Origin of the sequence: Lujinxingia vulgaris, from assembly GCF_007997005.1 — a bacterium.
GTDB lineage: Bacteria > Myxococcota_A > Bradymonadia > Bradymonadales > Bradymonadaceae > Lujinxingia.
This window is the reverse complement of sequence record NZ_VOSL01000002.1, coordinates 57,672-115,342: the sequence shown is the minus strand read 5'-3', so window position 1 is coordinate 115,342 and position 57,671 is coordinate 57,672. Positions and strand designations below refer to the sequence as shown.

The window sequence follows — 57,671 nt, the reverse complement described above, 5'->3', positions numbered from 1 at the left end:
CCACCAGCCATCGCTTCATCACACCGCGCATCTTCGCCTCGCTCTTTCGGATCGCGTTTCGGCGCGCCTTTCACCACAGCGCGACCTCCGGCGATCATCTCGGTCCATAAGTAGGGGTCAACGTGGGTGTTGTAGCGCCGAGTTCCCTCCGAGATCAACCCCGGGACGAAGCGCGTGACCCACGGTCGCCTCTTAACCGAAAAAGCCCTGCCGCCGCCATGACCCTGGGTCACCTCTCAGCATGACCCACGGTCGCCTCTCAGCGTGACCCACGGTCATCTCTCAACCGCACCATCACTGGCTTTTCTGCGACCCAGGGTCATCGCTACAGCTGACCCACGGTCACCTTTCAAAACGACCCACGGTCACCGCTCACCGGCATCCCCAGACGCAATGAGGGAGCGAGTCGCCTCGCTCCCTCATGCACCCTCAATGCTGCCGGTCAGGGCACCTCACCGGGGGTGAGGCGCCCGAATCACGCGCTTAGAAACGCTCGCGCAGAAGCACCGAGGCCAGCTCTTCGTCGGTGTTGTAGACGTTGTTGACCTTCATACCCACGTCGCTGAGCGAGTACACAAACTCCTCGCCATTTTCGCTGCTCATGATGATGCTGCGACGCATCTGGGAGTACCAGCCCCAGTAGTCTTCCTGCTGGCAGCCCGGCTCCATGTCGTAGCGCACGCAGTGCGAGTCGGCCACCAGGTCGCCGTGGCTGACGCGACCGATCTCGCTGATGCCGGCGTTCTCCTCGGCGGCTTCGGCGTCGATCTCAAAGAGCATCAGGCCGGTGAACTGCTCGCCACCATCCCAGATGTTCATCGGCACGCTGAGCACGCCCAGGCGAGCCTGGTAGGTGAAGGCGTGGTGGTTCCACATCGCTTCGCTGTCGGAGGACCAGCCACCGGTGGAGATGACGTGGTGATGCTTGAGCTTCGGATCGGTCATGTCGCTCACATCAAAGACCTGCAGGTGCACGCCGCTCATCACGCCGTTCTCATCGCCGTCGCGACCGATCGCCAGGAGGTAATCGTCGCTCAACGGGTGCAGGTAGCTGGAGAAGCCGGTGATCTTCAGCTCACCCAACACTTTAGGATCGTTGGGGTCGGAGAGATCCAGGGTGTAGAGGGGGTCGGTCTCGCGGAAGGTCACGATGTAGCCGCGATCGCCCATCATGCGCGAGCTGTAGATGCGCTCGGTCGGCGCGAGGTTGCGCACCGAGCCGGTCTCCACGAGCTCACCGTTCTCTTCTTTAACGATGATGACGTGGTTACCGCCGGAGTCGGTCTGCTCGCCGGTCTCCTGGTCCCAGTCCCAGCGGTTGTCGGTGGTCGCCACGCGCAGGTGACCTTCGTACTCGCTGAACGAGAACTGGTTGAGCAACCAACCGTCGACCTTGCCGCTGGCGCGGTACTCGGGCTGACCGTCGGGGTGCAGGGCGAACTTGTGGATGTGCGACTCGTTCTGGCGGCCGTTGCCACCCCACCACCACCACCAGCGGCTGCTCATCGCCACGTAGAGGTTGTCCTGGGAGGCGTAGACCTGCCAGCCGTTGGCCATCAGACCGGTGGAGTCGATGGTGGTCTTGGTGTCGAGATCGAAGCTGGAGATCGAGAGCACGCCAAGCTGGTTGGCGTTATCGGTCATGTAGATCTCATTGCACTCGTAGAGCGGCTCTTCGACCAGAACCTCACCGTCGTGGTCGAGGATGCGCTGGCGGGGGAACCAGCTCTGCACATCTTCGTCGGCGAGCACATCGGAGAGGTAAGCGCGCACGATGGGGCGGGCCTCATCGCGCATCACTTCGAGCTCTTCGGGGGTGGTCTCGTGATCGCGCTCGGGCAGCCCGGGGATCTCGTTGTTGTACATGTATTGCCAGACGTTGAGGTTGCGCATCCCACCGTTGCTGACCACGTAGACCTTATCGTCGATCATGCGGCCGTTGGTGTAGCTGCCCTCAATATCGACCTGCTTCTCGATGACCGGGTTGGTGCGGTCACTGACATCCAGGATCGTCAGGCGGGTGCCGTAGAAGGGCTCCACGTACTCGCCAGGCTCGCTCGGCTCGCGATCGCCGTCGGGGGTGACGCCACCCTCATCGTCGGAGCCGACCTCGTCGTAGTAATAATCATTGTGCTGCCAGATCGAGCTGAACACGGCCACGCGATCGCCCTTGAGGAAGAGGCTGTGCGGGTAGGCCTGCTGCGGGAAGTCGAAGCGACCGACGCGGTTGGTGTCCTCCGGCGGCCAGCTCTTGAGGATCTGCAGCGAGCCGTCGGCCACCGTGTAGATGTAGTCGCCGTCGGTCTTGACGATGTCGGGCTCGTCAACGCCTTCTTCCTGCACGTTGGTCTCGGTGAACTCGGTGGGGCTCTCACCGCGATCGCCGCCGGCGTTGTCGTCGCCAGCTTCCGGCGCGCCGGGCTGGGGCTCACCGGCATCAAAATCAACATTGCCCCACCAGTATTCGCTGTAGCGGTTCTGCAGCACCTGCTCGGTGAGCGAGTCGACCACGTCATCGCGCACATCCTCACAGCTCTGGGCGGGCTGAAGTCGGAAGCTCGCGCTGGAGGTTTCGTCGCGGCGTGGCGAGTCCTCGGGCTCACCACAGGCGGCGACCATCGTCACCGCGCCGACCGTCGCGGCAACCCGCGGCAGCCATCGATGCCATCGTTCAGAATTTTGAGACTTTTTCATCGCGGACCTCTCAGATTTTTTGGGGGTTAGCGTCATCGTGTCGTCGTCGAACGTCGTGTTGCGCCTTGCGTCATGCTGGTTTGCGACGATTGAGCATGGTTCGTGTCGAGCATCGTCGCGGTGATGGTCTAAGATTAGAGCAAGCTCGATGCCAGGATCACCTAAACGCTGAAAATAGATCGCTTTTTTCGAATCTTTTCGTTCCAACGACGTCGCCCGCAGCCCGGGTGCCAGGGCACCACACAACGCTTATGCGCGACCCACGGTCATCTCAAACGATGGGCGTCAGGTGACCCACGGTCAGGCTCAACCATGACCGGGGGTCGCATACCACGCAGGTTCTATGCGGGTGTCAGGCGACCCAGGGTCATCTCAAACGATGAACGTCAGGTGACCCACGGTCATCCGGGTCGGGCGATGCGGCCGGTGCCTGTGTGGGGCAGAACCCTCAACGACGGCAGTTCTCGTTGTCGGGCTCTCGGTTGGCGAGCACCCGGGCGAAGGTGGGCGCGGCCTCGGCGCAGGAGATGGTGCCGTCGGCGTTGGCGTCCAGGTCGAGGGCGCCGCCCAGCCCGTCGACGCGCACCATGGTGAAGGTGCTAAAGGCATCGTTGGGCTCCACATCGGGCGCGATGGCGCAGAGGGAGGCCGAGGCGCCGTAGACCTCCATGCGCGTGGTCGTGGCGCTGCCGCCCTCAATGCGGTTGGGAGCGGTGAGCTGGCCTGTGTAACGCACAATCTGGCGCTGAGCCATGTAGCGGCGGCACGAGCTGCCGGCGATCTCCAGCGTGACCCCGGGTTGGCCGTCGGCGTCGGCGTCGACCACCGCCGGGTCGCCGGCCTCGGTGGGGATGGGGGCGCCGGTGGGATCGTCGAGCTCAAGCCCCCACAGCCCCACCTCGGTCGCCGAGGTGTAGGCCCCGCCGGTGGTGGGGCGCGTCACAAAACCCCGGTCGATGGCCGGGGTGACGATGCTCTCGATCACCGCCGGGGGCACCAGGGGGCGAAGCCCCAGCACCGGGCTGAGCTCCAGCGCGCAGAGGGTGCGCTGCTCATCGAGGAGCTCGCCATCTTCGGCGATGGTGACGATATAATAGCCCATCGAGACCTGCTCCTGACCCAGCACACAGCTCGACGCGCGGTGGGCCTGCAACCAGACCCCGCCCAGGGTGCCCGCGCCCTCGCCATCGCCCGGGCCCACATCGGTGGAGGGCCCCACCTCGGCAAGCCCCACGTCCTCCACAATCTGCGCCTCAAAGCGGCTCTCGCCACGCTCCACCTGGCAGCCCACCACACCTGCCAGGAGCCCACACGCCACGCCCCATCGCCCCACTCTCTGTGCTACTTCTCTCATCGTACGGCCTCGACTGCGATGAACACGCGCCCCTAAAACGCCTGATACATCTACAAAATCAATCACTTACACACCTTAACACACGCACACCTCAGGCGTTGCCTCAATAATGAAGCTCAAAGCCCACCGCGCCCAGCCAGCCCCCGGAGCTAAAACCCGGAAAGCCCGGGTTGCCCGTCTGCAGGCCCTGCGCCTCGGCGTAGGGCTGGCCGGTGCGAGGGTCGCGGGTGTCGTCGGGGACCTCGTCGCAGAGACGCGTTTCGCCGGGGGCGCAGTCGGGATAGGAGTTGAGCGCGTCTTTGTCGGTGGTGCGGTAGAGCAGGTGATGAGCCTGCACGTACCAGGCGGCCACGACCTCGCGCTTCCACAGCGCGAAGCGGTGCTCCGCGCCGATCGAGGCCAGGGCGCGGTGGTTATCGACGTAGTTCGTGCGGCCGGTCTGCGCGGGTACCGGCGAGGGCACAAAGCCCAGGCCTGCGCGAAGTCGGGTGTCGGTGGAGCTCTGCCACTCGGCGCCCAGGCGCCCCTCGATCGTGTCGTGGAAGCCGGCGTCGTCGCCCTGGGTGTCGAGGTGCCCCGACCAGAAGGTCAGCCGGGCGTCGGCGGTGAGCACCACGTCGCCAGGCGACCAGGCCAGGCCCAGGCGCAGAGAGGCGGGCGTGGCGGTGGGGATCCACGAAATGGCCTGTCGGGTGTCTTCGCCGGAGCTGGCCCCGCGCACCTGCACCTCGTTGCCGCCCTCAATCGCAAAGGCCACCGGCCCCCGGTACACAAGCCCCAGGCGAAGATCGGCCGGCAGCGCCAAGCTCGCACCGGCCAGAAGCCCCCAGGCGTTGGTGGTCTGAATGTCGGCGTTGAGCCCCACATCCGACTGGTCGGCCGGATCGCGCACGTAGGCCTCGGTGGTGGCGCGCGCGCCCGGCAGGTAGGTGCCGCCCACGCCGAAGCTGAGCCAGTCGGTGAGCTCACGCGCAATTCCCGCCTCGATCACCGGGCGCCGAAGCCGCTCGCCAATCAGCTCAAAATGCAGCTGGTTGCTAAAGGCCCGCTCGCGCTCATCGACAAAATGGGTCTGCATGCTCAAGAGCCCGTTGGTCGGCAGCATCACCACCGCGCCGCCGCGGGTGCGCTCGCTGCCAAAGTCGGTCACCGCGCCGATCACCACCCCGTAGAGCGGCGCAAGCCCGGTGGTGTCGGAGCGCTCCCTGCGCGTCTGGTCGGAGGGCAGCGCCGGGGCGTTTCCGTCGAGGTCGGGCACCTCATAGCCCGCCGGGCGCTCTTTGAGCAGGATCTGCGCCTGCCCCAGCGTGGCAAACGCGCCCAGCCGAATGCCCGGGCGCGCGAGCGCGAGCTCGGCCACATTATCATAAACGGCAGCCGGACCCTCGGCCGAGGCCGCCTGGGCGCCGGCCATCGCTGCGGAGCGCGCGCCTGAGCCGTACACATCAAAGGGGTTGGCCGCGGCCAACGAAGGTGGCATCAGCAGCGCCAGCGCCATCAACGCCAGAGATAACAAGCGCGGTCTGCGAGCGATCTTCGTTTTCAAAGCACCCTCAACCTGGAACCGTAAACCATTGAAACAAAAGAACTTTCACCCACAACAAACCACCTCAACCGGCGCACCAGGCGCAGTGGCTCCCCGCGGCGCGAGCGCGCGTCAGGGTGCTAAGCCTCGCGAATCCACACCCTCGCAGGCTTGACGCACCGAAGGTAACCCACACGCGCGTGCGCCTCCAGCCAGGCTTACAATCCAACTCGGTGTCGCGGGCGTGGCTCACACGAGAGACGTGAGGGTTTATATGTTGTCATCCGTCCGAGAGACAGACCTCAACCGCATGTTAAAAGGGCGATCCCCCTGTCTTAAGACCCGCTCTCCCCCGTCACAGCCGACCCACAGTCAGCTGCATGGCCCCGCTCGCAACAAAAATGCCCCCGCGACTCGGGGTCGCGGGGGCATGATGGGCATGCAGGCTCAGCGCCTGGGCTCAGCGCGAGGAGCCGACCTCACGCTTGAGCACGACCTGATCGCTGGGAGCGAGCACGGTGCTGTGAGACTCGGCGGTGACGATCATCGAGAAGCTGGGGAAGGGGGTGGTGAAGGTGACCGCGCCGGTGCGATCTTCGGCCAGGCGAAGCTGCCCCATGTTGTAGTTGTAGTTGGTGCCCTCGGGCGAGATCCAGACCACGAAGGTGGCCATGGAGTCATCGAGCTGACCGGGGCGAGGAAGGTGGGCGACCGAGAGGGCCACCACGCGGTTGCCGTTCTCATCGGAGCTAACCGACACCATGCCCTCGGCGCCGGCGGTGCGCTCGCCAGATTCCATGCGGTACTCGTTGGCTCCCGAACACGCGCTGAGCACAAGGCCCAGAGCCATCACCACCATCAGCACCACCGACTGCATGTTCTGAATCTTCATTACATCACTCCTTGAAAGTAAGGTTCTCAAGCGCACCAGGGACACGTCCCGTTCGCGCTCGAGTGTGTGCGCCAGCTGACAAAAGTCCAGCGAGGGTGCCCCACTCCGCGCCGAAGCCGGGAGGGCAGGGGTTCAACCAGGTTGCCGGAGACACGCGTTAAGACGCCCATATCGTGCCACAGGAGCGCGGGCAGGTCGACTCGAAGCGAGATGGCGTTGAGGGGAGCGGCGGGCGCCTCGCGGGTTCGCAACCGGCAGTGAGCGTGATAAAGTTTCGCCACCTATGGCCCCTGCCCCTTACCATCATCCCCCGGTCACTCGCCTATGGCACGCCCCCAGCCTGTAACCTCGCCCGAACTCACCCCGCAGATCTGGACCAGCGAGAGCTTCGATCCCGCCCTCTGGGAGGATCTTGCGCCGGGACGCCGCGCGCCGCTCGATGCGGTCGAGCGTGACGAGGGCTACCTCAGCACCCCCGATCATCAGCAGCTCTACTGGCAGACCTGGCGCGCCTCGGAGGTGACGCCGCGCGCGGTGGTGGCGTTGATGCACGGCTACGCCGAGCACAGCGCGCGCTACGATCATGTGGGCATCGCGCTGGCGCGGGCGGGCTATGCGGTGATGGCGATCGACGCCCGTGGCCACGGGCGCAGCACCGGGCGGCGCGGTCATGTCGAGCGTTTTGATGACTACGTCGACGATATGGAGCTCCTGATTCGCCGCGCCACCCAGCGCTGGCCGGACCTTCCCCTCTTTGTGATGGGGCACTCCAACGGCGGGCTCATCGCGCTGCGTCTGGCGCTGCGCAAGCCTCAAAACGTGCGCGCGTTTGTGATCACAAGCCCCCTGCTTGGCGTCGCCCCCGACCTCTCGCCACTTATGCAGAAGGTGGGGCTGGCTGCGGCGCGCATCCTGCCCACGCTGAGCATCGCCTCGGGCATTGACGCCGGCGCGCTCACGCATCTTCAGGAGGTCATCGATCATCACGAGCGCGATCCGCTCAACTTCCCTACGGCCACCGCCGGGTGGTTCTCCGAGGCGGTGGGGGCGATGCGCGATCTTCATAAGCGAGCCGGCGAGCTGGAGCACCCGGCGCTGCTGCTGGTGGCCGGCGACGATCGCATCGTCAATGCGCGAGAGACCGAGCGCTTCTTCCACCAGATGGGCTCCCATGATCGCCAGCTGGAGCTTCTGCCCGGCCTCTACCACGAGGTGCTCAACGAGGAGCCCTGGCGCGATCTTCTGGCACGCGCCCTCTTCTTTATGGAAGATCGTCGCGACCCCGCCAACGACTGAGGCCGCTTTGAACGCTACGTTCACCTGTCATACCCGCATCTTGCGCCCGCTGATCATGATGCTGCTCGCCATCATGATGGCCTGCAGCTCCGATAGCCTGCGCGAGGGAGAGAAGGAGACCATCGACAACATCCTGCGCAGCGGGCTGGAGATGGGCGATGATCCCTTTGTGCGCGCCGAGACCCTGCGCGCGCTGGAGCTCATCAACGATGCGCGTGTGGTGGAGCTTGCCGAGCCCCTGCTCGACGATCCCTCGCCGATGGTGCGGGTGGCGGCGCTTCGGCTGATGATCCTCCACGATCATCCCCGCGCCCGCCAGGAGGCGATGGCCAACTACAACCGCGCCGACGACCCCGAAAAACGCCTGATCGTGGCCACCGCTCTGGAGCTGGGCAGTGATACGCTGCGGCGCACGATGATCAGCCGCGCGCTGCGCGCCGAAGATCCGCGCCAGCGCCGCATGGCCTTTGAGGCCGGGCCTTACGCCACGGTGGAGGCGCTGCAAGAAGCCGGCGATGAGACGACGTTGAGGCGCAGCGCGTTGCCGGAGCTCGGCGGCTTTGTCGAAGATCCCGATCCGGACATCGCCGCGATGGCCCTGGCCCGGCTCACCGAGGCCGGCCAACCCGATCGAGCTCAGGCGTTCATCGAGCGCTTCGCCGACCCCAAACAGCCCCTGGAGGCCCGCCTGGACGCCGGGCGCATTCTGGTGCGCTCCCACTCGGAGCTGGCCCGCGAGACCTTCGCCGACCTGCTGGAGCGCGCCGGCGTCTATGACGCCGAGACGCTGGGGCTGCCGCAGCGCCGCATCGATCCGCAGCTCGTGCGCGTGGCCGCGCTGGGGCTGACCGCGCTGGGCGATGAGACCTACGTGGCCAGCGCCCAGGAGTATCTGCGCGGCGCCGAGGTGGAGCCGACCATCGAGGTGCTCAGCGCCCTGGCCACCAACCCCTCCGACGACGCGGCGGTGAGTTTGCGCATCGCCATGCGCGATGCGCGCGAGCCGGTACGACGCGCGGCGATCAACCTCTACGCCGCCCGCGACGACGCCCAGCCCGACGCGCTGATCAGCGCGATGCGCATTGATGATTTTGAGACGCAGAAGCTCATCGCCGGCCAGCTCGTCGCGCGATTTGCTGAGGACTGGCGCGAGACGCTGAGCGCGCGCCTGCAAAACGAGGAGCAGGCCGCCGAGACGCTGCGCACCCTGCAGATGGTGCTGCGCGACGAGGCGGAGCTTGAGCTCATCGTCGCCCCGCTGAGCCCGCGCCTGGAAGCGCTGGCGGCCTCCGACAACGCCGAGGTCGCCGCCCTGGCCGCCTACCTCTTGCTCCGTGTCGATTCCGATGGGGAGCTGCCCGAGGCCATCCGCGCAAGCACCGACCCGCAGACGCGCCAGGCCTACCTGGAGTACCTGGCCACCAGCGAGACCCCGACTCAGTACCTGGATGAGCTTCGGGCCAACCTCTTTGAAGATCGTTTCGTGCTGCGTCTCTTCGCCGCCGCCGGCATGTGGCGCGCCTTCCCCGAGCAGGTTCGCGCCCCGTCAGCGACCGGCGCCGATACGCCCGCCAATGGCGAGGCGGCAGCGGCGCAGGTCGAGCAGCCCGCCGCCGAATAAGCCCGCGTTCAGCGGGCGTTGATCGCCCAGTCGTACTCCGAGAAGCTCACCTCGGCGCCGGCTTCCAGGGCCTCTCGAAGCTCAGAGTTGCGCACGTAGCGCAAGAGGTAGGCCTGCACCGAGCCGGCCGATTTTACAAAGTCTTCGGCAAACCAGTTAAAGAGCTGGCTCGTCTCCACACCGGACTCGGTGCGGCGCGTGGCGGCCGGAACGAACTCGCGGGTCGCCGCGTCGAGTTGGCGCTCCAGGGTGGCCGCGCGCATCGGCTCCTGACGCAGCCGCGGGCAACTCTTCGCCGCACAGACCAGCACAAAATGAATGCGCGGCTCATCGAACTGCGCGCGGATCACCCGGCTGTGCTCCAGCTCATCAAGGGTGAGCGACTGGCCGGCCACGCGGTGTTTGACCTTGTCGAAGAACCCCTCGACCTTCATCACGCTCTCTACCGGCCAGCGCTCCAGCACGGCGTGGAGCACCAGCGCGTTGTAGGCGTTGATGTAGAAGGCCAGGCGAGCGTCAGCGCTTTTGCCCTCCACGCTGGCCTGGCCGATGGCCTCGACGACCTCATTCAAACGCCGACGGTCTTCCTCGCTGGCATGCCAGCGGGCGTAGTCGACCTGGCCACGGGCGTCGACATAGCGCTCCAGAAGCGCCTCAAAAGGCGCCGGATCGATGACCTCGGCGCCGGTCTCCGAGGCGCCCTTCTGAGACGCTTCAGCCTCGCTGGCGTTCGGTGCGCGCTCCTGGGCAAACGCGGGCGTCAGAGCGAAAAGAAAAGCCGCGGCCGCGGCGCTGATCGTGATCGGGTGCTTCATCGGCGACTCCGGGTTCGGGATGTCGGGAGGGCAACTCGCGCAGCATACGCGCAACGGCCCTCCACGCCCAACATCCTCAGAGACGCCATGCTTCCCGCGGGCATTCAGTCGGATCGTCATTCGAGATCTTCGACCGACCTCGACGAGGTTGGCTTGGCGCGCGGGCTGCGGCGCGCCACGCCGCGTTGGAGATGAGCGCTTCCGGGCAAAAAAAACGCCCTCGCCCCGAGTTTCGGGGCGCGGGCGCTGTCGGTCCTGCGCTGTCAGCAAGCGCCGCCCGAAGGGCGGCGCGGCCTGGTTTAGCGCAGCTCGAACTTGTACTGGGTGGCGCGCGCCAGGTTCTCGGCGACGTTCTCCCAGTTGACCACGTTCCACCACTGGTCGACGTACTGACCACGGGCGTTCTGGTACTTCAGGTAGTAGGCGTGCTCCCACACATCGAGCGCCAGCACGGGGATGGCGGTGAACTGGGTCTGCTTCTGGTGGTTCTCCGCCGCCAGCGTCACCAGCTGCTCACCGGCGGGCTGCCAGCACAGGAGGCCCCAGCCGCTGCCTTCCACAGCTTTGGCCGCCGCGCCAAACTGCGCTTTGAGGCCGTCGAGGCTTCCGAAGTCCTTGTTGATCTGCTTGAGCAGGTCGCCCGAGGGATCTTTGTAGTTATCGGCCGGGGTCATGTTCTGCCAGAAGAGGCAGTGGTTGAAGTGACCCGAACCGTGGAAGGCCGCCAGGCGCTCGAGATCGCGGATCCGACCGAAGTCGCCGCTCTCGCGGGCTTCTTTGAGCGCCTTCTCCGCAGCGTTGAGGCCGTTGACGTAGCCCATATGGTGCTTGCTGTGGTGCAGACGCATCGTCTGCTCGTCGATGAAGGGCTCAAGCGCGTCGTAGGCGTAATTAAGCTCGGGAAGGGTGTGATTTCCAGCCATGAAGAACCTCCTGAAAGTAGGGTCATTGCGGTCAGTAAAAGGTGCATTCTCAGCGCCATAAAGCGCCGGCTGCAGCGTCGCCCGCGCCGCTAAAAAAGCGAGCCCGAGAGCGGCGGATCGCCCCGATCCCTCGGCGCGACGCGCCGGGAGCCGGCGTCAAAGCAAGCGCGAAGATAAACCGCAGGCGAGTGAAGTCAAGCAGCCCCTTTTGAGGAGACCTTCAGGAGGTTAGGAGGGAGCCGAATTAAGGCAGCGCGCAGTAGCGCGTGCTCACCTCAACGATATCCTCCAGGCCCTGGCGTTTGAGCGAGAGCGCGCCATTGTCGCAGCCCTCCACCGGCCCCAGAAACACAAAGCCTGAGCCGAAGCCGATCACCGCTTCCTGGCCATCTTCGGTCAACCCGAGCACCTCCAGGGGCTCATGGGCCATCGGCTCGGAGGCGCATAAGGTCACTGAGCTGGTCAGCGCGAGCCGGTCAGCGATGAGGTCGAGCTGGTCGAAGAAGTCGAGCGTGCAGGCGCTTGTGAAGACGCCACGCGCCCCGAAGGCTTCCACTGTCTGGTAGAGGCGGTTTCCGGGGTAGGCCGCGCCCAGCGTGCTGCGACAGACCGAGCGCACCACCTCGCCATCTTCATAACTCACGCCGGAGGGCGGGCCGCTGATCACGGCAAAGGAGATGCCCTCGGGGCTCTCGCTGCTGGCGAGCAGCTCCTCGACCAGCGGGGCGACCTCGCGCCGATCCTCGGCGCTCCAGGCGCAGACATCGCGGCTGGCACCCTCACCACCGGGGGGGGCGCCGGAGCAATCATCTTCGTTGCTCACCACGAGAATCAGCAGGCGCGCCTCCTCTCGACGAAACGCGCGCAGCGCCGAGGCGTTCCCGAGCACGTTGGTCTCAATGACGTCGAGGGCCTGCTGAAACCCATCGCCATCTTCGCCCTGCTGCACATTGCAGGCGGCAGCGCGCACCCAGCCCTCGGTGCCGGAGTAGGCCACCTGGAGGGTGTTGTCTTCGCAGCCCTCCACGTCGCGTACGATCGGCGCCAGGCCCGCGCCGTCGCGCGCATCGGTCGTCACCACGCCCACCTGCACATCGAGGCCGCCCTCACCCTCCAGGCGCTCCAGAAAGCCCGGCATCGCCTCGGCCATCGCCCGCTGGTAGGCCTGCATCTCGCCGGCGTTGTCCATCACCACGAGCACATCGAGGAGCTCCGGGCGCTCAAAACGATCGAAGAGCTCGCTGCGCTCAATGCCCGCGCGGCACTCCTCGGGAAGGAGCGGATCGCCCTGGTAGGCGGGGTTGGGCTCGGTGCACCCCGGCGCGCTCAGCGCCAGCATGAGGGCGGCGATCAAAGATCGCATCGGAAATCGGCGGCTGACCATCGTTGCTCCTCCAAAACTTCGGCCGAGCCCTTGAAGGCTCAGCGACGGATGCTCTCGGCGACCTGCGCCAGCGTGCGACGCCCTTCGACCACCGCGAGCATCTTTGAGAAGACCCGGGCGTCGTCGCCCTGAAGTCGCATCGCGACGGCTTCCCAGGACTCAAAGTCCCACATCATCGGCACGACCTCCGGAGTGCGCTCCAGCTCCTCCACAAAGGAGGAGGAAAACTCGCCCGTGCGCTCGCCCTCACCGGCGATCGAGGCGCAGACAAAGGCGAGCATCGCGCGCACCGAGGGCCAACGCTCATCGCCGCTGGTGGCGTTTTGCAAAAAAGTCCGGGCCGGGGTGCCGCCTTCGAGCTTCAAGAGCTCTTCGGCAAACGCCCCGAGCCACTCGGCGTCTACACCCAGACGTTGCGCCTCCTCGATATGTTCAAACGCCGAGGCCCGCTGCCCGTCAATGAGCTCGGCGACCGCCAGGGCGCCGACGGCCGAGGCGCTGTCGGGCGGCTCCTGCTCCAGAAGTTGCTCCAGGACCAGGCGCGCCTCTTTGACCCGGCGGCGCTCCAGCAAGAGCACACCCAGGTTGTACTGCGCCTCCATATTCTCCGGGCCGACCTCGATGGCGCGGCGCGCCCAGCGCTCGGCCGCCTCGGTGTCCCCGCTCTGGTAGGCGGCCATCGTGGCGCCGTTGAGCATGGTGACGTCGTCGCCGGCGTGTTTGACGCCCTCCTCAAAGCTGCGCAGCGCCTGCTCATGCTGCCCCAGCAGAAGATGCGACTGGCCGAGTTGCCCCCAGCCCACCGCGCTCTCCGGTTCCAACTCGACATATTCTTCAAAGGCGTCGACGGCGTCTTCAAAGTCCTGGTTCACCTGATGGCAGAGCCCCAGGTAGAGCCAGGCCGAGGTATTCTCGGGATCTTCCTGAAGCACGCGTTTAAAGGCGTAGGCCGCATCCTCAACGCGGCCGGCCTCAAAGTAGGCCGTGGCCGCCATCTCCCAGACCATCGGGTTATCGACAGCCTGGCGCGCGGCGATGCCGAAATAATGTGCGGCCTCATCGAACTCCTCGCGATCAAAGAGCAGGTGCCCCAGCCGGAAGGCCACATCGACGGCCTCCACGCCGCGGTCGACCGCCTGGCGGTAGCAGTCCATCGCCTCGTCTTCGGAGCCCATGTCCAGGTACATATCGCCCATAAAGGCGTGATGGCGCGGCTCCGCCGTACTCACCGAACCCATCGCGTCGAGCAGATCGGTGGCCGCATCAAACTCGCCCATCACAATCAGGGCCTCAACCTGGCTGAGCTGCAGGGAGACATCCTGGGCGTGGTGGGTCAGCGCGCGGCGGATCACCCCGAGCGCCTCATCGCAGAGCTGACGGCCGACCAGCAAAATCGCATAGGTCAGCGCCGCCTCCAGGTCGGTGGCGCCCTGCTCGGCGTAGCGCGCGTTGGCGACCTTGAGCGCCTCCGAATAGTTATCGCGCTCCAGCGCTCGTCGCAGCTCGCGGGTCAGCCCCTCGAGGCCGCGGGGCAAGAGCGCCTCCAGGGTCATCAGCGCCGGGGTGGTCTGGCCGTCTTCTTCCAGGTCGAATTCGTCTCGCATCGTCCACATCGTGGTAGGGCCTGTCTCAAGCGATCTTCAAAGCGTGCGCGGCGTCGGGCACGGGGCCGGTCGGCGCACAGCTGGCAGGCTTACCCTAAGTTTTGCGCAACATAAAGCGCGAGCGGCCCCGGGTGCAGGGCAATCGCAAAGTCCCACAAGGCATTTTATGGAGAACCCACCCAATCCGTAGGGAGGGGTCTTGTGCCCCTCCCGAACTCCCAGGGCGGGGACCCACAAGGGGTCCCCCTACGGTGGCGGGTGGTGGGAACCCACTTTGCGATTGCCCTGGCCCCGGGTGGCAGGCCGCTCGCGCAAACGTCTCGCTATCGCATGTTTGCTCAACGTCTCTCAACGCCCGAGGCTCAGAACCCCGGAGGGCGCTCCACAATAAAGTAGTTGAGGCACATCTCATCGTAGGTACCCTCGCCCCAGCGCACCTCCTGCGGGGCGCGCCCGTCGGGCTGATTGCCCGGGGAGTTGTCGTAGCGGCACTCCAGGCGAGGGGTCACCGGGTAGCGCAGCACCTGCGGCTCCTCAAAGAGGTAGAAGCCCTGCCAGTTGAAGTCCCAGTCGGGGATGTCCATCAAACAGACCTCACCGGTGCCCGTCTGGGCGGTGACTTTGATGCTCTTCCCCAGTAGGTGCATATGCGGGGCGACCCCGTGCAGGGTCAGCGAGATCGGGATCTCGGGGCCCTCCTCCACGGCGACCGCATCGGGGTCGCCGGCTTCGATCTGCAGTCCGAGCTCGGCCAGGGGGATGATCACAAGCTCGGTAACGCGGGAGGTCTCCTCCTGGTCGACAAAATAAAGATCGAAGAGGGAGCGATCGCTGCCCTCGGGGTCATTGACGGTGTTGTAGTGCATCTGCACCACGATCTTCGAGCCAGCCTCAATGCGTACGCCGTGGCCCTCTTCAAACTCCAGGGGCATGGTGCCGGGCACCCAGCCCGAGAGCAGCCAGGGATCGGAGGTGCGGGGCCCGCCAAAGCAGGTGTAGCCGGGGCGCTCATCCTCGGCCTCGAGCTGCTCCAGGCGCGCGGCCTGATCTTCAGAGACCGAGTAGACCAGCGCGTGGTGCACCACCCGGGTGTTTCCGGGGCGAGTGCGCACGGCGTTGAGGAACTGATCCTCGTTGAGCTCGGGGTCGATGACAAAGCAGCGGTAGTCGTCGACCGCCTCGGCCAGCGGCGGCTCGGGCGTATACTCAAAGCCCCAGTCCAGGGTCAGATCGGGCTCGCCACGGTCAAAGACCGGCGCGCTCTCGTCGCGCTCGGGGGGAGGCGCATCGCTCGGCTCACCCTCGGGGTAACCCGCCTCGACCCACTCACGAAAGAGCGCGATCTCCTCCTGGCTGATATGCCGGCGGTTCTTGAGCGGCGGGCCACACTCCTCGGCCGGCGGCCAGGGGGGCATCACGCCGGTCTCCATCGCCCCGAGCGCCAGCCGCCCCATCTCTTTGATGCCCTCGTAGGAGTCCAGCGCCATCGGCGCGATCGCGTCTTCGATGTGGCACTCGTTGCAGCGCGCCGCCATCATCGGGCGGATATGCGAATAATAGGTCGGCCCGCTCAGCCCCGCGTCATCGCCCGCATCCGCGCTCCCCTCGGCGTCTTCGACGCCCTCGCCGCCGGCATCATCACCGAGCAGCACATCGGCGTCTTCGCTCTCATTCGACTCGGTGCCGCAGGCCGCAGCGCTCAGCACCAGGGCCAGCGCACACGCTCGCCAGAGGGGGTTTTGCCGGATCGTCATCGCCGCGCTCCTTAGCTCGGATGGGTCAGGGGAAGTCTCAGTGTGACGCGCCTTTCAAAGCGCAGCAATGCCTATCAAGGGTGATGCCACCACCGCGCTGCGCGCGACCGCCGAACACACATGGAGACCGGGGCGACGCACATCTTCGGCGCCTAAAACCCAAAGATATCCAGGTCGTACTCCACTGGCGCCTCCGCGCTGATGGCCAGGTAATAGGTGCCCGCCTCCGCAGCCTCAAAATCGAAATCCACCGCGCGGGTGCTCACCTCGCCAACGGCCACCCGGCCGCCGCCCTCATTGAAGACATCGAGCAGCACATCCTGCGCGCTGCCCCGGTTGATGACCATCTGCCCCAGCACGCTCTGGCCGGCCTCCACCTCAATGGCGAACCAGTCTTCCAGGTCGCTGCAGAGCTGCAGCGCACGCTCGGAGACGTCCAACTCCAGCGCGGCCGCATCCGGGAGGGCGTGGTTGCCGGCAAAGGCGTCCCTGTCGTTGCAGATGCGCTCAACCGCCAGGTCGTAGGTGTTAGGTCCTTCAACACTCTCCACGCGCAGGTAATAAAAGCCCGAAGTCGTCGCCGTGTAGCTGAGCACCTCATCATCATCGCTGGACCAGGCGCTGGCCACGCCCTCTTCACCCAGGGTAGCTGCCGTGGACTGCTCGGGTGCATAAAGTGTCAGGTCGATGTCGCCTTCGGCGTGAGCGAACGAGGCGAAGACCTCCAGATCGTCGCCGGCGAAGAGCTCCACGGCGTAGAGGTCCACATCCCCCTCTTCGCAGATGGCCAGATCGCTCAACCCCACAAAAGACTCCGTCAGCAACGTGGCCAGCGCCGCGGCGTCGTTGGGCTCGTAGGCCGCATCCCCGCAGGTGGTCTGCTCCAGGCTGTAGGCGCCGATGTGGTAGGCGGCCTCATCGCCGCGGGCGCGCACCACGTAGGTGCCCGGCTCATCGAGCAACGCGATGGCCAGCCCGTCGCAGCCCTCGCGCTCAAAGCTGGCGCTGCCTTCGACAAAGCTCAGCTCCAGATCGGTCCCCGGCGAGTGCGCGACCACCACTTCGAGCGCCTCGCCATCGGCGACCTCCACGCGATGATGTTTCTCCGCGCTCGCACAGAGGCGGTGGTCGCTGTAATCCTCGCGCACCATCGGGGCGGCCTGCGCCGGGGTGCTCAAGTCGATGCCGTCATCGCGGCAACCGCTCGCATCGGGCGAATAGGCCGCAAAACGCCAGTAGGTGTAGGGCGGCGCGCAGACCACCGCCTCGTCCTCGGAGGCCGGCTCGGCCTCCACCGCGCAGATCGTGTACGAGACCACCGGCGACTCCCCGGGTGCGGGGAGCGGGTTGGTGATGGAGGCGCGGGCGACCTTGCCCTCCAGCGTCATCGGGCGGCTCTGGTAGTCGGCGCTCTCACTGAAAGGATCGTCGAGCGTCCAGTAGAGCACCACCTCCGAGAAGCGGGTGGAGCCCCCGGCGATGTCGGCCTCAATGAGATAGTCGCCCACGCCCCGCTGCGTGCTCAGGGCGGTGTGTACAATAGGCCCCTCCACCTCACAGCGATCCTGGGAGGGGGTGGTCGGCGACGACCCGGCGCGCTGCACGATGATGGTGACCACAAAGCTCACCGGCTCATGCACGAAGTCCTCGGCCACAAAGGTCACCGTGTGCGCGCGCTGCTGCAGCTGCGCCGGGGTGGGAAGCCATGAGAAGACGCCCTCAAAGGCCTCCACCTGCTCAAAGCTCGCGCCCTGCGGGGCGCTCGCTGCCGGCATCGAGAGGCTGACCTGGTTGGAGTCGTCATCGCGCACCCGCACCTCCAGCCGTAGAGGCTGGCCACCGCGGGGGTCATAAAGTTCGCTCTGCGAGCTCACAAAACGGGGCTGACCGTTGCCGGAGAGGATGCGCACGTGCACCACCCGCTCGGCGACCTTGCCCACGCTGTTCGTCGCCGAGAAGACCAGGCGACGGGCGCCCTCGCCGGTGGCGTCGCTGGCGATGGGATCCCAGGTGAAGACCGCGGCGTTGCTAAACGTCTGGAAGGTCGCCCGCTCCGGCTTATCGGCCACCGCGAAGCTCAGCGGTAGGCCCCCCGGATCGCTGCCGGTGAGGTTGATCTGAATCACATCCTCACCCACGGTGTACGTTTCCTCCGAGCGCACATCGAGGGTGAGCACCGGCGTGCCGGCCTCCACCAGGGGCTCGGTGCAGCCCCCGAGCAGCGCCGCGGCAGGCAGGGTGGTGGCGAAGATCAAAAAAGAAGCGAATATTTGCCGAAGATTCATCGTCTACCGTCTCGAGAAACAGAGCGCTCTGCGCAGAGGGTTTACGCTAGCAGATGCGCACCGCGCTCAAAAGAGCGCCCCCCCGGGGCGCTTGTTCTTCTCCAGATGGCCCTTACACTGGCGAGCGCTTCAACGGGCATCAGGCGCATCAGCGCCCCCTCCGCCTCGTTCATAACGCTGGCAGAAATGCTCGCCAGCGACCGACCCCACGATGATGGTTGCCCCCAAAAGGATGAGACGCCGTGAAGACCTCCACCCCTCGCTTCCTTCGCCCGCTGCTCCTCTCGGTGCTCCTGATCGCCACGCTCAGCGCCTGCGGAAGCCCGCAGTACGTGCGCGACACCGAAGAGCCTCGCCTCGACGAGTACACGATGAGCCTTCGCTTTGATCGCGAAGACCTCAACCGCCTCTACGCGGAGAACATCGACCAGCTGATGCGCAGCTCGATCGTGCGTCAGTGGGACCGCGGAGACTCGCCAGTGGTGGCGATCTTCCCGATGCGCAATGAGACCAGCGAGCATATCGGCCCGCAGCTCGACACGCTCCTCTCCAAGTTCGAGACCGACCTGGTCAACCAGACCGCCGCGTCGGTGGTGAGCTGGGAGAGCCAGCCCGATCTTCTCAACGAGGTGCGCCGCCAGCAGTCCGACGCTTATGATCCGACGCGCCTTGCCGCCTACGGCCGTCAACTCGGCGCGCAGTACTTTGTGACCGGAAAGGTCTACGACGTGGCCGACCGCGATGAAGATGAGCGACGCGTGCAGTACTTTATGTTCGTGCAGGTCATCAACGTGAGCACCGGACAGATTCATTTTCAGAATGAATCGGCCATCACCAAGGGCCTGATCCGCTGAGCCGTTGCGCCGCGCGTCCGGCCGCCCGCCCTGCCTCCCCGAGCCCCCTCGGTGTGTGTGGCGGGGAGGGGCGGCGTTTGTCCCTCCTCGTCTCGACCTCGCCAGTACTGGCATGCGGCCATTTATGAGCGCCTTCAGCTCCCAAACAGCCCGGCTTCACCGCGCACACCGCGCCAGCTTTGGCCGCTGGTGCCAGGTGGTGGCCTTTGTCTGCGTGGTGCTCGCCAGCGGGTGCGCCTCCTACACCGAGACGCTCCGGCCCACCCGCCAGGCTCTCTCGGTGGGCGATGCCGAGAGCGCCATCGCCGAGCTCAACGCGCGCCTTGAGGTTGAAGACACAAGCGAACTTCCCGAAAACCTCAAAGAGAACCGCGCGCTATTCTTGCTCGAGCGCGCCACGCTCCTGCAGGCCGCCGGCGACTACGAGCAGGCCGCTCGCGACCTGATGCACGTCGACGATCACCTGGAGTGGGTCGACCTCTCCAGCGAGGGTGCAGCGCAGGTGATGCGCTTCATCTACAGCGACGACTCCGGTCAGTACCGGGCCCCGGCGCACGAGCGCCTGCTGCTCAACACCCAGAACATGATCAACTTTCTGGCCGCCGGTCGGCTGGGCTCAGCGCGGGTGGAGGCACGGCGCTTCTATGTGCTGGCGCGCTTCTTCGTCGACGAGGGCACCCGCGAGCTTGTGCCGGGCATCCTGGGGCTGGGCTACTACTTAAGCGGCGTGACCTATGAGGCGTCTGGCGAGTACGAAAACGCCGCGCGTTTCTACGCGCGGGCCTACCTCTCCGGAGTCTGGCCGGAGGCCGGTCCGGAGCGCCTGGAAGATCTGATCGCCCTGACCGGCTACCGCGGACGCGATCTTCAGGACTTCGGCGTCGAAGACGATCATCCCCTCTTTGCCTCGGTGCGCCGCGGTGAGCGCTTGAGCGCAGCGGAGTACCGTGCGCGTCACCAGCAGGGCGATGTGCTGGTGGTGGTGCAGAGCGGGCTCTCGCCATACCGGCAGGCCGAGCGCGTGGGCATGGACTGGGCGCTACGCTACTCCCAGTACTCACCCTACTCCGGGGTGTATTTAAGCAACGACCAGCGCAGCAAAGCGCTGAGTCTGCACGCCAGCGGGGTCTTCAACACGCTGAACTTCCCGGTGCTCACCACCGCCGGGCTGCCCCCGCGGCGCCAGGTTGGCCTGAGCGTGGACGGGCGCATGGCCTCGCATTCGGCGCAGGTCAACATCGCCGATCAGGTGCACGCCAGCTGGACGATGGTCGGGGCCACCGCAGCTGCCGCCGCTATCTCGCGCGCGGTGGTGCGGGCGGTGGCCGGGGAGGCCAGCCGCCAGGCCACCGACGCCGCGCTTCGCCACGGCGGCACCGAAGCGGCCGCCGCAGGTGCTTTAGGCTTTCTGGCCGGTCTGGCCGTCAAAGGCACCTTAAGCGCGCTGGACACGCCCGACACCCGCAGCTGGACCACGCTGGCCGCCGACATCGATTTATTTCGCATAAAATTGCCCGCCGGACGTCATACACTCGCCGTCGATGTTGGCCCCCACGTCGATAAGCGTGTGGTCGATGTCCTCAGTGATGATTTTATCCTGCTTAACTTCTCGGCGCTGCGCTGACCTTCTCGTTGAGTGTCACCTCAACCGCCAGCGCCCCACTTCTTTGCGAGGTCTTGTGATGCGACGCACCCTGCCCCTCTTACTGGCCATGGCGATCTTTCTGGTGAGCGCTCCGGCGATGGCCCTCGACGGCTATAAAGATCGACGCGGCTCCTACTTTGGCCTGGGCCTGGGTGGCGGAGTGGGCTCGGTCTTTGTCGAAGATGAGACCCTCTCCACCGGCCTCGATGAGGGCGGCGACCTGGGCCTGCATCTGCACGCCGCGCTCGGCGGCGGGGTCACCAACAACCTGCTCTTCGGCGCGGAGCTCAACTCCTGGATCCGCACCACCGACGTCTACGGCCAGGAGCTCAACCACCAGCACTGGTCGCTCAACGCCGCGAGCACCCTCTTTATCGTCAGCGGCCTCTTTGCCGAGGCCGGCGTAGGCCTGGCCTACGGCATCAGCGACGCCTCCAACCCCGCCGGCGATCGGCGGCGCTACCAGGAGATGGGTCTGGCCGTGAAAGGTGGCCTGGGCTTTGAGTACTTCGTCAACGGCACCGTAGCTCCGGGATTTCGCGTGGGCTACACCCGCCACTTCTACTCCACCAGCGACTTTGAGACCTTCCACGGCGCCTTCACCCTGCGCTGGTACTGATCGTATTGATCAGAGTGGCGAACTGGGCGCAGCTGGTGCGCGCGCTCGCTGCAGCACATCGCGCAGCATCAGAGAACCTCGCCAGTGGCGAGGTTTTTTTTGTGGGACGCAGCAGCCGAGAGAGGGCAGCGAGTTCCGCTCTCGGGCGATGCCGGAGTCCGCTGAGGTGACCCACGGTCATGGTTCGGGACGACCCACGGTCGTCTTCCAGTGCGGTCCTCGGTCCTCAATGGGTGCGCCCCACGGTCATCTTCCAACACGACCCTCGGTCATCGCTCGACCTGATTCTATGCGCTCGAAACGTGACCCACGGTCACCTTCCGGTACGACCCACGGTCATCATTGGGGACGACCCTGGGTCATCGCTCGACCTGATTCTATGCGCTCGAAACGTGACCCACGGTCACCTTCCGGCACGACCCTCGGTCATCTTCCAACACGACCCTCGGTCATCTACCAACACGACCCTGGGTCATCGCTCGACCTGATTCTATGCGCTCGAAACGTGACCCACGGTCACCTCGCGTCGGCACCGCACACCATCGCGATGCGCCCCACGGTCACCTCTCCGTCCCACTGCACGCGCTTGATCCGCCCCCTACGCAAACATGTTCCCCCGGTGGAGCACGCACTATCCAACCACCGGCGGTCTCATCGGCGACATCACACGCCATCGCCCCCGAAGATCGCCCGCGCTGCACCTCGCGCCTTCCCCGTTGACGTGGCCTGGCTGGCGCCGCTTCCACCCCGCGATCGCAAAACATCGCCACATTGAGGGTCGTGCACGAAGCTCCCCTAACTGCCCATGAACACTGAAAAATCGGCGTCAATGCAGGGGTTCAACGGCCTCCTCCACCCCGATTTCTCTGCAAAGGAAAGTAGACGGCCCCCCGAATTCGACTATATTTAAAGTAGAACCTCGGCAGCGGGTCGGAGCAGCCACACTGTAATTTTCTCCGGCACGTTGAATATGGAACGCTTCCTGCACGTTAAAGACTGTGAAGGGCAGCCCGGCATGTCAGGGCAGTACGCGAGGCCAGTTGTCTGGATAACTCACACTCTTCGAGCGCAGGTGTCCCCAGCCCAAGGATGAAGACCATGCTGCCGGATTACATCATCTACGATCAGCTCAAAAAAGAACGGGCTCGTCAGCAGGAGCAGGCTGACCAGCGCCCCCAGCTTGAGATCCCCCGGCCGCTTCCCTACTGGCCGGAGCAGGAGCGCGAGAGCCCCAAACCCTCCGAAGATCGTGCCGAACGTGGTGTCGAGATCATTCAGATGTAAGGTGTGTGCCACCTCACCTCTCGATGTTCCGCCAGACGGCCGACCTTCCGAGTTCATGATGCATAGAGACGCCCGGGAGCTTTTGCTCCCGGGCGTTTTTTGTTCCAGGTGGACTCGCCGCAACGCGACGCAGGATCACATCTTGAAGTGACCCTGCGTCGCCCTTCATACCCCGCGACATGCGACCCACGGTCACCTCATATACCCCGTCACGCCTGACCCACGGTCACCTCATATACCCCGTCACGTCTGACCGTGGGTTGCATCTCACCCGCATCGTGACTCACCTTTCCCCAACCCCGGGTCGCCCTTCATACCCCGCGACATGCGACCCACGGTCATCTTCTATACCCCGTCACGCCTGACCCACGGTCACCTCCTATACCCCGCCACGCCGTGACCCACGGTCACCTTCTATACCCCGCCACGCCGTGACCCTGGGTCGCGCGACCTACCCCGCGCGCGCCATGCCTCGCCCTCCTCAGAGCGAGCGCAAAAACGCCAGCAGATCGTCGCGCTCCGCCTTTGAGAGATGCCGAAACCCCTCGCGCGACGCTTCGGCCTCCCCGCCGTGCCACAAAATCGCCTCGGCGATCGTGCGGGCGCGCCCGTCATGCAGATACCCGGAGCCGGGCAGCACCGTCTGCGCCAGGCCCAGCCCCCACAGCGGCGCGGTGCGCCACTCGCGCCCCGTGGCCTCAAAGTCCGGGCGGCCATCGGCCAGCTCCTCGCCCATATCGTGCAGGAGCAGGTCGGTGTAGGGCGCAAAACGCTGGTGGGCCAGCGAGGGGTAGTCGGCCGGACCGCTCTCAAGCTCCGAGACATGGCAGCCCACGCAATTCAACTCCTCAAAGAGCACCTCGCCACGGGCGATCGCCTCGCGTCGCTCGGGCTCAGCCGGCACAAAGCGCTCCGGGATCGCCAGCGACTGCGTATAGAAGACCGTCGCCTCAAAAAACGCCGCGTCGATCTCGGCGTGCGCCCCATCACCGTATGGCGTGAGCACGCCCATATCGTTCACGAAGGCATCGGCCGTCTGCTGGGTGAGGTTGGGCTCGTTGGCCTTATGGCCAAAACGCCCCAGCACAGCCCGCTGCGCGCGGGCATCCCAGACGCGGTTGGGCCGCCCGCTGATGCCATCGCCGTCGGCATCGTCGGGGTCGGCCATGGCGAGTATCGTCGCCTCCGGCACCGCCTCCAGAAGTCCCAGCCCCACGATCGGCGGCGACTGCCGGAGCGAGCGCTGCACCTCGTCGGGAAGCTCCGTGCCATCGGCCAGCAGAATCGTCATCTTCGGACGGCGCAGCTCATAGGGCGTGCCATCGGCGTAGCTCCCCGGCACGCGCTCCCACTGAAGGTCGATCGAAACTTCGGGCTCCGCGCCGCCGATGGCGTGATCCTGAAGTTGCACGCCGAGCTCCCCCACCGGCACCGCCCCCCCGGGCACCAGAGGCTCACCCTCGGGAAGGCTCACCCGCACCAGCATCGAGGAGCGCAACGAGGGGTGACCCACCACCGGCATCCCGCGCCCGTTTCGGATATGGCAGGCCGCGCAGGCGTTGTTATTAAACCCCGGCCCCAGCCCGGCGTTTCGCGGCGCCCCCGGGCTGACAAACTGCGCATCAAAGGCCAGGTCCCCCTCCAGATGCAGGTCCAGCTCATCGGCGTTGAGGTTCGGTGCGGGCTTGGTAAACGCATGCGAGGTGCGATCGACGATGCTCAAATCACCGCCGGAGGCCACCGTCAGCACCTCACCGCTGTCCTGTCCACAACCTGCGCCCAGAGCGAGTGAGGCCGCCGCAAACGCGACAGCCCAAAGCGTCCTTCTCGAAGTTGATGGGACCATCTCTTCCTCAACGCCACAGACATCGTCTTAAACGAATGAAACGAATGAAACCTAACCTTTCAAAACTCGGTCCCCGCGCTTCTCTCCCCGGTGAGAGCGGCGCGGGGACCGAAGATAAACGCCCTTACTGGCCGAGGACCAGCGGCTTAACTTCGCCGTCAAGGGTGTTCATCAGCTGCAAAATCGCGGCCTGGGCGTCCTCAATGTTGCCGGCCTGCGCGGAATCGGTGATGGAGTCACGGAAGGGCTCGGCGATCTGGTCGAGGGCGTCGATCGTGGCCTGAATCTCGGTCTTGACCTTGTCATCAAGCTCGGAGTCTTTGGCCGCCACGAACACCGTCAGGCCGTTGCCGCTGGTGCCGGCCGCTTCGACCCGACCCAGGTAGGCGTTCTGCACGCTGCGCATGTTGTCCTTGAAGTCCGCCAGCGAGTTGAAGGCAAACTGGCTCTCCACCAGCAGGGTGTCCTGCTCGGTGTAGGGGTCGCCGATCTTGCCGTTGGCAACTTCGTCGAGGATGCCCACCAGACCCTCCACGATCTCCTGAGCGGCCGCGGCACGCGAGGGGTAGACGGCGTTCTCGGCATCACCCGCGCTCACGAAGACGTCGCGGTAGGCCGGCTGCCCGTCGACACCTTCGGTCCAGGCGTTGGCCAGGTACTCGGTGTTGGCCTGAAGCTCATTGGCGCTGGCGACCAGGTAGTCGAACTCACGCTCGGTGAAGTCCGCGGCGGTCTTGGTGCTGCCCTCCCCAAAGAGGAGGTACTCCACCGCGTGGAAGCCCTTTTTGTTCACGTCGAGCGAGGCCACGTAGGTCTCGGTGAGCTCATCATCGCTCTCGAGCACACCGTCGAGTTCGGCCTTCTCCACCGGCCAGCTGTCGAGCGCCGGGTCGATGCCGGCGGCATCCACCGGACCAAACAAAAAGCCTTCGCTCTGCTCCCAGGGCTCGCGGGTGGCCTTCCAGGCATCCTGAGCCGCCTCCAGGGTGATGTCGGTCGGGGCGAGCACAAAGGCGTCGACGGCCACGACCAGCGCGGAGGCACGGGTGTTGAGAAGTTCGTAGGTGGGCACGATCACCTGGTCGGCGGTGTCGATGAGGATCTGCTCGTTGTCGAAGGCGTCGCCTTCCACCACCGTGTCGCCACCATCTTCGCCGCAGCCGATCATCAGGCCGGCGCTCAGGGTCATCATCGCGATCGAGGACTTCTTCAATGTCATCATGGTCGTACTCCTGTTCGTTTTCTCGGGCTGATCCGGGCCCCTCCGCACATCGAAGGGAGGTTAAAAGACAAATCCCGCCATCAGCTCCAGCGTGTTCTCCGTATGGAGATCGGCGTTTCCAAAAGTGCGATGGCTCAGGTCGAGCTTGAGCACCATCGCGTCGAGCAGGGTGTAGGCCACCCCGCCGGTCCACAGCGTGCGCTCAAATCGCGGGTTGGCCGCAATCTCGGGCGCTGTGCGAAACATCGTGTTGTAATGATCAAGGCGTACAAAGGGCTCCAGGCGGTGCGCGCCGGAGAGCCCCAGCCAGGGCGCCACATCAAGGCCCACCTCACCCCAGGTGGCCAGCGCCTGATCGGCGACCTCGCTGCGCAGGGTGCCCAGGTTGTTGGAGAGGCGCTTGTTCAAGCGCGAAATCTCGGTGGCGTTCTCCAGCTGCCCCCACATCACCATCCCCTGGGCACGCACCGGCCCCAGGTCGAGGTTGAGGTGAGCGTCGACGATCAGAAGCGGCGCTTTGACGTAGCCGCAGGGCGCAACCTGACGCTCGCGCCCCTCACTGCCATCATCGCAGGACGCCGCAAAGTCGGGCTTGGGCCGGTTACGGGTGGTGTTGCCGTAGTAGACCGAGGCCCCCAGCTCCACCCCCTCAAGGATCGTCCAGTCGGCGCGGAAGACGCCGGCAAGATCACTGGCGCGAATCAACTCAAAGCGCCCCTGATGACCCGAGGCCACCCAGCGTTGGGAGCTAAAGCCTGTGGAATCGAGCCCGTTGACCGCCTGGGCGGTCAGCTCCACTGGCCCCAGGTCGAGCTCGGCCGAGATACCCATCTCATCCCAGACCGCCGGCAACACCGTGGTCTCGGCCTCCGAGCGCCGCCCGGCCAGATAGTCGGTGGGGCGGTAATTATTGGAGAGCTGCCCCACGGCCACATAGAAGCGGCCAAGCTTGAGCTTCAGCCGCTCGTTGAAGAAGGTCTTGCTGACGTAGAGCTCCTCAACGAGCACCTCCCCGCCCTTCTCCACCTCGTGCTCGTACTCGCCAAACTCCTCCCACTCCAGCTCCAGCGCGCTGCCGGTGCCCCCGTGCTCAAACTCGATCTCCGCCTCCAGCCCAAAGCCGTAGGGCATCTCGCCCTCGATCTTGGTCACAAAACGCGACTGCTCGAAGACCGCGCGAAGGTCTTGGCGGGAGCCCCCGGGGCGAGTGGGGTCGGGGCCGAAATCATGGCCGGCAAAACGTAGCTCGCCATAACCCGAGAGCTCAAAACGAAAGGGTGAGCCTTCGCTCAGGCGAAAGATCGGCTCCACGCTCTCCCGGGAGGTGGCCGACGTGTCACCGGCCGGAAGCTCGTCTGGCGAGGCCTCCTGCGCCTGCGCGCTCGCTGCGCTCATCGTGAGCGCGGCAACGACTCCCATCACCACGAGTTTACCCTGCGGGCTCCTGTATCTCGGCATCATTTGAATCGGCATCGCGGGTCCTGCACCTGAGCGTGTCCACCAAAAGAAATTGAAAAGCGTTTTCAATTTCAACGCCGAAGTAAGGCAGATCACAGGTGCCGTCAACCCCTGATTTTGTTCAACCTTGCTGTAATTTTCCTAACCAACATTAAAAATCCTTTAAAACCAACACCTTATCAAACACCCCACTCCAGAAAGCTTGCCCTCTTACAAAGAATATATTGAAATTGAAACTGATTTTCATTTACAAAATCATCCTCCGCACGTTAGGAGCTCCCTCGATCTGCCGGGATGCGCCACCACAGCGCCCCCTTGTCCGCTGTCTCCGGCGTCGCCCACGACGCCGCAAATCGATGGAGTATTTTGATGCCGACGTACCTCTTAAAGTCCCTGCCCCTCTGCGGCGCGCTCGTGATGGCGCTGAGCGCCTGCACCTCCGAAGCCCCTTTGAATGACACCGACAGCGATGATCGTCTTCAGCCGCCGGCCGTGACCATCGCCTCACCCGACAACGGTGTGGAGCTCGACGACGCGACCGTCGACGTGACGCTCGCGTTGAGTGGCGATGTCGCTGCGTTGCGCTACGCGCTCAACGACGCCACCCCCGAGGAGATCCTCCTCGACGAGGTCGTCGCCGACTACACCTTTGAGCTCAACGCACACCCCGGAAGCAACGTGCTCTGGGCTGAGGCGATCGCCTCCGACGGTCGCACCGCCCGAGACGAGGTCGCCTTCTGGCTGAGCGCCGACCTCCCGCCCCAGATCTCCTTTGAAAGCGCCTCCCAGACCCCGATCTTCGAAGAATCGTTTACCCTCAGCGCCGCCATCACAAGCCCCGGCGGCGAGCTTGACGCGGTGGAGCTGCGTGTCAATGACGCCAATATCAGCGTGGAGGAAGACGCCCTCACGCTTGTCGACGAGGCCCCCTACACCTACAGCTTCGAGACGGTGCTGACCCTGAGTGAGGGTGAAAACCTCATCGAGCTCCGCGCCACCCACGGCGACGCCAGCGTCACCGAAACGCTCCTTCTGACGCGTGGTCAGGACACCGAGGCCCCGACCCTGGCAGAGATCAACCTGCCGGACGGCTCCAGCGTGGAGAGCCGCCAGCCCTGGCTGAGCGGACGCGTCACCGACAATGTTGAAGTCGCCGAGCTTCGCCTGCTCAAAGAGGGCGCCGATGCGGTGATCATCTCGGTGAACGAGGACGGCACCTTCGGCGCTCCGGTCGATCTTCTTCCCGGCCCCAACGCCTTCACCCTGGAGGCCGAAGACGTTTTTGGTAACACCACCTCGCTGGAGCGTTCGCTCTATTTTGGGGCGCGCACCTCCGCTGGCGGCTCGCACACCGGCGCGATCCTCAACGGGCAGATCTTTGCCTGGGGCCGCAACAACAAGGGCCAGGCAGGTGTGGGCTACACCTCCAACCTCGGCGACACCGACCCGGCCCACCCCGACGCCCCGATGCCCGTGAGCCTGGGTGAAGGCGAAGAAGCCGTCGCGCTGGCCTTCGGCCAGAACAGCTCGCTTGCGCTCAGCGCCTCGGGCCAGGTCTACGCCTGGGGTGACAACGGAGACGGCCAGCTCTGCGTGGGCACCCCCGGCAGCGCCGAGCTCGACGAAGAGGACCGCCTTGAGCCCACGCTCGTCACGCTCAGCGAGCCGGCGATCGCCATCTTCCGTGGCAACAGCCACTCGCTGATCCTGGGCGCCTCGGGCCAGGTCTACGCCTGCGGTGATAACGGAAGCGGCCAGCTCGGCGACGGCACCACCGAGAGCCGCGACCTCCCCACTCCGGTTGAAGGTCTGGAGGATGTCATCGCCATCCGCGCCGGATCGGCCTCCTCGTACGCGCTGACCGCCTCAGGCCAGGTCTACGCCTGGGGCCGCAACAGCTACGGCAACCTTGCGCTCGGCACAGACGACTCCGATGCCCACCCCACCCCCGCGATCATCGACGGCCTCGAAGAGGTTGTGGATCTGGCCAACGGCCGCGATCACGTCGTCGCGCTGACGCGCACCGGCGAGCTCTTTGGCTGGGGTCTCAACGCCTCGAATCAGCTCGGCCAGCAGCCCGACTGGGAAGACGGCGAAGTTCATGAGGTTGCGCCGCTCACCACCATCGACGCCTCGCTCAACCTTGCCCGCGTAGGCGCCGGCGGAAACCAGAGCTTTATCGTCACCGCCGAAGGCCTGGCCTACGGCTGGGGTCAGAACGGCTTTGGCAACCTGGGCACCCCCACCGAAGACGATCTCACCAACGCAGAAGATCCGGTCTTCGGCCTTGTGGGGCTCGACGATCTGGGCGTGGGCGCGCTGCACTCGGTGGCGCTTCGCAACGACGGCCGCATCTTCACCTGGGGCTGGAGCTTCCAGGGCTCGCTGGGCGCTGGCGAGAGCGCGATCAACGCCTGGAGCTACCGCGTGCCGGTGCTTGTGGACGTGGAGGCGCCCTGATGCGTGTTTCGCTCGTTGTTTCCGCGCTGCTGCTGGCCGGGGGGGCCAGCGCGGCGTGTTCTTCGCCCGAGATCGACGATCATCGTCATGACGCCGAAGATCATGATTCTGGACAAGACGTCGACGCACAGGATGTCGCACGTGACGCCGATTCAGACGTCCATGATGCAGACAGCACCGATGCGATGGATGCAGACGATGTTGACCCTGGGGATGAAGCCGACTGGATCGTCGCGCTCTTCGATCGGGGAGCGCCTCTCGGCGGTCCACTGACCAGTGACGCTGGCTCCGGCTGGCAATTTCTGGAGATCGCCGACGCCATCCCCGTCGAGATGACGCAAAACTTCTCGGTGGGTCGCGAGCTCTTTATGGCGGATTGGGACCCGGCGCCGGGCCCTCGGGCGGTGCTCGACGGGCTGGGACCCTATTTTCACGAGACCTCGTGTGTGGGCTGCCACCCCACCTCGGCCGGCCGCCCGCCCACCCTGCTCGATGACGGCGACGTCGCGCCGGGGCTCTTAATTCGACTGCGCCGCCCCGACGATGGCCAGTGGGCCGGCGATCCGCATTATGGCGAGCAGTTCCAGCCCCGCGCCCTCGCCAGTGTCGCCCCGGAAGGAGCTGTTCACTGGCAGCCTCATCCCGACGATCGGGGGCTCATCTCGCCAGAGATCCTCCTCACGACCCCCGAGGATGCCCCCACGCTGCACTCCGAGACCCGCGCCTCCGCACGAAACTCCCCGCAGATCGTGGGCATGGGGCTTCTGGAGGCCATCGCCGACGACGATCTTCGCGCGCTGGCCAACGCGCAGTCCGAAGGCGGTCGGGTGAGCGGTCGCGTGCACGTTCGCCCCGATGGTCGGGTGGGCCGCTTTGGCTGGAAATCCCTGCACACCACCGTGCTCGCCCAGAGCGCCGCAGCGTTTGCCGAAGACATCGGCATCACCTCAGCGCTGCACCCCGAGGAGAGCTGCACCCCCACCCAGCTCGATTGCCTCAATGCCCCCTCCGGCGGCGCGCCCGAGCTCGCCGACTCCGGCCTGGAAGCCGTCGCCGAGTTTCAGCGCTACGTGGGCGTGCCCGCCTTTCGCGCCGCCCCCGACGACGCGCAGGCCCGACAGGGCGCGCGCCACTTTGACGCCATCGGCTGCGCCGACTGCCACACCCCGCGCCAGCACACCTCCCCGGACGCCGGCGAGCTGCTCGCCAGCCAGACCTTCTTCCCCTTCACCGATCTTCTCCTCCACGACATGGGGCCGGAGCTTGCGGACGCGGTAGGCGAAGGCGATGCAGCGCCCTCGGAGTGGCGCACCCCACCTCTGTGGGGGCTGGGCCTTGTCCTGCAACGCTCCGACGACGCGCGCCTTCTGCACGATGGTCGCGCCGCCACCTTTGACGAAGCGATCCGCTGGCACGGCGGCGAAGCTCTCGATGCGCGCCAGCGTTACGAAGCGCTCTCGCCAGCCGCGCAAGAAGCGTTGGTTCACTTTCTGGAGCGGCTTTAAATGGTGACCCACGGTCACCCTACTGCCTCGCCACAGGTGACCGTCGGTCAGCCCGCATACCCCGCAGCAGGCGACCGTGGGTCAGAGCGCATACCCCACTGCACCCGACCCACGGTCACCTCACATACCCCACTGCACCCGACCCACGGTCACCTCATATACCCCGCACACCATGACCGTGGGTCACGCTTCCACCACATAAATCAACTACCACCCCCAACCCACGGTCACCTCATATACCCCACTGCACCCGACCCACGGTCACCTCATATACCCCACTGCACCCAACCCACGGTCACCTCGCATACCCCGCCGCGTAAGACTCGCCACCCGGCCCGCGTCTCCCCACCAGGCCCTCGCCTTCGGCCTGCGGCATCCTGACGCAGCGCATCATTTGAGGATGCACCGCGCGAAAATTGCATCGTATCTTTCCGTTGACACCAGAATTTGCGCTCCTATTATCCCGGCCCTAACGACCGTTAAACTAACGGACGTTAAACAACACCTCCACTTATCCTCCCCTCTCTGTCGTACCGGCGTCTGCCCATGAGTGCCCCCTCCCCTGCCGCCCGGCCCCCCACCCTGATCGAGACCCTCGTGGAGAGCGGTCTTAATGAGAACGCCGCGCGCATTCTCATCGCCGCGGCGAGCCTTTTTAGTCAGAAAGGCTACGCCGCGACCAGCGTGCGCGAGATCGTGCAGGAGGCCGAGGTCACCAACCCCATGCTCTATTACTACTTCGAGAGCAAAGAAGGGGTCTTTCAGCGTCTGCTGACCTTCGTCGTCGACGCGCTTCATCAGGCGATCGAAGACGCCATCGCCAACCACGCCACGACCTATGCCCGCCTCGATGCGATCGCCCACACCTTCTTTGACGGGGTGGAGATCGCTCCGGAGCTTGTGCGTTTTGTCTACGCGGTGCTTTTTGGGCCGGTGCAGAGCCGGCCGGTGGCCGACATCGTCTGCGTGCAGCAAAAGACCCACTCGCTGCTCTGCCAGGTCTTTGACGACGGCGTCGCCCATGGCGAGTTGGTGCTGCACCCGGGTCGAAACACGCACTTCTTAAGCGATCAGTTCATCGGGATGGTCAACAACCAGATGATGATCGCCTTTGGCATCCTCGAATTCTGCGATGACGCCGCCGAGTGTCATCAGCTGCTCGACACCTACATCGGCGCAGGTGCCCGCGCGCGCCTGTTGGATTTCTTTTTTCACGGCGCGGGAACACTCGCCGCACAGGAGACACCATGACCCCGACTTCCTCGACGTCCCCTCTTCGACGCGCGCTGATGGCGCTGGCGCTCGCCATGCTGGTGGGCGCGTGCAACTCCGAGGCTGCCAGCAAGCCGGAGCAGGCCCGGGTGGAGCTTCCGCCGACCCCGGTCAACGCCATTACGCTTGAGGCCACCGCGTTTACCGACACCTTCGATGTGCTGGGCACCGCCGAGCCGGTCGACGCGGTGCGCCTGATGGCAGAAGTTCCCGGCCGCATCCTCAACGCCTATGTGGAGGAGGGCGAGGAGGTCAAACGTGGGCAGAACATCTTCCGCATTGATGTGGAGCTGGACGCGGCGCGCATCGATCTTCTGCAGACCCAGGTCGACGCCGCCGAGCGCGAGCTGCGCCGCCTGCAGCGCCTGCGCTCCGAGGGGCTGGCCACGCCGCAGCAGATCGACCAGGCGACCACCAGCCTGGAGAGCGCCCGCCAGAACCTGCGTCAGGCGCGCATCGGCGTGTCCAAAAACCGCGTCACAAGCCCCCTGGCCGGCTACCTGGTCAACCGCACCGCCGAGCCCGGCGAGTTCGCCAACCCGGGCGTGGCCCTGGCCGAGGTCATTGTTTACGACACCATCGTGGTGCACGCGCAGGTGCCCGAGTCCGAGCTGCGCCACTTGAGCGACAGTGAGACCATCGAGGTGCACTTCCCCGCCCTGCAGAAGTCCTTTGAGGGCACCATCCACCGCGTGGGCCTTCGCCCGCTGGGCGCCACCAGCACCTACCCGGTGGAGATCCGCATCGACAACGAAGATCTCGAGATTCGCCCGGGGATGCGCGCCAGCCTGCGCTTTGAGCGCGAGCATTATGAACAGGTCATCATGGTCCCGCGCGAGGCGGTGCTCGAAGGCTACAACGCCCGCGAGACGATGGTGGTCGCCGAGGACGGTACCGCCGAGCTTCGCCAGGTCGAGGTGGGCGCGGGCAACGCCACCCACATCATGATCACCTCCGGGCTCAACCCCGGCGATCGTCTCATCGTGCGCGGCCACCGCGCGCTGGTCGCCGGCACCCGCGTCGATGTTGTTGACGATCCCCACGCCTCGGCCGCTGCCGCCAAGGAGACGCTGTGAGACTGACGCGCTTTTCCATCGATCACGCCGTCGCCGTTTATGTGTTGATCGCCTGCATCATCATCGGCGGCCTGCTCAGCTACCGCAGCCTCCCCCGGGAGGCTGCCCCCGACATCGCCATCCCCATCGTCATGGTCTCCACCCCCTACTTCGGGGTCTCGCCGGCCGACATTGAGACGCTGGTCACCCAGCCGATGGAGCGCCAGTTTAAAAACCTGCGCGATCTCAAGGAGATGACCTCCACCAGCGCCGAGAGCGCGTCGCTTATCGTGCTGGAGTTCGATCCGGAGGTCGACATCGACGAGGTCCTCCAGCGCATCCGCGTGGAGGTCGATAAGGCCCGGCCCGACATTCCCCCGGACGCCGAAGACACCGAGGTCATGGAGATCAACTCCAGCGACTGGCCGATTCTTGTGGCCAACGTCGCCGGCGACCTCGATCCGGTGCGCCTCAAGGCGCTGGCCGAAGATATGCAGGACGATCTCGAAGCGCTCCCCGGCGTGCTGCGGGTGAGCCTGGCCGGCGGGGTCGAGCGCGAGATCCACGTGCTCTTAAACCCCGAGCGTATGCGCCAGCTGGGCGTCTCGGCCAACGATGTCAGCCAGGCCCTGCAGAGCGAGAACATCAACCTGCCCGGCGGCTCCATCGACATCGGCTCGATGAAGTACACCGTGCGCGTCGCCGGCGAGTTCGACGAGCTCGAGTCGATGCGCCACATCGTGGTCAAGTCGCCCGATGGAAACCCCATCTACCTGCGCGATGTCGCCGAGATTGAAGACGGCTTTGAAGATCCCACGACCTTCAGCCGCCTGACCACCTGGAAAGAGAACGCCGCTGGCGAGCGCATCCCGGTGACCAAGACCAACGTCAGCCTGGCCATCGTCAAGCGCAGCGGTGAGAACATCGTGGCGATTGCCGAAGCCGCCAAGGAGGTCATCGACCGCTACGATCAGCAGGCTGGCGAGAGCGTGCAGATCACCATCGTCAACGACATGTCCAAGAACATCGCGGCGACGGTGCGCGAGCTTGAGAACAACATCATCAGCGGCATGATCCTGGTGTTGCTGGTGCTCTTCTTCTTTATGGGCGGCGCGCGCAACGCGCTCTTTGTGGCGGTGAGCGTGCCGATGAGCATGCTCATCACCTTTTTGGTGCTCTCGATGCTGGGCATCACGCTCAACATGGTCGTGCTCTTCAGCCTGCTGCTCGCGCTGGGGATGCTCGTCGATAACGCGATCGTCATCGTCGAGAACATCTACCGCCACGCCTCCAGCGGCAAAGATCGGGTCACGGCAGCCTACGAGGGCACAAAAGAGGTGGGCTGGGCGGTCATCGCTTCGACCGCCACCACGGTCGCCGCCTTCTTCCCGATGCTCTTCTGGCCGGGGGTGATGGGCGAGTTCATGGGCTTTTTGCCCCTGACGGTCATCATCACGCTTCTGAGCTCGCTCTTTGTAGCGCTGGTCATCAACCCCACCCTCTGCGCCACCCTGCTCAAGGTTCAGGACGGGGTGAGTTTTGATGAAGACTCGGTGCCCGATCTGTGGATCTACCGCGCCTACCGCAACAGCCTGGAGTTCGCGCTCAACCACCGCATCATTGTGGCGTTGATCGCGGTGGGGGTCTTTGTGGGCACCTTTATGATCTTTGGCGCGACCTCGCGCGGGGTGGAGTTCTTCCCGAAGACCACCCCGGAGCAGTTCAGCGTGCAGGTTACGCTTCCCGACGGCACCAACATCGAGGAGACCCGCAACACGCTTGAAAGCCTGCAGGGTCCGCTGGCCACCGCCCCCGATCTGGTGACGGCCTGGATCACCGATACCGGCACTCAGGGTGGCGGTCAGGCTGGAGGCGGCGGTGAAGCGCCGCATTACGGTCAGATCACCGTCGAGCTCAAGTCGATCGAAGATCAGCCCAGCGATCCCAACGTCTTTATTGAGAAGCTACGCCAGACCTTCTCGAAGGTCCCCGGCGCCGAGATCATCATGGCGACCCAGAGCATGGGCCCGCCCACCGGCGATCCGATCTCCATTGAGATCGCAGGCGATGATCTTTCCACCCTGGCCAGCATCTCTCAGCAGGTCTTGCAGGAAGTTCGCACCATCGAAGGCGTCATCGACCTGACCGACAACCTGGAGCTGACTCGCCCCGAGATCCATGTGGAGATCGACCGGGCGCGCGCCGCGGTCCTCGGGCTGAGCACGCAGTCGGTGGCGCAGACGGTGCGCACGGCCATCAACGGCAGCGAGGCTGGCGTCTTCCGCGAGGCCGATGAGGAGTACGATATCCTGGTGCGTCTTCCCGAAGATCGCCGCCGGGCCATCGCTGACATCAGCCAGCTGACCGTCGTCAACAAAGACGGCGTGCACATCCCGCTTGTGGAAGTTGCCGAGGTCGTGGTGCGCGGGGGCAGCGGCTCGATTCGACGTAAAGATCAGGAGCGCGTGGTCACCGTCAGTGGCAACGTCGCCGACGGCTACCTGCCGGCGGTGGCGCTGGCCGAGGCTCAGGAGCGCCTGGCCGACCTCAAACTCCCGGCAGGTTACGAGATCCGCTACACCGGCGAGAGCCAGGATCAGGAAGAAGCCGCGGCATTTCTGGGCAACGCCCTGCTCGCCGCCGTCTTCTTGATCCTGTTGATCCTGGTGACGCAGTTCAACTCCATCGCTCAGCCCTTCATCATCATGTTCACCGTCTTCTTGAGCCTCATCGGCGTGTTGTGGAGCCTGATCGTCACCCAGGCGCCCTTTGGCATCATCATGACCGGCATCGGCATCATCAGCCTGGCCGGGGTCGTGGTGAACAACGCGATCGTGCTCATCGACTACATCAACCAGCTGCGCGCCCGCGGCTGGGACCGCCGCGACGCGCTGATTCAGGCCGGGCTTGTGCGCTTCCGCCCGGTCATGCTCACGGCCATCACCACCATCCTGGGTCTTCTGCCGATCGTGCTCGGCGTGAGCATCGACTTCATCGATCAGTCGGTGACCTTCGGCGGGGCGTCTGTGGAGATGTGGGGTCCGATGGGCGTGGCGGTCACCGGCGGTCTGCTGGTGGCGACGCTGCTCACCCTGATCGTGGTGCCGGTGCTCTACTCGATGTTCGACAGCCTCTCCGACCTCTCGCAGCGCATCTTCAAACGCGTTGCGGCCGCCGGGCTTGTGCTCTCACTTATGATGCTGGTGCTTCCGGCGGTCACCTCCGCCCAGGAGGCGCCGGCTGGCGACGATGTGTCGGAGCAGACCCAGACCGACGATGAGGCGGAGCTCTTCCCCGAGGTTGATGATCCCGGCCAGATCGAGCGCCGCTCGCTCGACGACGCCGAGATCGAGAGCGAGGTCACCATCGATGTTGCCCGCACGCTAACACTCGAAGAGGCGCGCCAGCTTGTGCGCGAGCAGTCCTTCGATGTGCAGCTTGCGCAGAACCAGGTCGACTCGGCCAACACCGTGATTCGACAGGCCTACAGCGCGCTCTTCCCCCGCTTTACGGCCAGCGGCAACTACACCGTCAACCAGGAAGAGGTGGTGCTGGACTTCGGCGACAGCCTCCCACCGGGCATCGAGGTGCCCCCCTCGGTGGTGCAGCCCAAGACCGACTACCGCTGGAACGTAGCGGCGTCGATGCGGGTGAACTTCCGCTCCTGGCCGCTGATTCGCCAGGCCTACGCCCAGCGCGATCTGGCGCAGGCCCAGGTCGAGATGACCCGCGAGGCGCTCGATCAGGCCGCGGTCTCGACCTACTTCAACCTGGTGATGGTGCGACGCATGATCGACATCAGCGTGCAGCAAGCCCGCTCCGCACAGACCGTGCTCGGCTTTACCGAGGCGCAGGTCGCCGCCGGCACCGCCACCGAGTTTGAGCTCACCCGCGCGCAACTTCGCGCGGTGCAAACGCAAAAAGAAGTCGACCGCGCCCGCCAGCAGTACATCCAGGTGCGCAAAGCGTTTGCCGAACTTCTGCAGACCGACGACGACTTCGACGTCGAGGTGCCCGAGCGCCCCGAGGAGGTCCAGGGCGACGACCTGGTGGAGCGCGCCGAAGAAAACCGCGCCGCCTTTGAGGTCAACCGCCTGGCGATGGAGGTCGCCGACCTGGGCATCGAAGATATCTACTACCAGTATCTGCCCTCACTCTCGGCGACGTTTAGCTACGGCGGCGGAAAATCCACCGCGCTTGCGCCCGGTGACCCGCGCTGGGTGCTGACCCTGGGCGCGGAGTGGACGCTGTGGGACGGGGGGCTGCGCGAAGCGCAGCTCAAGCAGGCCCAGGCCCAGCGCGTCGCCGCCGAGCTGCGCCAGGAGCAGACGCGCCACCAGATCGCCTCGGAGATCGACCAGGCCCGCGCCGACGTCGAAGCCGCGCGCATTCAGCTCGACAGCGGCGTCACCGAGCTGGAGCTCGCCCAACGCGGCGTGGAGCAGGCCGAGACGGCGTTTCGCTATGGCGTCGCCACCCAACTCGACGTGATCAATGCCCAGGATCAGCTGCGCCTGGCCCAGCTCGCCAGAGTTCAGGATGAGCTGCAGCTGGAGATGGCCGTCTACAACCTGCAGACTCTGGTCGAGGGCCTCAATCCCTGAGCGTTGCGCCCGCACGGCGAACGTCGCGCGGGCAAAAAGTTCCCCCGAAAGGGGGAGCAATCTTTGACCTGTATCCTACATGTGATTACAGTGTGGGAGACACACCGCCTCTCTCAGCGTCGGACCTTTTGAAGATGGAATGCCTACGGGCAGCCATCGCGTTATCCCGGCGCCTCTGGGGGGCCACCGCGAACCAATCTTAGCAAGGCGTTACTTGAACCTTAGAGCAGGTGATCAGACAAACAAATGCTGATGAAGCCGGGGTTGGGGAAGAGTCGTTATCAGCTCACCCCAAGAACTTCTCGCCACGAAGCGGCAGCCTGCCGCACCGGCGAGGCCCGTCCCCCTATCAAGCCCGAGACGTTCGCGTTTGGGGCCTTCTCGCCATAGATTGTAGATGTACGATTCCTTCCACCTTCGCCAGACTTTGTGCGATCTGGGGTCTTACCACTACTTATCCGCTCCAAGGCGATATCTTCTCCAACCCCGGCTTCATCAGCAGGTCCAAAACGCAGGTTCGCAAGCCGTAGCCCCTTACTTACGCCCTAAGCTATCGGGGTAGTTCGGCCCCTCGTTGGTAACTTGTATTTCATGTATGGAGGATGACATGCGCATCACTGCAGTGCTGAAATCGTCTCTTATGCTCGCCCTGGCCCTTCCCCTCTTTGGTTGCGGAGAGCCCACGCGTGAGGACTACCGCGATGAGGCCGCCGAGACCTACTGCGACCGCGCCGATGAGTGCGGCAACATTGGTGACGGTCAGGATTACGAAACCGTCTCGGACTGCGTCATCGATCAGACCGATCTTTTCAACGAAGCCTGGCCGGCCGATGAGTGCGGCAACGGGCGGATCAATGAGACGCAGTTCGACAGCTGCGTCGATCGCCTGGAGGTTGTTGCCTGTGACGGCAACTTCTTCGACCAGCTCTCGGCGCTGGATGAATGCCGCGCCGGCAACGTCTGCACCAACTAAGCGACATGTCGCGTGGGGGCTTCGGTGTTTACTCCCGAGCCCGCGCGTGAATCGCACATAAATGAAAAAGCCCGCGCCACCTTAAGAGGTGGTGCGGGCTTTTTTGTGCAAAGACGCTCTGAAAAGGCTGTGGAAAACTCAGCCCTCCACCACCCCCGGGCTGTCGTAGAGCGCGCGGCAGAGCGCCAGCGCGCGCGGGGAGCGAATATGCCAGTCCATAAAATTCATCGCATAGCCGATGGCGATCTCTTCGACCGGGTCGGCCCAGCCCAGCGCGCCGCCCATCCCCGGATGCCCGAAGGATTCGGGGTTTGGCGAGAAGAGGTGGCGCTCCTCTTTGCAGAAGCCGTGCGACCAGCCGATGGGCTTTTGCAGCACGAGATCGTTAGGCGACCAGCCCTGGCGAGCATAGACCGACTTGAGCGAGGTGGCCTTGAGGTAGCGCCGGCCCTCAAACTTGCCTTTTGAGGCGAAAGGCAGGTAGGCGCGCGCCACGCCGTGGGCGCTGCCGGTGGCCGAGGCCCAGCCCAGCACCGCGCGGCGCGCCGGCGGCTTATTGTAGACGGTCACATCATCGCCGGGGACCTGTGGGTTCAGAAACGCGCGGCGCATCGGCGAGCCGCGGCGCACGAACTGGCCGAGCACGCGGGCTTCGGTGGATTGAGGCTGGGTCAGGGCGTTGGTGAGCATCTTCGCCACCCGCGCCGGCTTCGCCGGCGGATAGAGGGTCGCGATGTCCTTATCAAACTGCGCCGGCGTCCCCAGGTACACATCGGAGCCCAGCGGCTCAAAGAGCTCGCGACGCAAGAACTCCCCGAGATCTTCGCCCGGGCAGATGCGCTCAAAGAGCTCGCGGGCATACATCCCAAAGGTGATGGCGTGGTAGCCCTGATCGGCGCCGACCTCCCACAGAGGCGACTGCGACTCCAGGGCTTCGAGCAAGACCGCGGCGCGCGACGGGTTGGTGACGTCATCCATTGTCAGCGGGGTGTCCAGGCCCGCCAGGCCACCGCGGTGGCCGAGCAGCGTGGCGACCGTCATGCCTTCTTTGCCGTTGCGGGCAAAACCGGGCCAGTAGGTCTCGACCGGGGCATCCCAATCGAGCTTGCCGCGACTTGCCAGAAGATGCAGCGCCATGGCCACAAAGCCCTTGGTCACCGAGAAGAGCACCACGCGGGTGTCTTCGCGCCAGGGGGCCTGCGATTCCACATCGGCCAGGCCTCCCCAGAGATCGACCACACACTCACCACGCCGATACACCGTAAACCCCGCACCGACCTCCTCGCCACGCTCCAGCTGGCGAGCAAAGGTTCGAGCGACGGGCTCATAGCCATCCGCATAACCACCCCGTGCGGGGTACGGGGCGAGGTTGGGAAGTTTGTCGTACATAGCAGGCCTAATGTGTGTGAGGGTCAGGGGGATATCGTGCGGCGACAGCCTAACCCCGGCCCCTCGTGCAGAAAAGTCACATCCGAGGGTTGCGCCCATGACGACGGCGGGTAGCCTGAAGACGATCACCCTGCGAAGCCTCTCGTGACGCATTGCCCCGGTGCCGGGATGCCTTAATAACGGGACGTCCCGGACCCGCGTTATAGGCCGAGATCTTTCGCCTTACGCACCAGGGCGCGCAGGTCAGCGAGGTTCGGGATTCACAGAGTCTTTTTGAGGCATGGCCGGAGCGCGCTTTGAGCCGACGATCGATGTTCCCACAGTTTGAGCTCATGGAGCCTATCGGCCGCGGCGCGATGGGGGCGATCTGGCGTGCCCGCCATCGTGAGGAGGGCGAGGAGGTCGCCGTCAAGGTGCTTGGCACCCGGGACGCGGCGCGCGACACGATTCAGGCCGCCTTTGGCGATGAGGTGCGCTCGGTGGCCTCGCTGCGTCACCCGGGCATCATCCATGTGTACGACTACGGCGAACTTCTGGCCGACGACCCCTTGCCCTCCCACCCCGATCTTCGGGTGGGGAGTCCCTACCTGGTGATGGAGCTTGCCGACGGCGGCAGCCTTGAGGCGAGGGGTGAGGCGATGAGCTGGTCGCAGATTCGGGCGCTCTTGCTGGGGCTGCTCGACGCGCTGGCCCACGCCCACGCGCGCGACCTGGTGCACCGCGACATCAAGCCGGCCAATATCTTGCGTTTTGGTCAGGGGGAGCACGTCCGCTTTAAGCTGGCCGACTTTGGCATCGCCCACGCCATCGCGTCGCCGGCCGAGTCCAGCCAGGAGCATAACGCCTCGGGCACCCCGCTCTATATGGCGCCGGAGCAGTTCACCGATCAGCGCCGTGACTTCGGTCCCTGGACCGATCTTTATGCGCTGGGATGTGTGGCCTTTGAACTCTTAAGCGGCCGTCCGCCCTACGACGCGCGCTCCTTTGTGGGGCTCTACGACAAGCACACCAACGCGCCGATCCCCCGGCCGGATGTGATGGCCGGCGCTGTACCCGACGGCCTTCAGGGGTGGTTGGAGCGCATGCTGGCCAAAGATCCGCGCGCGCGTTTTGCGTGCGCTGCCGACGCGGCCTGGGCGCTTCTGACGCTGCCGGCGGCGCGTTTTCCCGACCGGGTGTTACGCCAGGCGCCGACGCCCACCCTCCCCGCCGCGATGCCCACCCCAACCCGCACACTGGCCACACTTTGCGAGGTCGCGGCGGCCACGCGTGCGCCTCATTCCCCCGCACTCCCCCCCCTCGCCACCCGACCGGGGGTTGCAGGTGAGCCCCGCAATATGCGCTCCACCGGGGGTACTCCCACCGCGGCATACCCCGTAGCAAACGACGCGCCGCCGCTTCCGGCCACCTGGCGCTCGGCCCACACCCCGGCGGCAAAGCCCCGCTGGTTGGGCGGGGTCGGGGTGGGGCTCTTCCGCCTGCGCCCCACCCCGATGGTCGGGCGCAACGCCGAGCGCGACCAGCTCTGGGAGACGCTCCGCGAGGTGGCCACCCACCAGCGCTCCACCCTTGTGGTGGTGCGCGGCGCAGCCGGCACCGGCAAAACTCGCCAGGCCGATTGGCTGGCCACCCGCGCCCGCGAGTTGGGCGTGGCCAACACCATGAGCGCCCGCTTTAAGGCCGATGACACCGGCACCTCGGCGCTTGTCGACATGGTCCGACACCACCTGCGGGTGCGGGAGCTCGACGGCCCGGAGCTTCGAGATCGGCTTCATCGCGCGCTGCACCCGCAGCTCGACTCGCCGAGCCTTGAGCGCCTGGCCGGGGTGCTTGAAGAGCAGAGCGCGCTTCCCCTGGACGCCCAGCTCAGCACCCTGGCGCAGGTGATCCGCGCCCAGGCCTCGACGCGCCCGCTGGTGCTGACCCTTGATGATGTGCAGTGGGGCGCGAGCGCCCTGAAGCTGTGTGCGCAGCTCCTTCGCTCCGAGCAGCAGGTCCCCCTCTGCATTGTGGCGACCCTGCGCGATGAGGCCCTGGCCGAACGTCAGGAGATCGAGGCGATGCTCGCGGATCTTCGCGAGCCCAACGGGGCAAAAGCCACGGCCCTAAGCGAGATTCAGCTGCGCGCGCTGCCTCCCGAGGAGCATCGTGAGCTTGTGGCCAACCTCCTCGGGTTGCACCACGACCTGGGCCGCCGCATCGCCGAGCGCAGCGCCGGAAACCCCCTCCTCGCCATTGAACTTGTCGGAGACTGGATTCAACGCGGCTTGCTGCAACCGGGACCCCGGGGGTTCGAACTCCCTGATCTGGCCCTGGCCGAGGCGTCGTTGCCGGACGATCTTTTGAGCCTGTGGTCTGAGCGCCTGCGCACGGTCGTGCAGACCTCGGCCATCGGCCCCTACCGACAGGCTCTTGAGGTGGCTGCCGTCCTCGGTCAGCTCGTCTCGGTACCGCTGTGGCAGCGCGTCTGCGCCCGCGCCGGCGTGGAGGCCCCGCCCTGGCTCCTCTCGGAGCTGATGCGCCTGCGCCTGGTCGAGGGGAGCCGCGAGAGCTTCGCGTTTGTGCAGGGCATGTTGCGCGAAGCCCTTTTGGAAGATGCGCGCAAGAGCGGGCGCCTTGCCGACTTTCACCGCGCGGCGGCCGACGCGCTCCAGCGCGATGCCGCAGCCAACACCCTGGCCGCGCGCGAGCAGCTCGCCAGGCATCTGGCCGGCGCCCACGCGCATAAAGAGGCGCTGAACCTCTTTCTGGAGCTCGGCGATCGTTTCCTGGTCCAGGGCGACATCAGCGCCGCCAGGCGAGTCAGCGCGCGGGCGCTGGCGTGCCTTCACCACGCCTCATTGCCCCTGGCGAGCGCGCCGGGCGTGCACCTCGATCTTCTGGAAGCCCGCGTTCATATCGAACGTCTGGAGGCGGCGCGCGCCACCGAGCGCGCCGAACGCGCCCTGGAGCACGCCACCGTACTCAACCTCCCGGCAGCCTGCGCCCGTGCCAACGAGCTGCTGGCGCGCTGCAACCGCTCGTTCAGCATCTACGATAAAACGCTGCGCTATTTCGATCAGGCGCTGGCGCTCTATGACGAGGTGGGCGACCCGGTGGCCTACGCCAGCTGCCAGGAGGGCCGGGCCTGGACCCTGGTGCTTGTCGGACGCGTCCCCGCCGCCGAGGCCGCCTACCTGGAGGCCATCGCCACCCTGGAGCAGGCCCCCCGGGTGCCGGTGCGGGCTCTGGCCGATTGCTACAACGGGCTGGCCGAGATCCGCCGCCGGCAGCAGCGCTTTGACGACGCCGACGCGCTCCTCGCCAGACAGGAAGAGCTCGCGCGGAGCTACGGTCACGCCAACGTGCTCTGCGACGCGTACAACACCCGCGCCGAGATCGCCCGCGAGCAGGGCGACTACCCCCGCGCCCGGCGCCTCTACGAAGCGGCGTTTCGCTCGCTGGCCGAGTCCGGCGCGCGCATCACCGACATTGCGCACCTCAACCTGGCGCTCCTCGATCTTTTCTGCGGAGAGACCGAAGGTGCGCTGGCGGCCTTTGAGGCGCTGCTGGCAAAGATCCCCGAGGATCAGTTCTTTGCCTACCGCGCTTACGTTTACGCCGCGCTCATCGCCGCCTACTCCGGGCTGCATCGCTGGGAGGATGCCCGCGCGCAGCTGCGCCACTTTATCCGCGATCAGAGCGCCACCCAGATCCACGATCTGGACATCGCGATGTGTTTGAGTCGTGGGGCTGACCACGCCATCGAACATCACCAGCTCGCGCTGGCCGCCCCCCTGCTTCGCCTGGCCATCCAGCAGTGGGAGCGCATCGACCGCGGCACCCGCGCCGCCGAGGAGCGCGCGCGACTCGCCGCGCTCACGCCCTCCTGAGTCGCCTCACTCCTACCCCACATACGATGACCGTGGGTTGGACTTCCGCCTGTAGCTATGCGCCTCAAACCCAACCCACGGTCGTCCGAATACCCCCTCGCAACGCTGCGACCATGTGCGACAACGCCCGTGTCGCTCAGCGCTCATCCGCCCCGATGTCGGGCGCGGCGCCCCTGTCGCGGGGCTCCCCGTCGATGTCCAGGCCGGCCTGCTCCACCACCACGCCCTGGTCGATGGCGTCAGTGGCCGAGGCGGCTAAGTGGAAGTTCAAGCCCGGGGCGTCTTCAAAGAGCCCTGCGTCGATGCCCTCCAGGTTGTGGTCCACCTCACCGGCGGCTTCATTTCGACGGGTGATGCGGCCCACGAGGTTATTGCGGATCTCGACCGAGGTGTTGGGGAAGCGGTAGTCGATGGAGCTGAAGCGGTTGGCCGCCTCCGCGTCGAAGATCGTGTTGTGGATCGCGCGCGCGCCGTGGGCCTGCGCAAGCTCGATGCCCGTGTCGTAGTAGTCGATGTCGGCCACGATGATGTTGTTGCGGATGATGCCGTCGATATGCCCCATATACCCCTCGACTCCGGGGTAGGGGTTGTCGGCGTAGTCGCGATCGCCGCCGCTCTGCGAGAGCCCAAACCCCACGCCACGGGCGCAGTTTTCAATCAAGTTGCGCTCCACCACCGTCTCGCGCGAGGCCGACCAGAAATGCACCGCGTGCTCCGCCAGGCCTTCGCCAGCGCAGTAGATGTCTTTGAAATGGTTGTCGCGCACCACCCAGCCGCGCGCGGCGTGACCGTCGACGCCGCCGGTGTAGCAGCCGGTGCCGCTGCGATCGACACGGGGGCGGCCGGCGTCGGTGAGCTCAAAACGCGAGCAGGCCACAAGCCCCTCGTCTACAAACGCGCTGCGCGCGCCGTTGGGGTTGATCTTGATAAACTGCTGCGCCCCGTCGACGATATGCACCCCGTAAATGCGCGTGCCCAAAAGGTTTTCCGTCGCATCACTGGCCGGTGAGACGTGGATGGGGTGGTGCAGCGCCCGGGTCAGGGTGAGGTGCGCGACGGTCACCTCGCCGGCGTTGATCAGCAGCAAGGAGTTGACGTTGTAGCCCCCGTCGATCACCACGCTCTCGGCGTCATCGTCGGCCGAGCGCAGCGTGACGCCCCGGGCGCGCACGTGCAGCGTCTCGGTGAGCGCGTAAGTGCCGGCAGCGAAGACAAAGGTGGTGTTGGCCTGGGCCTGGCGCACAAGCTGTGGGAGCTGCGCGGCCATGGAGGGATCGACGGCCACGATCGTGCCGCCGCTCTCGGGAAGCGGCGCGCAGTCCACCGCGCGCGGCGAGTCGGGATCATCAGGATCATCGGCATCCCCGCCACCATCGACCTCCGCGTCGTGCTCGCCGCCGGCGTCATCGGTGTCGGGGTCGGTGGAACCGCCGTCGTCGGAGGCATCCTGCGGAGGAGCATCCGGAGCGCCGGCGTCGGCTCCCGCGTCCACCGGGCGCCGGGCGTCCGGATCGCCATCCCCGCAGGCCACGCCCGCGGCCGCCATCATCACGACGATCAAGGTTCTTTGAAACAAGGCGCTCCACGGCAACATCGCATCTCCCCGTCTTCCAGTAGTCAGCGCCCTCGGTGGTGAGGGCATCGCGGTCACATCAGTAGGACTGAGCATGCGCAACAAAGCGCGTTTTCACCAGCGTCCCGCTGTATCGATTCGCAACTCCCGGAGGCCGGATGCGACGTGTAGCTCCTCGTCCTCAGACAACCCAGGGTTGCCTCTCGCCCCCACGCGATGCGGGTGAGCGGTGACCCTGGGTCGTTGAAAATCGCCGGCGGTCGGTGACCCTGGGTTGTTGAAAATCGCCGGCGACCGGTGACCCTGGGTTGTTGAAGATCGCCGCCGGTCGGTGACCCTGGGTCGTTGAAAATCGCCGGCGGTCGGTGACCCTGGGTTGTTGAAAATCGCCGGTGGTCGGTGACCCTGGGTTGTTGAAAATCGCCGGCGGTCGGTGACCCTGGGTTGTTGAAAATCGCCGCCGGTCGGTGACCCTGGGTCGTTGAAAATCGCCGGAGGTCGGTGACCCTGGGTCGTCGAAAATCACCAACCTCAGACAACCCAGGGTTGGCTCTCGACCCTACGCGATGCGGGTGAGCGGTGACCCTGGGTCGTTTCATTTCGACCAATTTCGGTGACCCTGGGTCGTTTCATTTCGACCAATTTCGATGACCCTGGGTCGTTCAACGTCACCCGAATGATGCCTCACACCTACCCCGCTCCAAACGACCCTGGGTCGCACCTCACCCTGTATTCATGCGCCTGTCCGGCGACCCACGGTCATTCTCCTACCTCGTAGCAACCCCGCAACGTGAACAGAGTCGCGCCTTCCTCGCCAGCAATGATCCTCGCTGGCGAGCAGCCGCCTCCCTGGTCGAAAGACTCTGGTCGAAAAATCCTGGTTGCGAACTTACGAGGTGCTCTCGCTCTCCGCCCCGGCCGGCGGAAGGTTTTGAGCGGGCCGCGCGTCCCCGCGCACCGAGGGACCGCTGCGCTGATAAGGGGTCCCAAAAATTCGGCTCAGCGCAGTGCGCGTGCGCGAGGAGAGGTAGCAGCTCACAAAGTCCACCGAGGTGCGCGGGTCGAGGTAGGGGTTTTTGGTTCGTCCCATCTTCACCAGCATCAAGACCTGCTCGGCCACGCTGACCGGGCAGCCGGCCATGCGCATCACCTCGGTTTTTCGCGCGCCCAAAAACTTCTGCTCCACCTTGAGCATCTTTTTAAAGATGTCGTCAACCTTGTAGGTCTCCGGGTTAAGCTCGGTGCGATCCCGATACAGGCTCTCGATGTGCACGTCGTGTTCGCCGATTTTTCCCTGATAGGTGGCGCAGTCGCCCATGAACACGACCTTTTCGCCGGGTTTGGCGTCGATCGTCCCCTCGTAGGCGCCGAAGACGATGTGCATCGGTGGGATCTTCGCGTCGGCCGACGCGTCGTAGACCCTTAAGATCTCGATGGCCTCTTCCAGCGCCCCGGGGCAGCCGCCCCAGCAGTAGTCGTCGGTCTGGCTGGGGGGCCGACCGGAGTAGGCGCGGATGTTGGTGTCTTTGAAATACTCCTCGACGCGAATCAGCCCGACCTCGAAGTTCACCGCGCGTTCCTGCGCTTCCGCGAGTGAGACATCACCGACGATGCGGATCTGCGAGAGATCCACCGGCCCAAACCCGCGCTCATGCGCCAGACGAATGTGATCGACGGTCATCGGGTCAACTCCGATGATGTGGCAGCAGACCGCGTCAAAAGCCACCTGGTTGTTGCCCATCAGCATCATGTCCAGCCGATAAGGCAGCGGCGTGAGCATGCGCCCCTCCCCGGCGATGATCGCGTCGGTGGCGATGAACTGCGGCTGGGTGATGTACTGAAGGTCGGCCACCTTGTAGTTGAGCGCGTGATCGTGATCGATGAGGCGATGCCGATCATCCTGGATGCCGATGTAGTTCTTCATGCTGAAGGTGACCGTCGTCCAGGGGTGCGCCTTGAACTTGGGGCAGTTCACAAAAAAGTCGGCGCGCGCCACCGGCTCCGGCGTATAGAACGAGTCGCGCAACCGGCCCTGGTGGTAGAGGGGAATCTCCACCTGGGTGGACTCCTCAAAATGATAGAGCTTCACATCCCCCACGCGGCGGGCCATCTCGTAATATCCCGCGTTCTTAAAGGTGTAGCGCGTCGGGATGGTGATACCGCTGCGCTCCCCGACGGCCAGCTCTTTGATGTTGGAGCCACGCTTTTTGAGGGCGCGCAGGATGCCTTCTACAAACTCCGCGCGGGTGTAGGCGTGGGGGAACATCTCGCCAGACGCCACCACGTTAGGTTTGACCAGCGTGCGCCCGTGAGGCTGCAGGCCCAGCGTATCGAGCCCCTCCACCGCCAGACGCTCAATGCGCTCGGGCTCATAGTCAGGGCAATGCCTTAAGATTACAGTGGGCAGGTGTTTGGTCATCGCAACGCTCCAACAGGTCCAGGGCAAAGGCGCAGGCTGCATGGAGTGTAAACGGTTAGGCGCTCGGGTCCAATCCCACCGCGTCTCAAGCCCCTGTCATCTGGAGATCAGGCAACCCCGGGTCATCTCCGATGACTGACCCAGGGTCCTTTGCGACGAGGTCGTTGTGCGACCCTCGGTCACCCTCTCGCGACGACCCACGGTCGCCTCGCAACCGCATAAACTCACGCGATCATGCAACCCAGGGTCGTCTCTCGCGCATGACCCGGGGTCCTTTGCGACGAGGTCGTTGTGCGACCCTCGGTCACCCTCTCGCGACGACCCACGGTCGCCTCGCAACCGCATAAACCCACGTGATCATGCAACCCCGGGTCATCTCCGATGACTGACCCAGGGTCCTTTGCGACGAGGTCGTTGTGCGACCCTCGGTCACCCTCCCGCGACGACCCACGGTCGCCTCGCAACCGCATAAACCCACGTGATCATGCAACCCAGGGTCGTCTCTCGCGCACGACCCAGGGTCCTTTGCGACGAGGTCGTTGTGCGACCCTCGGTCACCCTCCCGCGATGACCCACGGTCCTTTGCTATGAGGTAGAAGTGCGACCGCGAGCCTGCACAGGCCCCCCTCACCGAGAGGCCCTTCTGGCGACGACAGCCCCCTCTGTACCTTCCCCAACTCCCGTTGTATGCTCCCGCGAAATTGGCCCATCGCCGCTTTGATGATGTTGCATACAAGGCGGCGCGCTCACTGAATCATGTCGTTTGCAGGACCTACTTTATGGTGATGGATATCACCTTCAGCAGCGCCCCGAGCTCCGGGGCGGATGCACCCGAGGCGCCGGCTTTTGCCCCGGCGCAGCTTCGCGAGGCCGCCCACCGGGTGCGCGAGACCGCCTTTATCGTGCGCGAGCCCTCCGGCGGTCGCATCGGTGTGAGCTTTGACGCGCGCCACCTCGATGCGGCGAGCGGCTATGAACACCTGGCGACCCTGCCGCCGATGTACCCGGAGTGGCTCGGCGACAGGGCCTTTTGCGAGACCCACGGGCTGCGCTTCCCTTACGTGGGCGGCGCGATGGCCAACGGCATCACCAGCCCCGAGATGGTGATTCGCCTGGCACGCGCCGGCATGCTCGGGTTTCTGGGCACCGCCGGCCTCTCGCTGGAGCGGATGGCCGATTATATCGACCGCACCGCCGCCGCACTCAACCCGCACAACCTGCCCTTTGGCGCCAACCTGATCCACTCGCCGCAGGAACCCGCGCTGGAGATGGCCACCGTCGAGCTCTTCTTAAGCCGCGGGGTGCGCCGGGTCTCCGCCTCGGCCTTTATGCGCCTGACCCCGGCGGTGGTGCGTTATGCGGTGCGCGGACTCTTTCGCGACGCCCACGGTCGGGTGCAGCGCTCAAACTTTTTGTTTGCCAAGATCTCACGGCCGGAAGTCGCGGAACCTTTTCTGAAGCCCGCCCCGCAGAAGCTGCTCGATCAGCTGGTGGCCGAGCAGAAGATCACGGCCGAAGAAGCGCAGCTCGCACGAGACCTTCCCGTGGCAAGCGACATCACCGTGGAGTCGGACTCCGGCGGTCACACCGACCGCCGCCCGCTCGGGCCGCTCTTCTCGGTGATCGCGCGGCTGCGCGACGATCTTCAGCGCCAGTTTGGCTTTGCCACACCGGTGCGTCTGGGCGCGGCCGGCGGGCTGGGTACGCCGCAGGCCGTGGCCGCGGCCTTCGGGCTGGGCGCAGCCTTTGTGCTTACCGGCTCCATCAACCAGGCCAGCATCGAGGCGAATCAATCGCCGGCGGTCAAAAAGATGCTCGCCAGCGCGCGCTTTGCCGATGTGACGATGTGTCCGGCCGGCGATATGTTTGAGATGGGCGTTGAGGTTCAGGTCTTAAAGCGCGGCAACTTCTTCGCCGCCCGCGCCCGACGTCTTTTCGAAGTGTATTCGACCTACCCCTCCATTGAGGCGATCGAGCCGGAGGTTCGCGAGAAGCTCGAGCGCGAGATCTTCCAGCAGCCCATGGAAGCGGTCTGGCAGAAGACGCGCGACTTTTTTCAAACCCGCGATCCGCAGGAGATCGAGCGCGCCGAGCGCGACCCGCGCCACCGCCTGGCGCTGGTCTGCCGATGGTACCTGGGCCTCTCCAGCCGCTGGGCCATTGAGGGCGTGGAGGGGCGTCAGCTCGACTACCAGGTGTGGATGGGGCCGGCCCAGGGCGCCTTTAACGACTGGGCGCGCGGCAGTTTTCTGGAACCTCTGGAGGCGCGCCACGTCGACCAGATGGCGCTCAACCTGATGGAGGGCGCCGCTCGCCAGACGCGCGCCTCCCAGCTGCGCGCCTTCGGCGCGGCCATCCCCCCCGATGCCTTTGACCATCGGCCGCTGCCGCTGGCTTGACCAGGCCTGCCCGGCGTCCACACTCCCGACGCTCGGAACCTCTCGTTTTGAACTCGAGTCTCGCTGACCCCCGGTCGGCGCTATTGACGCAGTAGGACTTATGCCTCTTATCCCCACGTCTTCTTCGGCCCCCTCCTCGCCAGACGCCAGCACCTCGCAGGATGACAACCTGCACGCCGGCGGCGACCACCCGCCGGTGGCCATCGTTGGCTTGAGCGCGCTCTTTCCGGCCTCGGCCTCCCCGGGACGCTTCTGGCAGAACATCATGGAGGGCAACGACCTCATCACCGAGGTGCCGCCTTCGCACTGGCTGATCGAAGATTATTTCGACCCGGAGCCGGGCGACGCCGACAAGACCTACTGCAAACGTGGCGGCTTTTTGCCCGATGTGGATTTTGATCCGGTGGCCTTTGGCATCCCGCCGACGATGATCCCGGCCACCGACACGACGCAATTGCTCGCGCTGATCGTGGCGCGCCAGGTGCTCGACGACGCCTTTAAAGGCCAGTTCGAGTCGATGGACAAAGAGCGCATGAGCATCATCTTAGGGGTGACCGCCGGTCAGGAGCTCCTGATTCAGGCCGCCTCTCGCCTGCAGCGCCCCCAGTGGCTGCGCGCGCTGCGCGAGCAGGGCATCGGTGAGCGCAAAGCCCAGGAGATCTGCGACCGCATCGCCGCGCAGTACACCCCCTGGCAGGAGAGCACCTTCCCGGGACTTCTGGGCAACGTGGTGGCCGGGCGCATCGCCAACCGCTTCGACCTCGGCGGCACCAACTGCATCACGGATGCGGCGTGCGCCTCCTCACTCTCGGCGATGGCGATGGGGCTCAATGAGCTCTATCTCGGGCACTCCGATGTCGTGATCACCGGCGGGGTGGACTGCTTTAACGACATCTTCATGTACATGTGTTTCTCCAAAACCCCGGCGCTCTCCCCCAGTGGCGACTGCCGCCCCTTCGCCGACGGTGCCGACGGCACGTTGATGGGCGAAGGCATGGGAATGTTTGCGATGAAGCGCCTGGAGGATGCGGAGCGCGACGGGGATAAAGTCTATGCGGTGATCCGAGGGCTGGGCTCGGCGTCCGACGGTCGCTCGTTGTCGGTGTACGCGCCGCTCCCCGAGGGTCAGGCCAAAGCGCTGCGCCGCGCGCACGAGCGCGCCGGATTTGCCCCCGAGACCATTGAGCTTGTCGAGGCGCACGGCACCGGCACCCGCGCCGGCGACGCCGCGGAGTTTGAGGGTTTACGCCTGGCCTTTGGCGGAAACAAAACCCCGCAAGACTCTGAAAACACTCAAGAAACCACCAACCAACCGTGGTGCGCGCTGGGCTCGGTAAAAAGTCAGATCGGCCACACCAAGGCCGCCGCCGGCGCCGCCGGTCTGTTTAAAGTCGTGATGGCGCTGCATCACAAGGTGCTCCCGCCCACCATCAAGGTGGGCCAGCCCAACCCGAAGATGGGCATCGACGAGAGCCCCTTCTACCTCAACACCGAGGCGCGACCCTGGGTGCGCGGCGACGATCATCCGCGACGCGCGGGTCTTAGTTCGTTTGGATTTGGCGGCAGCAACTTCCACGTCGCGCTGGAGGAGTACCAGGGACCGGCCGAAACGCCCGATCGCCTGCGCGCGCTCAAGACCGAGCTTTTTGTCTACGGCGCCGACGATCTCGGCTCGCTCAAACACACGCTGACGTCGCTTCAAAAGAACCTTGAGGTGCAGCCGGACGATGAGGGCGACAAACGCGAACTGCTGGCCTTTAAGGCGCATAACTCGCAGTCGACGTTCAACCCCCGGTCATCGATTCGCCTGGCGCTGATCGCCGGATCGCTCGACGAGCTCGGCAAAAAGATCGCGCAGGCGCTGGCGAACTTCGACGCCGAGAAGATCGACTTCGATCTTCCCGGGATGTGGGTGCGCCAGGGTGCGAGCACCCAGGGCAAGGTCGCCTTTTTGTACCCGGGTCAGGGAAGTCAGTACGTGGGCATGGGTGCCGATCTGGCGATGGCCTTTGATCGCGCCCGCGAGGTCTGGGATACCGCCGCACCGCTGGGGCTGCACCATAAGGTGTTTCCGCCGCCGGCGTTTGGCAAAGAACAAAAAGAAGCCCAGGAGCTTGCGCTGCGCGAGACGGAGTGGGCTCAGCCGGCCATCGGCGCCGACAGCCTGGCCCGCCAGGCGATGCTGCAGGCCCTGGGACTCAAGCCCGATATGGTCGCCGGCCACTCCTACGGAGAGGTCAGCGCGCTGCAGGCCGCCGGCGCCTTTGACCCCGCCACCATGCTCAACATCGCCGCGCGTCGCGGCCAGCTGATGGCTGAGGCTGCCACCACCACAAGCGGCGCGATGTGCGCGGTGCGCATGGCGGCCGACGAGCTCCGCGAGGTTCTGAGCGGATGCGACGCAGACGTCGTGATCGCCAATGATAACAGCCCCACTCAGGTCGTGATCTCGGGCTCGGTGGAGGCGATTGAGACCGCCGAGAGCTTCCTCGACGAGCAGCTCATCACCTTTATTCGCCTGCCGGTGGCCACCGCCTTCCACTCCCCGATTGTGGCCGATGCGGCGCCGGCCTTCGGTGCGTTTCTTGGCGAGCAGGCTTTTGGTGACTTGAAGTGCGAGGCTTTTGCCAATGTGAGCGCCCGGGCCTACACCCCCGACAACGCCGACGCGATCCGACAGAGCCTCCAGGCTCAGATCAGCTCGCCGGTGCGTTTTGTGGAGATGATCCGCGCGATGCACGAAGCGGGCGCTCGCACCTTTGTGGAGGTCGGCCCCCAGGGTGTGCTCAGCGGGCTGGTCAAGCGCATCTTGAGCGGTGAAGACTTTGAGACCATCGCCCTCGACGCCCGTGGCAAAGATGACGTCACCGCCCTCTTTGAAGCGCTGGGACGCCTGAGCGCGCTGGGCATCGCGCTTGATTTCGGCGCGCTCTGGGAGGGCTACGCCACACCGAGCGACCCGCGTGAGCGCCCGCGCTCGAAGTTCACAATCAAGCTCAACGGTGCGAACTACGGCCGGCCCTACCCGCCCGAAGGGGGCGCGGCGGCATTGCCGGCGCCCAACCCCGATGTGGCGGTTCGTCCGGATGTCTCAACCTCTCCGGACAGCCCAGACACTTTAAATTCCTCAAATATTTCAAGCACTTCGACCACTTCGACCACTTCGAGCACATCGGATCTTCGAGGCGCCTTTGCTCCGGCGGCCTATGCGGCCCACGACACGAGCCACGATTCTACCAGGGACAAAACGACGATGAGTGAGCAGCAGTATACGAATGGTCAGCCGACGGCTCCGGGCCAGCCGGCAGCGCCCACGCAGCAGGCGTATCGCAACGGGCAGGCACCGGCTGCAGGTCAACCGACAGCGCCGGCGTCGGCGCAGGCCTTTGCGGAGTATCAGCGTGCGATGGCCGACAGCCACATGGCCTATCTGCAGCTGATGGAGCGCTCGGTAGCCCAGGCCCAGATGGCGTACATGCAGGCGATGGAGACCTCCTTTGCGCAGTGGTGCCAGGCCGGCGGTCAGGTGCCGGTGGCACCCTCGATCCCCGCACCGCAGGCAGCTGTGACGCAACCCACGGTCATGCCTCAGGCCCCGGTGAACGGCTACCGTGCGCAGGCCCAGACCCAACCCCCGGTCGCCCCCCAACCCCCGGTCACGCCGCAACCCCCGGTCGCACCTGTCGCCTGGCAGGATCGCGAGGACCGCTACCACGCCGTCCACCCCTTAATGGGTGGGCTGCGTTCCCAAACCTCGGCTGCCAGCCTCAATGGCCATGGCGCGACCACCGCCGCACCCGCACAGAATCAGGCGGTGACGCAACCCAGGGTCGTGTCGCAACCAGCGGCGAGTGCCCCGACGACCACGCCTTCGGCTGACCTCGCCCGCACATTTATGGACGTCGTCGCCGACAAGACCGGCTACCCCGCCGAGATGCTCGACGCCTCCATGGCCCTTGAGGCCGACCTGGGCATCGACTCCATCAAGCGCGTCGAGATCTTGTCGGCCGTCCAGGAGAAGTTGCCGGAGCTCCCCGAGCTCGACCCCTCGAAGATGGCCTCGCTCAAAACGCTCGGCGATATCGTCGCCTACCTGCAGAGCACCGCGCCGGCGCAGAGTGGCGGTTCACCCGCACAAAACCACGCCCAGGCGCAACCCACGGTCACGCAAAACGCTCCGGCGAGCGCACCCGCGGCCGACCTCACCACGACCTTTATGGACGTCGTCGCCGATAAGACCGGCTACCCCGCCGAGATGCTCGACGCCTCCATGGCCCTTGAGGCCGACCTGGGCATCGACTCCATCAAGCGCGTCGAGATCCTCTCGGCCGTCCAGGAGAAGTTGCCGGAGCTCCCCGAGCTCGACCCCTCGAAGATGGCCTCGCTCAAAACGCTCGGCGATATCGTCGCCTACCTGCAGAGCACCGCGCCGGCGCAGAGTGGCGGTTCACCCGCACAAAACAACGCCCAGGCGCAACCCACGGTCACGCAAAATGCCCCGGCGAGCGCACCGGCGGCCGACCTCACCACGACGTTTATGGACGTCGTCGCCGACAAGACCGGCTATCCCGCCGAGATGCTCGACGCCTCCATGGCCCTTGAGGCCGACCTGGGCATCGACTCCATCAAGCGCGTCGAGATCCTCTCGGCCGTCCAGGAGAAATTGCCCGAGCTCCCCGAGCTTGACCCCTCGAAGATGGCCTCGCTCAAGACGCTCGGCGACATCGTCGGGTATATGAACACGCTCGGCTCCACCGGCGCTGCGGAGGACAACAGCCTGGGAAAATCTGAACCGTCGGCGGTGACCGTCCCGCTCCCCACCCGCTACGCGGTGGAGCGTGTGGCGGCGCCGTCGGCGGGTTTGACCTTTTTGAGCAACGCTCCGATCACCGTGATCGACGATCGGGGGGGCGTGGCCAACGCGCTGGCCGGACTTCTCAGCGAGCGCGGCTACCAGGCAGACGTCGTCGACGAACTCGATGAAGATGGCGCGGTTGCGCAACTTCTCGACCTCCGGGGGCTGCGCGAGACCCCCGACGTCGATAGCGCGCTGCACCTTCAGCGCAACGCCTTCGCCTGCGCGCGACTCGCCGCCCGGAAGACCACCCTGCAGACCTACGCGCTGATTCAGGACACCGGCGGCTCCTTCGGGCTGAGCGACGTCCCGCAGGGGCCCCGCGCCTGGCTCGGAGGCTTGAGTGCGCTGGCCAAAACGGCGGCCCTGGAGTGGCCTTCGACCCTCGTCAAATCCATCGATGTCGCGTCCCAGGGTCGTGACCCGCAGGCGGTCGCGCGCCGCCTGGCCGACGAACTTCTCGGCGGCGGCCCGGAGCTTGAGGTCGCCCTGGCGGCGAACTTCCTGCGCTACACCCTGCGCGCCACAAAGACCGACGCGCCCACAGAGGGCCCCCTGACCCTGGGTGCCTCCGACATCCTCATCGCTTCGGGCGGCGCCCGCGGCGTGACCGCGCACTGCCTCATTGAGCTTGCCAGGCAGGCGCAGCCGACCATCATCCTGCTCGGCCGCACCGCCCTCGACGAGGAGCCCGCCGAGCTTCGAGAGGCCCGGACCGACGCCGAGATCAAACGCGTGCTTCTTACCCGGGCACGCTCCGCCGGTGAGTCGCCCTCGTTGAAGGAGATTGGCCGTATGGCGGCGAAGACGCTGGCGCAACGAGAAGTTCGCCAGACCCTCGCCGCCATGGAGGCCGCCGGCGCTCGCGCCCGCTACCTGGTCGCCGATGTGCGCGATCGCGACGCGCTGCACCGCGCGTTTGAGACCGTGCGTAACGACTTCGGCCCTCCCACCGCCCTGCTGCACGCCGCCGGGGTGCTGGCCGATAAGACCATCGACCAGAAGTCGGATGACGACTTCAACTTCGTCTTCGACACCAAAGTTGACGGCCTGCGCGCTCTGCTGGAGGTCAGCGCCGACGACCCGCTGCGTTTTATCGGCGCGTTCTCCTCGGTGGCCGCCCGCACCGGCAACACAGGCCAGGTCGACTACGCCATGGCCAACGAAACCCTCAACAAGGTCGTCGCCGCACAGGCCGCCGAGCGCGCCAAAAACCATCCCGACCGCCCCGCCCTTCTGACCCGCTCGCTGGGCTGGGGCCCCTGGGACGGTGGCATGGTCGACGCCTCGCTGCGCGCCCATTTTGAATCGCGCGGCGTCTCGCTCATCGATCTCCACGCCGGCGCCCGCGCCTTCGTCTGCGAACTTCGCGAAGACGCGGCGGGCACCGAGATCGTGCTCGGCGACGGACTTCTCGACGACGCGGTGCGCGCCCGCGCCACGACCTTCGTCAGCGCGCGTACCCACGACTTCTTAAAAGGCCACAGCGTCCAGGGGCACCCGGTGCTCCCGGCCGCCGTCGCACTGGACTGGCTGCACGCCATCGCGCGCCAGGCCATTCCGGCGGCCGACACGCTGCGCCTGCGCGACTTCAAAGTGCTGCGTGGCGTCACGCTGGAGAACTTCGAGAGTCCCGACGCCTGCTGGCGTTTTGAACTTCGCGCCACGGCGCAGGCCGGCACAGAAGACCTCCTTCTGGAGGTCCTCGATGAGGAGGGCAACCGCCGCTTCAGCGCCAAAACAATGGCGGAGGCTCAACCCACGGTCACGCCGCTGAGCATCCCCGAGCGCTTCGAAGACGCGACGCTCGACGTCGACGCGGTCTACGAGCGCTGCCTCTTTCACACCGGCCCCTTTCGCCTGATCCGCGCCGCCGATGGCCTGGGCCACCCCGACGCCTGCGCCACACTGCTGCGCGCAGTCGACGCCGGCTGGAAGACCGCAAGCTGGGCCGGTGATCCGGCGCTGGTCGACGGGGCATTGCAGCTGGCGCTGACCCAGGCGGCGCTCTCCGACGGGCGCGCCAACCTGCCCACGGCCATCGCCGAGTTTGTGGATCTGGGGTTGAGCCAGTGCGACGGCCCCGTCGAGCTGCTCGCGCGCACCCGCGACGTCAATGCCCACCGCGCCATCTTCGATCTCGATCTTCGCTGCGCCGACGGCCAACTCGCTGCGACCCTTCGCGGCCTTGAGATGTACTTTCGCTCCGAGCAGCTTCTA

The 57,671-nt window shown here is 65.5% G+C and carries 33 protein-coding genes (3 of these 33 running past the window's edge); 16 read left to right on the top strand and 17 right to left on the bottom strand.

Translation table 11 applies throughout. From position 1 onward, the window contains the following. The 5 genes from FRC96_RS00470 to FRC96_RS00450 all read right to left on the bottom strand — a co-directional run. Window positions 1-19, bottom strand: partial view of a hypothetical protein gene (locus FRC96_RS00470; protein ID WP_146972083.1) — the beginning only. It extends 833 nt beyond the left edge of the window; only the first 19 of its 852 coding nucleotides appear in the window; its start codon is at window positions 17-19; its stop codon lies beyond the left edge, outside the window. A gap of 464 nt (window positions 20-483) precedes the next feature. Further along, complete coding sequence (locus FRC96_RS00465; protein ID WP_230469688.1) at window positions 484-2,694, bottom strand: beta-propeller domain-containing protein; 2,211 nt, start codon at window positions 2,692-2,694, stop codon at window positions 484-486. Between the two features lie 448 nt (window positions 2,695-3,142). Continuing rightward, on the bottom strand, window positions 3,143-4,048 hold the full coding sequence (locus FRC96_RS00460; RefSeq protein WP_146972081.1) for a hypothetical protein: 906 nt from the start codon (window positions 4,046-4,048) through the stop codon (window positions 3,143-3,145). 103 nt (window positions 4,049-4,151) lie between these two features. After that, on the bottom strand, window positions 4,152-5,594 hold the full coding sequence (locus tag FRC96_RS00455; RefSeq protein WP_146972080.1) for an OmpP1/FadL family transporter: 1,443 nt from the start codon (window positions 5,592-5,594) through the stop codon (window positions 4,152-4,154). A 439-nt stretch (window positions 5,595-6,033) separates the two neighbouring features. Further along, entirely contained in the window at window positions 6,034-6,465 is a 432-nt protein-coding gene (locus tag FRC96_RS00450; protein WP_146972079.1) for a hypothetical protein, read from the bottom strand. Between the two features lie 324 nt (window positions 6,466-6,789). On the opposite strand from FRC96_RS00450, the gene FRC96_RS00445 reads away from it, so the two are divergent. Together FRC96_RS00445 and FRC96_RS00440 are read left to right on the top strand one after the other, a co-directional pair. Further along, window positions 6,790-7,761, top strand: a complete 972-nt coding sequence (locus tag FRC96_RS00445; protein WP_146972078.1) for an alpha/beta hydrolase — start codon at window positions 6,790-6,792, stop codon at window positions 7,759-7,761. Between the two features lie 7 nt (window positions 7,762-7,768). Beyond that, window positions 7,769-9,382 (top strand): HEAT repeat domain-containing protein, encoded by a 1,614-nt coding sequence (locus FRC96_RS00440; protein WP_146972077.1) that lies wholly within the window; start codon window positions 7,769-7,771, stop codon window positions 9,380-9,382. A gap of 8 nt (window positions 9,383-9,390) precedes the next feature. Here FRC96_RS00440 and FRC96_RS00435 read toward each other — a convergent pair whose 3' ends face one another. From FRC96_RS00435 to FRC96_RS00410, 6 genes are all read right to left on the bottom strand, one after another. Beyond that, window positions 9,391-10,197 (bottom strand): DUF547 domain-containing protein, encoded by an 807-nt coding sequence (locus tag FRC96_RS00435; RefSeq protein ID WP_230469687.1) that lies wholly within the window; start codon window positions 10,195-10,197, stop codon window positions 9,391-9,393. Window positions 10,198-10,496: 299 nt separating this feature from the next. After that, complete coding sequence (locus FRC96_RS00430; protein WP_146972075.1) at window positions 10,497-11,120, bottom strand: superoxide dismutase; 624 nt, start codon at window positions 11,118-11,120, stop codon at window positions 10,497-10,499. 244 nt (window positions 11,121-11,364) lie between these two features. Beyond that, window positions 11,365-12,483, bottom strand: a complete 1,119-nt coding sequence (locus tag FRC96_RS00425; protein WP_146972074.1) for a hypothetical protein — start codon at window positions 12,481-12,483, stop codon at window positions 11,365-11,367. Window positions 12,484-12,542: 59 nt separating this feature from the next. Beyond that, window positions 12,543-14,108 carry a tetratricopeptide repeat protein gene (locus FRC96_RS00420; protein ID WP_230469686.1) on the bottom strand — a complete coding sequence of 522 codons (1,566 nt, stop codon included), beginning with the start codon at window positions 14,106-14,108 and terminating at the stop codon, window positions 12,543-12,545. 362 nt (window positions 14,109-14,470) lie between these two features. Continuing rightward, window positions 14,471-15,862, bottom strand: a complete 1,392-nt coding sequence (locus FRC96_RS00415) for a hypothetical protein (protein ID WP_146972072.1) — start codon at window positions 15,860-15,862, stop codon at window positions 14,471-14,473. Between the two features lie 152 nt (window positions 15,863-16,014). Further along, on the bottom strand, window positions 16,015-18,147 hold the full coding sequence (locus FRC96_RS00410; protein WP_146972071.1) for a PPC domain-containing protein: 2,133 nt from the start codon (window positions 18,145-18,147) through the stop codon (window positions 16,015-16,017). A 242-nt stretch (window positions 18,148-18,389) separates the two neighbouring features. On the opposite strand from FRC96_RS00410, the gene FRC96_RS00405 reads away from it, so the two are divergent. From FRC96_RS00405 to FRC96_RS00390, 4 genes are all read left to right on the top strand, one after another. Further along, on the top strand, window positions 18,390-19,001 hold the full coding sequence (locus FRC96_RS00405; protein ID WP_146972070.1) for a penicillin-binding protein activator LpoB: 612 nt from the start codon (window positions 18,390-18,392) through the stop codon (window positions 18,999-19,001). A 124-nt stretch (window positions 19,002-19,125) separates the two neighbouring features. Further along, a complete protein-coding gene (locus FRC96_RS00400) occupies window positions 19,126-20,625 on the top strand; it encodes a hypothetical protein (protein WP_146972069.1) in 1,500 nt (499 codons plus the stop codon). 58 nt (window positions 20,626-20,683) lie between these two features. Continuing rightward, on the top strand, window positions 20,684-21,265 hold the full coding sequence (locus FRC96_RS00395) for a hypothetical protein (RefSeq protein WP_146972068.1): 582 nt from the start codon (window positions 20,684-20,686) through the stop codon (window positions 21,263-21,265). 1,089 nt (window positions 21,266-22,354) lie between these two features. Beyond that, window positions 22,355-22,549, top strand: coding sequence for a hypothetical protein (locus FRC96_RS00390; RefSeq protein ID WP_146972067.1), 195 nt, complete (start codon window positions 22,355-22,357; stop codon window positions 22,547-22,549). A 481-nt stretch (window positions 22,550-23,030) separates the two neighbouring features. Here the strand turns inward: FRC96_RS00390 and FRC96_RS00385 are convergent, their stop codons facing one another. From FRC96_RS00385 to FRC96_RS00375, 3 genes are all read right to left on the bottom strand, one after another. Beyond that, window positions 23,031-24,299 carry a di-heme oxidoredictase family protein gene (locus tag FRC96_RS00385; protein WP_230469685.1) on the bottom strand — a complete coding sequence of 423 codons (1,269 nt, stop codon included), beginning with the start codon at window positions 24,297-24,299 and terminating at the stop codon, window positions 23,031-23,033. 220 nt (window positions 24,300-24,519) lie between these two features. Further along, window positions 24,520-25,617, bottom strand: coding sequence for an imelysin family protein (locus tag FRC96_RS00380; RefSeq protein ID WP_230469684.1), 1,098 nt, complete (start codon window positions 25,615-25,617; stop codon window positions 24,520-24,522). 60 nt (window positions 25,618-25,677) lie between these two features. Next, complete coding sequence (locus tag FRC96_RS00375) at window positions 25,678-27,012, bottom strand: hypothetical protein (RefSeq protein WP_146972065.1); 1,335 nt, start codon at window positions 27,010-27,012, stop codon at window positions 25,678-25,680. Window positions 27,013-27,444: 432 nt separating this feature from the next. On the opposite strand from FRC96_RS00375, the gene FRC96_RS00370 reads away from it, so the two are divergent. The 6 genes from FRC96_RS00370 to FRC96_RS00345 all read left to right on the top strand — a co-directional run bounded on the left by FRC96_RS00370 (window position 27,445) and on the right by FRC96_RS00345 (window position 38,944). After that, the gene (locus tag FRC96_RS00370) at window positions 27,445-29,535 is read left to right on the top strand and encodes a hypothetical protein (protein ID WP_230469683.1); all 2,091 of its coding nucleotides are present in this window, start codon (window positions 27,445-27,447) and stop codon (window positions 29,533-29,535) included. Beyond that, window positions 29,535-31,040: a di-heme oxidoredictase family protein gene (locus FRC96_RS00365; protein WP_146972063.1), complete on the top strand. Its 1,506-nt coding sequence runs from the start codon at window positions 29,535-29,537 to the stop codon at window positions 31,038-31,040. Before FRC96_RS00370 ends, FRC96_RS00365 begins: the two co-directional genes overlap by 1 nt. A 546-nt stretch (window positions 31,041-31,586) precedes the next feature. Further along, window positions 31,587-32,291 (top strand): TetR/AcrR family transcriptional regulator, encoded by a 705-nt coding sequence (locus FRC96_RS00360; protein WP_146972062.1) that lies wholly within the window; start codon window positions 31,587-31,589, stop codon window positions 32,289-32,291. Continuing rightward, window positions 32,288-33,388 (top strand): efflux RND transporter periplasmic adaptor subunit, encoded by a 1,101-nt coding sequence (locus FRC96_RS00355; RefSeq protein WP_146972061.1) that lies wholly within the window; start codon window positions 32,288-32,290, stop codon window positions 33,386-33,388. The genes FRC96_RS00360 and FRC96_RS00355 overlap by 4 nt, the downstream gene beginning before the upstream one ends. Next, window positions 33,385-37,971, top strand: coding sequence for an efflux RND transporter permease subunit (locus FRC96_RS00350; RefSeq protein ID WP_146972060.1), 4,587 nt, complete (start codon window positions 33,385-33,387; stop codon window positions 37,969-37,971). Before FRC96_RS00355 ends, FRC96_RS00350 begins: the two co-directional genes overlap by 4 nt. Before the next feature lie 607 nt (window positions 37,972-38,578). Further along, a complete protein-coding gene (locus FRC96_RS00345) occupies window positions 38,579-38,944 on the top strand; it encodes a DUF6184 family natural product biosynthesis lipoprotein (RefSeq protein ID WP_146972059.1) in 366 nt (121 codons plus the stop codon). A 138-nt stretch (window positions 38,945-39,082) separates the two neighbouring features. On the opposite strand, the gene FRC96_RS00340 is transcribed toward FRC96_RS00345, so the two are convergent. Further along, a complete protein-coding gene (locus FRC96_RS00340; protein WP_230469682.1) occupies window positions 39,083-40,333 on the bottom strand; it encodes a serine hydrolase domain-containing protein in 1,251 nt (416 codons plus the stop codon). Window positions 40,334-40,629: 296 nt separating this feature from the next. On the opposite strand from FRC96_RS00340, the gene FRC96_RS00335 reads away from it, so the two are divergent. Continuing rightward, a complete protein-coding gene (locus tag FRC96_RS00335) occupies window positions 40,630-44,205 on the top strand; it encodes a serine/threonine-protein kinase (RefSeq protein WP_146972057.1) in 3,576 nt (1,191 codons plus the stop codon). 136 nt (window positions 44,206-44,341) lie between these two features. On the opposite strand, the gene FRC96_RS00330 is transcribed toward FRC96_RS00335, so the two are convergent. Beyond that, on the bottom strand, window positions 44,342-45,781 hold the full coding sequence (locus FRC96_RS00330; protein WP_146972056.1) for a hypothetical protein: 1,440 nt from the start codon (window positions 45,779-45,781) through the stop codon (window positions 44,342-44,344). Between the two features lie 886 nt (window positions 45,782-46,667). Then, a complete protein-coding gene (locus FRC96_RS00325; protein WP_146972055.1) occupies window positions 46,668-48,197 on the bottom strand; it encodes a DUF362 domain-containing protein in 1,530 nt (509 codons plus the stop codon). Window positions 48,198-48,976: 779 nt separating this feature from the next. On the opposite strand from FRC96_RS00325, the gene FRC96_RS00320 reads away from it, so the two are divergent. Then, entirely contained in the window at window positions 48,977-50,596 is a 1,620-nt protein-coding gene (locus FRC96_RS00320; protein WP_146972054.1) for a PfaD family polyunsaturated fatty acid/polyketide biosynthesis protein, read from the top strand. Window positions 50,597-50,696: 100 nt separating this feature from the next. Continuing rightward, window positions 50,697-57,671, top strand: partial view of a type I polyketide synthase gene (locus tag FRC96_RS00315; RefSeq protein WP_146972053.1) — the 5' portion only. It continues 3 nt past the right edge of the window; only the first 6,975 of its 6,978 coding nucleotides appear in the window; it begins with the start codon at window positions 50,697-50,699; its stop codon lies off the right edge, out of view. Continuing rightward, window position 57,671, top strand: a 1-nt sliver of a protein-coding gene (locus tag FRC96_RS00310; protein ID WP_146972052.1) for a beta-ketoacyl synthase N-terminal-like domain-containing protein. It continues 6,839 nt past the right edge of the window; just 1 of its 6,840 coding nucleotides falls inside the window; the start codon is cut by the window's right edge — 1 of its three bases falls inside, at window position 57,671; its stop codon lies beyond the right edge, outside the window. The genes FRC96_RS00315 and FRC96_RS00310 overlap by 4 nt, the downstream gene beginning before the upstream one ends.

Coding starts and splice junctions, on each gene's coding strand:
- FRC96_RS00465 (WP_230469688.1), bottom strand. CDS start 2,694: ATGAAAAAGTCTCAAAATTCTGAACGATGGCATCGATGGCTGCCGCGG.
- FRC96_RS00460 (WP_146972081.1), bottom strand. CDS start 4,048: ATGAGAGAAGTAGCACAGAGAGTGGGGCGATGGGGCGTGGCGTGTGGG.
- FRC96_RS00450 (WP_146972079.1), bottom strand. CDS start 6,465: ATGAAGATTCAGAACATGCAGTCGGTGGTGCTGATGGTGGTGATGGCT.
- FRC96_RS00445 (WP_146972078.1), top strand. CDS start 6,790: ATGGCACGCCCCCAGCCTGTAACCTCGCCCGAACTCACCCCGCAGATC.
- FRC96_RS00435 (WP_230469687.1), bottom strand. CDS start 10,197: ATGAAGCACCCGATCACGATCAGCGCCGCGGCCGCGGCTTTTCTTTTC.
- FRC96_RS00430 (WP_146972075.1), bottom strand. CDS start 11,120: ATGGCTGGAAATCACACCCTTCCCGAGCTTAATTACGCCTACGACGCG.
- FRC96_RS00425 (WP_146972074.1), bottom strand. CDS start 12,483: ATGCGATCTTTGATCGCCGCCCTCATGCTGGCGCTGAGCGCGCCGGGG.
- FRC96_RS00420 (WP_230469686.1), bottom strand. CDS start 14,108: ATGCGAGACGAATTCGACCTGGAAGAAGACGGCCAGACCACCCCGGCG.
- FRC96_RS00415 (WP_146972072.1), bottom strand. CDS start 15,862: ATGACGATCCGGCAAAACCCCCTCTGGCGAGCGTGTGCGCTGGCCCTG.
- FRC96_RS00410 (WP_146972071.1), bottom strand. CDS start 18,147: ATGAATCTTCGGCAAATATTCGCTTCTTTTTTGATCTTCGCCACCACC.
- FRC96_RS00400 (WP_146972069.1), top strand. CDS start 19,126: ATGAGCGCCTTCAGCTCCCAAACAGCCCGGCTTCACCGCGCACACCGC.
- FRC96_RS00395 (WP_146972068.1), top strand. CDS start 20,684: ATGCGACGCACCCTGCCCCTCTTACTGGCCATGGCGATCTTTCTGGTG.
- FRC96_RS00390 (WP_146972067.1), top strand. CDS start 22,355: ATGAAGACCATGCTGCCGGATTACATCATCTACGATCAGCTCAAAAAA.
- FRC96_RS00380 (WP_230469684.1), bottom strand. CDS start 25,617: ATGATGACATTGAAGAAGTCCTCGATCGCGATGATGACCCTGAGCGCC.
- FRC96_RS00375 (WP_146972065.1), bottom strand. CDS start 27,012: ATGAGCGCAGCGAGCGCGCAGGCGCAGGAGGCCTCGCCAGACGAGCTT.
- FRC96_RS00370 (WP_230469683.1), top strand. CDS start 27,445: ATGCCGACGTACCTCTTAAAGTCCCTGCCCCTCTGCGGCGCGCTCGTG.
- FRC96_RS00365 (WP_146972063.1), top strand. CDS start 29,535: ATGCGTGTTTCGCTCGTTGTTTCCGCGCTGCTGCTGGCCGGGGGGGCC.
- FRC96_RS00360 (WP_146972062.1), top strand. CDS start 31,587: ATGAGTGCCCCCTCCCCTGCCGCCCGGCCCCCCACCCTGATCGAGACC.
- FRC96_RS00355 (WP_146972061.1), top strand. CDS start 32,288: ATGACCCCGACTTCCTCGACGTCCCCTCTTCGACGCGCGCTGATGGCG.
- FRC96_RS00345 (WP_146972059.1), top strand. CDS start 38,579: ATGCGCATCACTGCAGTGCTGAAATCGTCTCTTATGCTCGCCCTGGCC.
- FRC96_RS00340 (WP_230469682.1), bottom strand. CDS start 40,333: ATGTACGACAAACTTCCCAACCTCGCCCCGTACCCCGCACGGGGTGGT.
- FRC96_RS00325 (WP_146972055.1), bottom strand. CDS start 48,197: ATGACCAAACACCTGCCCACTGTAATCTTAAGGCATTGCCCTGACTAT.
- FRC96_RS00320 (WP_146972054.1), top strand. CDS start 48,977: ATGGTGATGGATATCACCTTCAGCAGCGCCCCGAGCTCCGGGGCGGAT.